Here is a 55,809-nt window from a genome sequence, read left to right on the forward strand (position 1 = left end):
GCTTCGGCATCGGCTTCGGCTTCGGCTTCGGCTTCGGCTTCGGCTTCGGCTTCGGCTTCGGCTTCGGCTTCGGCTTCGGCTTCGGCTTCGGCTTCGGAAAGGTCCTCTTCTACAGGTTCGATCGGGTCAACAGGCGTATCTTCCTGTTGCAGATCGGATTCGACAACGTCTTCTGCCTTGGGGTCTTCCACCGGCTTTTCTTCGGATTTCTTCTTACCAGCCACCGCAATATTCCCCTTATCGAATCCAAATTCAGATGAATAACAGCCCAGGTTAAGTTAATCGGGGACCTTGCCGCCCTCAACCCGCAACACATGTTTTACAAGCTTTTTGACAGCTTTACGCATTTTCTTCGGTGTCGGCGCTTTCGCGATCTTCAGGCGCGCATAGTCCAAGGAATAAAGGGGATCGGCCGTCGCTTCGCTGATTGCAGCCAGCCAGAGAGGCGCAGATCCCGCCCAGATATCGGCAAAATGTCGCGCCGTTCGCGGTGAGAAAAGCGGCGCGATAACCGGCAAATCCCGGTACGCGGCCTCACTCGCCTCGGATGTTAGCGGCAACAGTATTTGCTGATAGACCGCCTGTTCCCGCACCGTCAGGCCGGATTCTGTCAGGCGACCGGCAACATTACCGCGCGTGTGCTCACCACGCAGATGCAAAAGGGGGCTTTCGGGTCGGTGCTTCAGCAGATGCCCCACCAACTCCTCTGCCGTGGCCCCGACCATTTCGGCCTGCCAACCGTAACCCTTGGCCGTTCCAGCCGTCGCAGGCCCGACGCAAAAGGCGGGCAAATTTCGGTCAACACCTTTCGAGGCGGCGGCATTCACCGCGTTGGCCGAGGTAAAGATCAAACCCTTTACCCCTTCGGTATTGATCTCAACCGGCAGCGGTCGGATTTCCAGAATCGGGGAATAGATGACCTGGACCCGGGATCTGGTGCGGGTCGGCAACTGCGCGACGAACCTTTCTGAGGCAGCGCGCGGGCGGGTCATCAACAAATACAACGTGTGGCGCCTTGGCCCTTGAGGATTGTTTGCATCCGCGCAGGGTGATACCCCGCCGTAAGATCATGATGCAACGGATCAGGGTGATGGTGCAAACACTTACCGTACTGGGATTGGAAAGCAGCTGTGACGACACGGCCGCCGCCATCGTGCGCCAGACCGAAGGCGCCGAGGCCGAAATCCTGTCATCCATAGTCCATGGTCAAACCGACCTGCACAGCGCTTTTGGCGGTGTCGTGCCCGAGATTGCAGCCCGCGCGCATGCTGAAAAGCTGGATGTTTGCGTCATGCAAGCGCTGGACTCCGCCGGTCTGTCCCTGCGTGACATGGACGCCATCGCGGTTACTGCCGGTCCGGGCCTGATCGGCGGGGTCATGTCCGGCGTGATGTGCGCAAAGGGTCTCAGCGCGGCGACCGGCCTGCCTCTGGTCGGCGTCAATCACCTTGCTGGTCACGCGCTGACACCGCGGCTGACCGACGGGATCGCCTTCCCATACCTGATGCTTTTGGTATCGGGGGGTCATTGCCAATACCTGATCGCCCACGGGCCAGAGCAATTCACCCGGCTCGGCGGCACCATCGACGATGCGCCAGGGGAAGCTTTCGACAAAACCGCCCGCCTGCTGGGCCTGCCACAACCCGGCGGCCCTGCGGTCGAGGCCGAGGCGCGCGCTGGTGATCCCAAGCGCTTCCGCTTTCCCAGACCTCTATTGGACCGACCGGGTTGTGATCTGTCCTTCTCGGGGCTGAAAACCGCGCTGATGCGGATGCGCGATCAGATCGTTGCCGAAAAGGGCGGCTTGACGCGCCAGGATCGCGCGGATTTGTGCGCCGGGTTTCAGCAAGCGATTGTAGACACATTGGCCGAGAAAACCCGGCGTGCGATTGATCTGTATCTGGATCACAACCCGACCGATCCTGTGATCGCCGTCGCCGGTGGGGTGGCCGCAAATTCAGCCATTCGGTCCGCATTAGAGACTGTATGCGCCGAAAAAGGCACCCGGTTTACGGCTCCACCGCTGGCGCTGTGTACGGACAATGCCGCGATGATCGCCTATGCGGGTCTTGAGCGTTTTCGTTCCGGCGCACGTGATGGTCTGGACCTGACCGCCCGCCCTCGTTGGCCTCTGGATCAGCGCAGCCCGGCAATGCTGGGCAGCGGCAAGAAAGGGGCCAAGGCATGAGTGTTTCCGTTCTGGGGTCCGGCGCATTTGGCACTGCGCTTGCAATCTCGCTGGCGGGCAACGGGCCTGTGACACTCTGGTCAAGGAACGCCGATCAGGCGCGGCAGATGCAGGAGGCACGCGAAAATGCCGCCCGGCTGCCCGGTGTAAGCTTGCCGAAGGGCATCACCGTAACCTCGGATATTGACCAGGCAACCAAAGCTGAAACGCTTCTGCTCGCGGTGCCGATGCAGAAATTGCGCCGCGCGTTGCAAGATCATGCACCAAAGCTGAGCGGCAAAACACTGGTGGCCTGCTGCAAAGGGATTGAGCTGTCCTCGGGCCTCGGCCCCGTGGCGGTGATCAAGGACGTTATCCCGGATGCCCGCATCGCGTTGCTGACGGGCCCCAGTTTCGCCGATGACATCGCACGCGGCTTGCCCACCGCGCTAACGCTGGCCTGCGATGATACGGAACTTGGCAAGGCGTTGCAGACCGAACTGACCACAGCGAATCTGCGTCTTTATCGCACCACTGACACGATCGGAGCGGGACTGGGCGGAGCGCTGAAGAATGTCATGGCCATCGGCTGCGGGGCTGCCATCGGTGCAGGGCTGGGAGACAGCGCCCGGGCTGCGTTGATGACGCGCGGATTTGCAGAAATGCAGCGTTTCGCCGCCATGCGCGGCGCGCGTCCCGACACCCTGATGGGCCTGTCCGGGCTCGGCGATCTGGTGCTGACCTGTTCTTCTGATCTGTCCAGAAACTACCGTTTTGGCCTTAGTTTGGGTCTGAATCAGCCCTTCGACAGGCAAACAACGGTCGAGGGCGTCGCCACCGCGCGCGCCATGTCAGACATCGCGGCCAAGGATGGGCTGGACATGCCCATCAGCGCCACAGTGGCGGATCTCAGCCACGGCGCATACAGTGTGTCCGAGGCCATTCAAACCCTGCTCAATCGACCCCTCAAGGAGGAATAATATGCTGATCGCCCTCATCGCTCGTGACAAACCCGGCGCGCTGCAAACCCGGTTGGACAACCGCGCGGCCCATCTGGCTTATATTGAGGAAACCGGCGTGGTGTCGCAGGCCGGGCCACTGTTGGATGGCGAGGCCATGATCGGCTCTCTGGTCATCCTAGACGTCGAAGATTTGGCTGCAGCGCAGGTCTGGGCCGACAATGACCCTTACGCGAAAGCGGGATTGTTTCAGTCGGTTGAACTGATCCCATGGAAGAAGGTGATCGGCTGATGGCGTATTGGCTGTTCAAATCCGAACCCTCGACCTGGAGTTGGGACCAGCAGGTGGCAAAGGGTGACGCGGGCGAGGAATGGGACGGTGTGCGCAACTACCAGGCGCGCAATTTCATGCGTCAGATGGCCGTCGGGGATTGGGGGTTCTTCTACCATTCGCAAAAAGACAAATCGGTGGTCGGGATTGTCGAGGTCTGCGCCGAAGCCCATCCCGACAGCACCACTGATGACGAGCGGTGGGAATGCGTGGATATCAAAGCTGTGCGACCCTTCTCCAAACCGGTCACGCTGGACCAGATCAAGGGTGACGAGAGGCTGTCAGAGATGGTTCTTGTAAAGAACTCTCGCTTGTCGGTGCAACCTGTGACGGAAGACGAATGGAAGATTATCTGCGCCTTCGGTGAAACGCAGCCTGATTGACCCGAAAACCCCCGTCAGGCGAAAAACTTCTCATACGCCTGACAAGATGGTATGTTTCCATGGGCTTTGCCGAGTGGAAGCTTGTCGATTGCGTATTTTGCAATCGTAAACATTTGGCGGTGTTCGAACAAAATTCGGTCTTTCCTGAAAGTAGGAACCCATGTCTGACGATAAAGGCAGCAATGGGATTTTCGAAGACGCCGTTGCTGCGAAGAAATCAAAAACCTGGGAAGCGCGCCTGAAAGAGGCGCGTGAAAAGCGCGCAGCAGTGCTTGCCGAAGCACAGGAACAGCCGCGCGAAAAACCCGTTCTGAAACCTTCTGAGACCACGTATCTTTCCCAACCGGACGAAACCAAAATCGAAGAGATCGTTTCTGACCGGGTCCGTTCACTGAATTTGGAAGAACAACCCGACAGGAAAAAACCGAAACGTCGGGCCGCGATAATACTGGCCGCCTTGGTATGCGGCGCTTTCCTGCAATGGGCCATCACAAACATTGCCGAAATCTGGCCAACTGAAAGTGGCGCTGCCCCGGCAAACCTGGATGCGTCGACCGAAAACCTACCAGAGATCGAAGAACTGCTCTCTGACCGAGCGTCCAAGACCGAGCTTGCAACTTCACCGGATCAGCAGAAAACACAGGCCACAGAGGCGCCTACCGATACGGTTGCCTTGGAGGCTGCGCCTGTGTCGAATCCGTCAGTTGTCAGCGAACCTGAAGAGACGGTCAATGAGGCACCTCTCGACCAGAATGTTTTGATTGAGGCAGCATTGACGCCGCCAACTCCTGCCGAGAGTGGTTCGGGTTCGGATGGCGCACAGACGTCGAAACCAGTACCGCCAAATGCAGCACCGGAACCAGACCTGTCTTCGACCCCACCGGCGATCTTCATTCCGGCACCGCTCGAACCGACCTTAACGCCGGCGACACCCGCAGGTTTTAAAACCTCGCCCCCGGCAACGGTCGAACCTCAAAGCCGTGAACCCAACCCTTTGAACAAGGGTATCGTTTCACAGGTTTCACTGGCGGCATACGATCCGGTTCCGCAGGGGATCACGATATCCGCACTCCCGTCTTATACAGAGGTAAAACCGCTTCCGCCTGCGCAATCCCCCATTGATTTGGAGGTCTCTCTTTTCGTCCCGTCGAGAGTGTCGCAAGAGGCCAGCCGCCGTGCGTTTGACCTGCTCACTCAGGGACGCGCCACAGTTGTAGCAACAGCGCGCGTAGGTTTTCGGGTCAAAGAAACACAGGTTCGGTTCTATCACCCGAGCGACGCTGAAAACGCGGCGATGGCGGCCGATACTCTTGGCGGTGTTGCACGAGATTTCACAAGGTCGGGCAGCAAAACCCGTCCGGGACGGATAGAAGTGTATCTGGCAGGTAGCGGTGGTGGCGGTTCGCGAAGAAATTCAGAGCCAGAGCCCACCGACTTCGATAACTTCATAGCGCGTATTCTTAATGAGCTGAGATGAGAAATGAGGGAAGGCCCTGACGATGCAGAACCTTCCCTACCCCCGCGTGCTCCCTACTCACCACACGCGTATGGAAATGTCTGGTTCTGACCGTCCTGGTCACGGTTTGACCATAGGCCAACCGCGCCCCACGTTTCAAACGCCAAGTCTTTAAAGTGCAATTCAAATTCAAAACGCCCGCCTGAAAAAGCGGGCGCATTACGAAATCAAAGTCTGATCAGCCGTAGACGGCTTCTTTGCCAAAGTGTTTGGTCAGCATGTAATAAACCACGGCGCGGTATTTGTTGCGCTCGGACATGCCATAGGTTTCCATGGCTTTATTGATCGCTTCCATCAGCTCGGGACCATCGGCCAGACCCAGCTTCTTGATCAGGAAGTTGTTCTTGACGGTTTCCAGTTCGGACTCCTGGCTGGCCGCAACGGTTGCCGCATCTGCGTCATAGATCGCCGGACCACAACCGATGGTGACCTTGGTCAGCAGGTCCATATCGGGGTCCATACCGCATTTGGCTTTCAGGTCTTCTGCGTATTTGGCGATCAGATCGTCGCGCTTGCCCATATCCTAGTCTCCTTCATCCGTTGATCCGGCGCTTTTCACCGATGGCCGGAAGAGTAGCCGCGGCATGGGATTGTCCAAAAGGAAAAAAATCTGCGATTTCTCCCCCTTAGTCAGATTGGGAACGGTTTTTGCAGACCGGTCTAACGGCAATACCCCCAGCCCGGGCCTTGCAGGTGGAAATGATCCGCGTGCAAACGATTGAAATCAGGGCCAAGAACCACGCGAAACCAGCCGCAGGCTCCGCGCCAGATCTGCCGCAAAAAAGCGCCCTCAGGTCCTGCGCTCTGCCAGTCGGACAGCAGCTTCAGCGTCCGACCATCAGCCGTATCCACGCCAATTACATCGATCGAGTCCGCGCGGGCGTGGCTGCTCCATTGGCTGTTTTCGGCCGTTCCAGAACGCATACGACGGCAATTGTAACTGCCGACATGACGCAACCGGGCAACTTCAACCCCCAGTATGTCCCGCGCGGCAGGCTGCACCACGTGGTGCTCCCACATGGTCAGGCGCAAGGCGGTTGTACAGCTGGTTTCGACACCCTCAACCTGTGAGCTCACCAGTTGGGACAGCAAACCCCGCCCGGTTATGCCGCAATTCTGGTCTACAACCAGATCCTCCATCGCTTCGAACTGAACGCCTGCTTCTGCCAGGGCATTGCGGCACAGCGCTTCGTCCGCCAAAGCACGGTTCAGCTGAAACTTTGTGACAGGAGTGACCGGAGCGGTCACTTTCAGATCGCGCAACGGGTTCCAATGCGACGGTACCGGCGTTTCGGGATGCGCCAATATCCACCAACCCCCACCGCCCAGCAGGATCATCACTGCCGCAAGTCTGAAAACGAAAGACGCCGCCGAGTAAACAAACCGGCGGCGTCCAGAGTTCTGCGTCATGGTCAGACGGAATTTAGTAGCGGTAGTGTTCCGGCTTGTACGGACCTTCCGGTTTCACGCCGATATAAGCAGCCTGATCTGCGTCCATCTGGGTCAGCTTCACGCCGATACGATCCAGGTGCAGGCGCGCCACTTTCTCATCCAAATGCTTGGGCAGGATGTAGACGTCGTTGTTGTACTGATCGCCTTTGGTGAACAGCTCGATCTGGGCCAGAACCTGGTTGGTGAACGAGGCCGACATCACGAACGAGGGGTGGCCGGTGGCGTTGCCGAGGTTCAGCAGGCGGCCTTCGGACAGCAGGATGATGCGATTGCCCGAGGGCAGCTCGATCATGTCCACCTGTTCCTTGATGTTGGTCCACTTGTGGTTCTTCAGGCTGGCCACCTGAATTTCGTTATCGAAGTGACCGATGTTGCCGACGATGGCCATGTCCTTCATCTCGCGCATATGCTCAATGCGGATCACGTCCTTGTTGCCGGTGGTGGTGATGAAGATATCCGCCGATGCGACTTCGTCTTCCAGCAGGGTGACTTCGAACCCGTCCATGGCCGCTTGCAACGCACAGATCGGATCGACCTCGGTCACTTTCACACGGGCACCAGCGCCACGCAGCGAAGCAGCCGAACCTTTGCCCACGTCGCCATAACCGCAAACCACGGCAACTTTACCGGCCATCATGGTGTCGGTGGCGCGGCGGATACCGTCAACCAGCGATTCCTTGCAGCCGTATTTGTTGTCGAATTTCGATTTGGTGACCGAGTCATTCACGTTGATCGCCGGGAACGGCAGGTGGCCGTCTTTGACCAGCTGGTACAGGCGGTTCACACCCGTGGTGGTTTCCTCGGACACGCCTTGGATCTGGTCACGCATCTTGGTGAACCAGCCGGGGCTTGCGGCCATACGCTTGGCGATCTGCTTCTTGATCACCTCTTCCTCTTCCGAACCCGGCACAGGGATGATGTCCTCGCCTGCTTCAGCACGCGCACCCAACAAGATGTACAGCGTCGCGTCGCCGCCATCGTCCAGGATCATGTTCGGGCCGTCTTCGAACAGGAAGGATTTGTCCAGGTAATCCCAATGCTCTTCCAGCGTCTGACCCTTGATGGCGAAGACAGGGATACCCGCCTCGGCAATCGCCGCAGCAGCATGATCTTGCGTCGAGAAGATGTTGCACGATGCCCAGCGCACATCTGCGCCCAGCGCCACCAGCGTTTCAATCAGAACAGCGGTTTGGATGGTCATGTGCAGCGATCCAACGATCCGCGCACCTTTCAGAGGTTTGCTTTCGCCGTATTCCGCGCGCAGGGACATCAGGCCCGGCATCTCGGTTTCGGCGATATCCAATTCTTTACGGCCGAACCCAGCCAATGAAATGTCTTTAACGATATAGTCCCCGGCCATCAGGTGCTCCATTTCTCCGGTAAATCACAGTCCCGGCTGCCCCTAGCATTCCTTGGGACAGGTGGCAACTTTGAAGACAGTGATCGGAAGCCAAATGGCCATTATCAGCTTGGCGTGCCTTCAATTTTTAGCTTTGGTATCGCTTCAAAAAAATTTGTGCCAACGGCAACAATACAGCTTATGCCATTCGCATTGGTTACCAAAACGGTGTAACTGCCCGTTTCTTTCGAGGTCCAGACCTCCATCACAGCTTGTGCGCCGCGCGTTTTTTGCAGACCGCCAAAGGCCAATTCCTCGGCATAGTTACTCTGCAATTTGGATATGATGTCATCCCGCGATGCACAATTCTGGGCAAAGGCGGGCGGCGCAGTCGCGGCCATCCCGAAGGTCAGGGCTATTGCGAATAAACGTTTGAACATAGGACGCTCCTTTCGATACGTGTTTCGGATCGAGAGGGGCACACTGGGAGGAGTATGCACCCCCCTCAGTCCTTGATGTCGGGATCTAGGTGCGCCAGTTCAAAGCACGAATGCTCAAGAAACTGTTGGCAGCATGTGATCCAGACAGGTACATCATAGCATAAAAACGCGGCATAAACGTGTCCTAGATCACAAGGCATGGCAGAATGGCAACACAACCCCGAGCATGGCAACGAATGCTTTCCGGCCGCAGGCTGGATTTGCTGGACCCGACCCCTGTGGATATCGAAATCGAAGATATCGCGCATGGTCTGGCCTTTGTGGCCCGCTGGAACGGTCAGACAAACGGCGATTTCGCCTATTCAGTGGCCGAACATTCCCTTTTGGTTGAAGAGATTTTTGGCCGCATTGCCCCAAAAACACCTATGAAATGGCGTTTGGCAGCCCTGTTACACGATGCGCCAGAATATGTGATCGGCGACATGATCTCACCTGTGAAATCCGCCGTCGGCCCCGACTATGGCGCGTTGGACGACCGGCTGGCGGCATCAATCCATATCCGCTTTGGATTGCCGGCTGAGGTGCCGAAAACGGTGAAACGCCAGATTAAGAAGGCCGACAAGATCAGCGCCTGGATGGAAGCCACGCAGATCGCAGGCTTTTCCGAGGCCGAGGCCTCCAAATTCTTTGGCCGCCCGGACAAAACTCTTATGTCAGGGCTACAGATCAGACTGCGCCCACCGATCGAGGTCCGGCACGCTTATTTGGAGCGCCACGCAGCCCTGATTGCTCAGCTATGACAGGTTGTGCAGCGAAGTTCTGAACCGCACACACAAAAGGTGATGAGAACGGGATGAAACACAGGAACGGAAACCGGGTTTTGCTTGTGGTCAATCTGCTGCTGACCTTTGCTCTGGTCATCCTTTTTGCAAAAACCGGTCTTCTCACAAAGACAGCGCGCAAAATAACCGGGGCTCACACACCCGTTATGGAAACCGATCACTATAAAATGATGGTCTGGTTGCATGAGCGCCCGATTTCTCAGGCTTTGGCCTCAGCGGAGATCGAAGTGGCTTTTGTCGGCGATTCGATCATTGAAGGGTGGCTGACCAGCAATACAGTGCCAAACTCGCTGAACCTGGGGATCAGCCGCGACACCGTTTCGGGACTGATCGCGCGGACGAAGCCGGAATTGGTTGAACATGTTCCGGCCTGGTATCTGGGCATTGGCGTAAACGATGCTCTGACAGGCGCCGATCCCAAAGACATTCCGGGGCAGGTCGGGCAACTGGCGGATTTGTTCAGGCACGCTGACACCTTGATCTGGCGGTCTGTATTACCTGTCGGAAGTGCAGATTGGACCCAAGAGCAAGAAGCCTTTCGAACGGCCTTCAATTCTGCCGCGCAACAAACCTGTCTGGCTATGGCGAACTGCACCTTTCTTACGCCGCCACCGCTGTATTCAGAGAATGTGTCCGATTGGACATCTGACGGTTTGCATCCCAACGCGGAAGGATATCGCCAGCTGGCTGATCAACTGTGTTCAACAATCCCCTGTTTACCGCAGCGACCTTAAGAGTTCGAGTGCAATTAGGGGCACCAAACGCCCTCCGCTCCTCACGGACAGGCGTTTGGCTTTGAAGAGGGCTACACCTGCGTTTTCAGCCGAAGACGTAGAAACATAACTTGTTACCGTCATGGTCGCGCACATAAGCACCATAGAATTGATCCGGTATACGTTGACCGGGTTCGCCTTCATCTACGGCACCCAGGTCAATTGCTTTGTCATACAGCGCCTTGGCGTCGTCCTTGGAATCAGCGGCAAAGGCAACCATCGTACCATTTCCGACAGTACAACCGCTGCCGTCATAAGGTTCGCAAACCGCAATCATCGGGGCGGCCGCGTCATTTCCGATAAACGCGATACGGTCTGCGTCCAGAACGACCTTCGCGCCTTTATCTGCCAGAAGACTGGTGTAAAATTCCTTTGCCCGCTCCATGTCAGAGACACCGACGGTTACGTAGCCGATCATAGCAACATCCTGTTCTGAGGTTATCTTTCAGTCAGGCTGCACTTTCCCGAACAGGACGAAATGTTACAAATCACTTAACCGTCATAGTGATTTTACCACGCTCAGCGCGGGCTGCGCTTGGCTAAAATCCGCTGCAACGTCCGGCGGTGCATGTTCAGGCGGCGGGCAGTCTCGGAAACGTTGCGATCACACAGCTCATAGACCCGCTGAATATGCTCCCACCGCACGCGGTCCGCGCTCATGGGATTTTCTGGCGGCGGGGGCAGCTCGTCGCCCTTGACCAGCAGCGCATTGGTGATGTCGGTCGCGTCGGCCGGCTTGGACAGATAGTCGGTGGCACCGATCTTGACCGCGGCAACGGCGGTGGCAATCGCGCCGTACCCGGTCAGAACCACAACACGGCTGTCGGGGCGTTTTTCCCGCAGCACTTCGACCACGTCCAGCCCGTTGCCGTCTTCCAAACGCAGATCAACAACCGCATATGCCGGGGGGCGAGCAGTGGAAATCGCGCGGCCTGCGGCGACGGAGCCTGCGGTTTCAACCTCGAACCCGCGTTTTTCCATGGCCTTTGCCAAACGTCTCAGAAACGGCTCGTCATCATCCACCAAAAGCAGGGATTTGTCGGGGCCGATGTCAAGCTGAGAACTGTCTGCCATATGTTGGGTCTTTCCGCTATTTCGTGCCTGTGGCTTGGACCTGAGTATTAGCAGCGCAGAAACAAAGGTCAAACAACCTTGTTATGACGATGCCTGATCCAGAAAGCACCCGACCTTGTCCGCCATCTGCTCGGCCGTGTCATCGCGCTTGAAAAATTCAAGGAATCCGTCTTCCGGCGTGACCAGATAGGTGAAGGTGGAATGGTCTACCAGATAGAACTCGTCGCTTTTGTCATGCGCCTTGAAATAGGTCTTGTAGGCCTTGCTTGCCGCTTTGACCTGTTCCGCCGATCCGGTCAGCGCAATGGTCTTGCCACCCAGGTTGAAGGCATAGTCGTCCACCACCTCGGGCGTGTCACGATCCGGGTCGATAGAAATGAACAGCGGGGTCGTGGAATATCCGCGCTCAGCCAGAACATCCACGGCGTCGGCATTGCGCGACATGTCAAACGGGCAGACATCGGGGCAGAACGTGTACCCGAAATAGACCAGCGTCGGTTCCGTGATCACATCTTTGTCGGTTACCGTCTCACCCTTGCCATTCACCAGTTCAAACGGTCCGCCAATAGCCGCTGCCCCGCCTGCAATCTGGCTGGAGCGGCATTGCGCGAACTTGTCGTCAGATCCGCCACCACGCGTCAAAAGCCACATTGCACCAAGGCCAATAGCCAGAACAACGGTTGCGAGAATTGCGTAAAGACGGGTCATTTGGATTTTCCGGTCGCAAGGGGTTGTTGATCGTTCCGGGCGGGACACCTATCAAGATGAACAGCCGATGCAACAGGACATAAGTGACCGATGGCAGAATCCAATCAGACTTTTTGGCGCGGCCAGGAACGCAGCAGCTGGATTCGTCTGCGTACCCTGATCCTGTTGCGCTGGGTGGCCATCATTGGCCAGTTTACTGCAATCACCGTTGCCCAGAGATACTATGACGTACAGCTGGAACTAGGCCTGTGTTATCTGGCTATCGGAATTTCCGTCATGGGCAACCTGACCGCCATTCTGCTGTTTCCGCAGAACAAGCGGCTGTCCGAATTCGAAAACTTCCTGATGGTGCTGTTCGACCTGCTGCAGCTGTCGATACTACTGTATCTGACGGGCGGGCTGAACAATCCGTTTGCCCTGCTCCTGCTGGGGCCCGTCACGATCTCGGCCAATGTCATGAGCACACGCTCAACCCTGATTGTCGGGGCTGTCGCGATTGTTCTGACGACAGTCCTGGCAGAATTTCACCTACCGCTGCGGACCAGCCTTGGGCTTGTTCTGGATATTCCGGCAATCCTGCTGTTCGGCAACTGGGCTGCTATCGTTATCGCTATCGTCTTCATCGGGGCCTATTCCCACCGTGTCAGTTCCGAGGTTCAATCCATGTCCGAAGCGCTGGCCGCGACGCATATGGCCTTGGCGCGCGAACAGAAGCTGACGGATCTGGGCGGTGTTGTGGCCGCTGCTGCGCATGAGCTGGGAACACCTTTGGCGACAATTAAACTGACCAGCGCGGAATTGATCGAAGAGCTGGACGACCGCCCCGACCTGAAAGAAGACGCCGCTTTGATCCGCGAACAGGCCGACCGTTGCCGCGATATTCTGCGCGACATGGGACGGGCCGGCAAAGATGATCTGCATCTACGGCAGGCCCCACTTTCAACAGTGGTGAACGAAGCCGCCGAACCGCATATCGGCCGGGGCAAAGAGGTCCATTTCTCGGAAGGGCCAGCGCAGGACGGGGATGTGCAGCAGCCATCGATCCTGCGAAAGCCCGAAATCATTCACGGGCTGCGCAACCTGATCCAGAATGCTGTCGATTTTGCCCGCGCAAATGTCTGGGTCGAGGCAGAATGGACCGACACCTTGATCTCCGTCAGCATCATGGATGACGGGCGCGGGTATCCGGCCCATATGATCGGGCGTATCGGTGATCCCTTTATGCGCCGCAGGCGGGCGGAATCCGATCAGAAAGCCCGCCCTGAATACGAGGGTATGGGCCTGGGGTTGTTCATCGCCAAAACCCTGCTGGAACGCAGCGGTGCCGAGCTTGAATTCGCCAATGGCTCTGACCCTTACCAGCACCTGACCGATAATCCGGATCGGCGGGGGGCGATCGTCAAAGTGACCTGGCCGCGCAAACTGATTGACGCGCAAAAGGGCGACACCCCGGTTCCCTCAGGCTCGAACAAGCGCATTCAGGTGTGAATTAAGAGACCGTTAACCAATCGCCCGCATAGTCGGGCCCGGTTTCATTGAGCTTTGAGGAATTTGATGGCCGATTGGATCATTCTGGCCGCAATCAGCCTTGTTTCAGGCCGTTTCGCCCTTCACTGGCTGTTACCGCGCCGTGCACAGCGCGATGAAGCTTTTGGTTTGTTTTCAAACACCTCTCTATTCGACGCGGTATTTCTGTTCGATGGTGATCAATTGATCAGCCATTCCGATATCGCACTGGCCGGGTTTGAGCATGTGGGAAACTGGCAGGATTTACGGCGCCTGCTGCAAAGGGATTTCCCGACATTCCCCGAAACGCCTGAAAAGGTGCGTGATCAGGGCAATCTTGTGGTTTCGGCCATAGACTGCACCGTTGATCGCGATGTGGTTTTTGAGTGGGTGGATGGCATCGCCCGCGTGCGTCTCTGCCGGCGTGCCAATGCTCCTTCTGCCGGATCAATTGCCTCAAGCGAACCGACCCGACTGGCCATGGATCAGGCCCCCTACCCGGTTTGGTTGCTGGATCACGACAATCGGGTGCAGTGGTGCAACGCCACCTATGTCACGCTTGTTCGCAAGGCACGAGATCAGGATGCCGATCTGACTGAGCCACTTTTTACAAATCCGGAAGATGCGGCACGACCGTCCGGGAAAACACGTGAATCGGTCGAAGTAACAGGCAGCAGCAGCAAACTATGGTTCGATCTGACGCGGATCGAGCACGAAAATGGTCATCTGTGTTACGCCGTTGATATCAACGCGATTGTCGAAGCCGAGACCGCCCAGCGCAAATTCGTGCAGACGATGACCAAGACTTTCGCGCAACTGTCCATCGGCCTCGCGATCTTCGACCGAAATCGGCAATTGGCCCTGTTCAACCCGGCCCTGATCGACCTGACCACCCTGCCCCCCGATTTTCTCAGTTGTCGCCCCGGTCTCAGCAGTTTTTTTGATCGTTTACGGGATCAGCACATGATGCCGGAACCTAAGAATTATCGCAGTTGGCGACGTCAGATGAACGACCTTTTGGAGGCGGCGGAAGACGGTAACTATCATGAAACATGGTCGCTGCCATCCGGATCAGTCTATTCCGTCAGCGGCCGACCCCACCCTGATGGCGCGGTGGCCTTTCTGTTCGAGGATATTACCGCGGAAATCACGCTCACTCGGCGCTTTCGGTCTGAAATGGATCTGATGCAGTCTATTCTGGACAAACTGGCGGATGCGATTGCCGTCTTTGCGGATGACGGTTCCCTGGCTTTCACCAATTATGCCTACCAGAAACTCTGGGGAGACACACAGGAAGTTGGGTTTCAAACTGAAACAGTCACAGATGTCACGCGACGTTGGCAGGACCTTTGTTTTGCGACACCCGTTTTAGGTGAGATACGGGATTTCGTCGAAATGCGGGATAACCGGGCGGAATGGACAGCGGAAATTCAGATGAGGTCCGGCATCGCTGTGGATTGCACCGTCACTCCGACACAAAACGGCGCGACGATCGTGCGGTTTGCGCAATCCGGTTTTCCTGCGAAAACCTCTGTGATGGCGCAGATCAGCGCCTGAACCGGGTTGCAGCCGATTGGGCGCAAGGCCATTGTGGCGCCATGACACTGACGCCGCGATCACTGACCTTCAGATCACCCGAAGAAACTGCCGAGTTCGCATCCCGTATTGCGACATCTCTGCGCCCGGGCGATGTTCTGCTGCTTGAAGGCGCAATCGGCAGCGGCAAGACACATTTTGCACGCAATCTCATTCAGTCGCTGATGTCTGAACCCGAAGACGTGCCGTCGCCAACATTCACTCTGGTTCAGGCCTACGACACCCCGGCTGGCGAAATTTGGCACTGCGACCTTTATCGCCTGAGCGCGGTGGAAGAAGTTGACGAACTGGGCCTGATCGACGCGTTTGAATCGGCAATTTGTCTTGTGGAATGGCCGGGTAAACTGGGTCCGCTGACACCCGGCACGGCATTGAAGCTGACCTTTGAAACAGACCCTAATACGATGGATTCCCGCCATCTGACCCTGTCCTGGTCCGATCCGAAGTGGGCGGAAAAACTGGAGAATACTGCATGACAAACAGGACAGTCCTGGCCGAGGCCCTGATTGCGCAAACACCGTGGGCCGGTGCAACACGTGCGCCATTGGCTGGCGACGCCTCGAATCGGCAATACGAACGACTGACTGATACGGTTACTGGGCGCACCTGTGTTTTGATGGATGCGCCGCCTGAAAAAAGCGATGATGTCGTACCCTTCGTACGCGTTGCAGAATACCTACGTTCGATCGGTCTGAGCGCACCGGAAATCTACGCAGAAGATACTCAATACGGATTTCTTCTGTTGGAAGATTTGGGCGATGATCTTTTTGCCCGCGTATTGGACAAAGACCCGGCCAAAGAACGCGAATTATACCGGGCGGCAACGGATGTGCTGCTACACCTGCATCAGTCGCCCTCTCTGTCCTTACCGTCCTATGATCCGTCCCTGATGACGGAACTGGCTGCCATGTCATTTACAAAGTACGCCGCCGGCATCTTAGGCGCGTGTGACGAAGATGCCCTTGACCGGTTTGAACATCGCTTCGCGGATATTCTGCATCGTGAAACATCCGGCACGAAAGTTGTCATCCTGAGGGATTATCACGCCGAAAACCTTTTGTGGTTGCCGGAACGCGAAGGCGTAAAGCGCGTCGGTTTGCTGGATTTCCAACTGGCCATGCTGGGTCATCCCGCCTATGATCTGGTGTCTTTGCTGCAGGATATTCGCCGAAACGTTTCGGCCGGAATCGAAATGCAGATGATCAACCATTACATCGCCGCCTCTGGCATGGATGACCATGATTTCCGCACGGCTTACAGCGTGTTGGGGGCGCAGAGGAACCTTCGTATTCTCGGCGTATTCGCACGTCTTGCAACCGATTATGGCAAGCCGCACTACGTGGACATGATCCCGGCCGTCTGGGCACATCTGATGCGCGATCTGGATCACCCTGCCCTGGTTTCGGTGGCGCCCCTGCTGCACGACGCCTTGCCCAAACCCACCCCCGAAAACCTGGCCAAGTTGAGAGCGCAATGACCGGATCGCCCTATGCCGTAATGCTGTTCGCAGCCGGTTTTGGCACCCGCATGGGCGCGCTGACCAAAGACCGGCCAAAGCCCTTGATCGAGGTGTCCGGGCGGCCCTTGATCGATCACGCGTTGAATCTGGTCAAAGATATGGATCCCGTTCGCACTGTCGCAAACCTGCATTATCACGCCGATCAGCTTGAGGCGCATCTTGTCCCCAAAGGCATCCTGTTATCTCGGGAAGAACCTGAGATTCTGGAAACCGGGGGCGGATTGCGAGCCGCCCTGCCCCTGCTGGGCACCAATCCCTTGTTCACGTTGAATACCGATGCGATCTGGTCGGGTCCGAACCCGTTGACCTTGTTGCAGAAGGCTTGGGATCCTCAACGCATGGACGCGCTTTTGATGTGTGTTCCTGTTGCCCGAACCATTGGCCATGCCGGGGACGGAGATTTCACCGCCGATCGGGATGGGCGCATAACGCGCGGACCCGGTTTGGTGTATGGCGGCGCGCAGATCCTTAAAACGGATGGGCTCCATGCGATTTCGCAATCGGCATTCTCGCTGAACCTGCTCTGGAACAAGATGCACGGTCAAGGCCGTCTTTTCGCGGTCGAGTATCCGGGGCGTTGGTGCGATGTCGGTCGGCCCGAAGGGATCGCACTGGCCGAGGGCTTGCTGGCTGATGTTTGAACCCAGCACCCTGCCCCGCGTCTATGCCGTGCCGCCCGGCACGGATTTCCCAAAGGTCTTGGTCGATGGCTTGCGACAGCGCTGCTCTGGCCCGCCCGAAGCATTGGCACGGGTGGAGCTGGTGTTGAACACGCGGCGCATGGAACGGCGCGTGCGCGAGCTGTTCAATCAGGGGCCACCCTGCCTGCTGCCGCGTCTTTCCCTGATCACCGATCTTGGGGAAAACCTTGATCTGGCACGGATTCCCCCGGCTGTCCCGCCGCTGAGGCGGCGGCTGGAACTGACGCAATTGGTGGCCAAGCTGCTGGAACAACAGCCTGATCTGGCCGCCCGATCCTCGATCTTTGATCTGTCCGACAGCCTCGCCGCACTGATTGACGAAATGCAGGGCGAAGGCGTGTCGCCCGAAACCATCCGCCAACTGGATGTCAGTGACATGTCCGGTCATTGGGCGCGGGCACAGGCCTTTATCGGCATTGCGGACCACTTCATCGATACCGGCGTGCAGGCAATGGACGCACAGGCCCGCCAGCGCCGCGTGGTCGAAAACCTGATCGCGCGCTGGCAGGATGAACCGCCTCAGCACCCGGTCATCCTGGCGGGCTCTACCGGTTCCCGCGGCACCACCCTGATGCTGATGGAGGCCATCGCGCGCCTGCCACAAGGGGCCTTGTTGCTGCCCGGGTATGATTTCGACCAGCCGGATCATGTTTGGCGGGGGTTGGATGATGCGCTGAGTTCAGAAGATCACCCGCAATACCGTTTCCGCAAGCTGATGCGCGCGCTGGATCTGGCGCCCGATCAAATTACCCCATGGACTGATCTGTCCGCCCCCTCACCCGCGCGCAACAAATTGATATCATTAGCCTTACGTCCAGCCCCCATCACCGACGCCTGGATGTCCGAAGGCCCGAAACTGACCGATCTGGAAGGTGCCGCCAAAGACCTCACATTGGTCGAAGCGCAATCGCCCCGAGCTGAGGCATTGGTGATTGCCCTGCGCCTGAGGCAAGCCGCTGAAAGCGGTCAAACCGCCGCTCTGATCACGCCGGATCGCATGTTGACCCGTCAGGTCAGCGCCGCATTGGATCGGTGGAACATCCTGCCCGACGACAGCGCGGGCCTGCCACTGCAGCTCTCGCCTCCGGGCCGTTTCCTGCGCCATGTCGCCAATCTGTTCACGCACCGTCTTGAGGTTGAGGCGTTGCTGACCCTATTGAAACACCCGCTTTGTCATGACGGTGGTGAACGCGGCAACCACCTGCTGCATACTCGTGATCTGGAACTGGACCTGCGCCGCCAAGGCCCACCATTTCCTGACAGCATCAGCCTCACGACTTTTGCGGTACGCAAAGAGGCGCCCGAAGGTTGGGTCAAATGGGTCGCGCATCATTTTTGCGATCAGCAGATCCCCGGCGAATTACACCTCACTGACTGGGTTGACCGCCTGACGATGCTGGCCGAGGCGATTTCGGCTGGCAGCACAGGTGAGGCGGGCACGCTTTGGGACAAGAACGCGGGCCAAAAGGCTCTGGCAGTCCTCACCGCGCTGAAGGATGAGGCGCAACATGGCGGCCCGATGACAGCGCGCGATTTCGCTGATCTGCTGGGCGCGCTGCTGGCGGGTGAAGAGGTCCGCGACCGTGATGCGCCACATCCGCATATCATGATCTGGGGTACGCTCGAGGCGCGGGTGCAAGGTGCCGATCTGTTGATCCTGGGCGGGTTGAACGAAGGCAGCTGGCCCGAAGCGGCCGCTCCGGACCCCTGGCTGAACCGCCAGATGCGCGACAAGGCGGGGCTGTTGCTGCCCGAACGCCGGATCGGCCTGTCGGCCCATGATTTTCAGCAAGCCGTTGGCGCGCCCGAGGTCTGGCTAACCCGCGCGACGCGGTCCGATGACGCCGAAACCGTGCCATCTCGGTGGCTGAACCGCATGACGAACCTGTTGCAGGGCCTGCCGGGGCAGGGTGGCCCACAGGTCCTGTCCGCCATGCGCGCCCGCGGCCAGACATACCTGCGCTGGTCGGAGCAGCTTGAGGCCGCACCACGGATCGACCCAGCGCCGCGCCCGTCTCCGCGCCCGCCAGTGGCGGCCCGTCCACGCCGTCTGAGCGTTACCGAGATCAAGCGCCTGATCCGCGACCCGTACGCCATCTACGCCAAACATGTGCTGCGATTGAAACCTCTGGATCCGCTGGTGCAGGCACCGGATGCGCTGCTGCGCGGGATCGTCATTCACGAGATCCTTGAGCATTTCGTCAAGGACAGCGTGCTGGACCCCGCGTTGCTGACCCGCGAGAATTTTCTGAAACGCGCCGAAGCCTTGTTGGATCAGCACGTTGCCTGGCCCACCGCCCGCAAATTGTGGCTGGCGCGGCTGGAGCGTATCGCCGACGATTTCCTGAACGCCGAAACCGCCAGACGCGGCGATGGCGGGCCTGTCGCCTTTGAGGCCGCGATGAAGCTGGTGCTGAGCCCGCTTGATTTTACCATCGCAGGCCGTGCCGACCGGATCGATCACAACAGCCGTGGTGCGCTGCGGATCGTGGATTACAAAACGGGCACCCCGCCAACCGAAAGTCAGCAGGCCAAGTTCGACAAACAACTGCTGATCGAGGCTGCGATGGCCGAGCAGGGTGCCATCGAAGGGATCGACCCGACCTCGGTGGCTGAAGCCGTCTTCATCGGCATGGGCGGCACCTACAAAGAGGTCGCAGCCCCCTTGGCCAAAGAACCGCCCGACAAGGTTCTGGCTGAGCTGAAAGAGCTGGTTTCCGCCTATTTAGAGCCTGATCAGGGCTTCACCTCCCGACGGATGCTGCACAAGGACACCGACATTGGTGACTATGACCATCTGGCCCGGTTCGGCGAGTGGGATCGCACCGAGGAAACAACTCCCGAGGACCTGACATGAGCGCCCGCAACGACGCAACCGAACGGCAGGTGCAGGCTGCGCGGCCCGACGCGTCAACCTGGCTGGCAGCGAATGCAGGCTCAGGCAAGACGCGTGTTCTGACCGACCGGGTGGCGCGGCTGCTGCTGGACGGAGTGCAACCGCAGCATATCCTTTGCCTGACCTACACCAAGGCCGCCGCCAGCGAGATGCAGAACCGGCTGTTTGATCGCCTTGGGCAATGGGCGATGAAGGACGATTCCGGCCTGCTTTCCCAATTGACCGATCTGGGCGTGCCTGGGGTTATCGACCCGGACCGTTTGGCACAGGCGCGCACCTTGTTCGCCCGTGCCATTGAGACGCCGGGCGGGTTGAAAATCCAGACCATCCACTCGTTCTGCGCCTCACTGCTGCGGCGGTTCCCGCTGGAAGCCGGGGTCAGCCCGCAGTTCTCCGAGATGGAAGATCGGGCCGCCGCATTGCTGCGCGTAGAGATTGTCGAGGATTTCGCCGAAGGGCCTCAGGCCGCACTGATCGAAGATGTCGCACGGTTCGTCACCGACACCGGGTTCGACAATCTGACCGCCGCCATCACCCATAAACGAAACCTGTTCGCAACGCCGATGGCGTGGGCCGATGTGTTGCAACGGTTCGATCTGCCAGAAGCGTTCGATGAAGACGCCCTGAAAGCCCGTGTTTTTCTGGGCGGCGAGGTTGAGTTGATCCGCTCGATCTTGCCGCCGCTGACTGAGAGCGGCGGCAACAATGCCAAGGCTGCCGCCAAACTGGCAGCGTTTACCGAGGCACGGATCAGCAGCCTGCCGATTCTTGAAAGCGTGTTTTTGACCGGAAAGTCCGCAAAAGAGCCCTTTACCGCCAAAATCAACAGTTTTCCGACCAAAGCCCTGCGTGAAGGCGTATTGGCCGAAAAGTTACCGCAGCTAGAAGCGCTCATGCTACGCATCGAGGCGGCGCGTGAGCAGCGCTTGGCACTGGTCGCCGCGCGCAAAACGCATGTGCTACACCGCTTTGCCGCCGCCTTCCTGCCAGAATATGAACGGCGCAAGCAGCTGCGCGGCTGGCTGGATTTCGACGACCTGATCCTGCGCGCGCGGCAGGTGCTGAACGACCCGGCGGTGGCGGAATGGGTGCTGTACCGGCTGGATGGTGGCATCGACCACATCCTGGTGGACGAGGCGCAGGACACCAGCCCGGACCAATGGGACGTGATCGAAAAACTGGCGCAGGAATTCACCAGCGGGGAAGGGGCCCGATCCGGCGTCGAGCGCACGATTTTCGTGGTCGGCGACAAGAAACAGTCGATCTATTCTTTTCAGGGCGCCGACCCACAAGCCTTTGACCGGATGCAGCAGGAATTCGGCCGCAGACTTGCTGAATCAGGCTCTAAACTGTGGGATTCCACGCTGGAGTATTCGTTTCGATCGTCCAGCGCGATCCTGTCTCTGGTCGATATCCTGTTCGAAAACCGCACTGAGGCCGGGTTTCACAAGGACAGTCAGCACCGCGCGTTCAAAGCCGATCTGCCCGGTCGCGTTGACCTGTGGCCGGTGGTTGAAAAGGTCGAAGTGGATGACGACGGCGACTGGACCGATCCGGTCGACCGCCCCGGCGCGCGGCACCATACCGTTATCCTGGCCGAGAAAGTGGCCCGGTCGATCAAGGGCATGATCGATTCTGGCGAAACGATCCCCGAGGATGGCGAAACACCCGGCTCATTTGTCCGGCGCAAGGTGCGGCCGGGGGATTTCCTGATCCTCGTGCAACGGCGTTCAGACCTGTTTGCCGAGATCATCCGCGCCTGCAAAGCGCTGTGCCTGCCCATCGCCGGAGCGGACCGGTTGAAAGTGGGCGCGGAGCTGGCGGTCAAGGATCTGGCCGCGTTGTTGAATTTCCTGGCCACGCCCGAAGACAGTCTGTCGCTGGCGACGGTATTGAAATCGCCCTTATTCGGGTGGACGGAACAACAACTGTTCGATCTGGCGCATCGACGGCAGGAACATTTCCTGTGGGCTGCGTTGCGCCAACGGTCCGAGGAGTTTCCGGAGACGATGGAAATCCTCAACGACCTGCGCGGACAGATCGACTTTCTGCGCCCGTATGACCTGATCGAACGCATCCTGACCCGCCATGACGGGCGGCGCAAACTGTTGGGACGACTGGGGGCCGAGGCCGAGGATGGCATCAATGCGCTGCTGTCGCAGGCTCTGGCTTATGAACGCTCTGATATTCCCAGCCTGACGGGGTTCCTCGTCTGGATGCAGACCGATGATCTGGAAATCAAACGGCAGATGAGCGGTGTCGGTAACATGATCCGGGTGATGACGGTGCATGGATCAAAAGGGCTTGAAGCACCGATCGTGATCCTTCCGGATACCGGAAAACGACAAGCCCCGCGCGATGCCGAGATCATGGTGGGTGAGGGCACACCGCTTTGGAAAGTTCCTGCGGATGCCTCTCCAACGCTGGTCGCCGCAGCACGGGCTGAGGCACGGGCGAGGGAAGAGAATGAGCGGCTTCGATTACTCTATGTGGCTCTAACACGGGCTGAAAAATGGTTAATCGTGGGCGCGGCTGGGGATGTCGGTAAGGATGGGACCAGTTGGTATCAGATGGTTGAGGCCGCAATGGCGCGGGCAGGGGCCGCGCAGCTTTCGGGCTCGGAAACACTCCGCCTGTCGCATGTGGATTGGGAGGCGCTGCCGCTTGTCGAGCGCGCAGAACCCGAAATCACTCACACCCAATTGCCAGATGAATTTCTTAAACCAGCTGCCGCACCAGAGCCCGCACCCGAAACCCTCAGCCCCTCTGATCTGGGTGGGGCCAAGGCGCTGCCGGGGGATGCTGGTCAGGATGAAGAGGCGGCAAAGCTGCGCGGCACGCGTCTGCACCTGCTGCTCGAACATCTGCCCGCCATCGCGCCGGACAACTGGCCGCAGCTTTGCGCCCGGGTTCTGCCGGATATGCAGGATGCCGAACGGCAGGAACTGCTGGCTGAGGTAAAAACCGTGCTGACCTCGGACCATCTGCGCGCGGTTTTCGCTGCGGACACGCTGGCCGAGGTTCCCGTCACCGCTGATCTGCACGGTCAGACCATGCACGGGGTGATCGACCGGTTGATCGTGACTGAAACCGAGGTGCATATCATTGATTTCAAATCAAATGCTACGGTCCCCGGTACCCCGGAAAAATGTCCCGAAGGCCTGTTGCGGCAGATGGGCGCTTATGCTCAGGCGCTGGCACAAATCTATCCCGATCACAAAATCAGCACGGCCATCCTATGGACACGCACCGCTGACCTCATGTGGTTGCCGCACGATCTTGTGACAGATGCGCTGACCCGCGCCCGGATATCTTGACCTTGCCATGTACCGACCCTACGTTCTGATCCCGAGTTTACCCCATTCAGGAGACAGAGAATGTCGACCGTAGCCGTAACCGACGAAACCTTTGACGCCGAAGTCAAGAATTCCGACATCCCTGTTGTTGTCGATTTCTGGGCCGAATGGTGTGGCCCCTGCAAGCAGATCGGCCCCGCTCTGGAAGAGCTGGCCGCCGAGTATGGCGACAAGGTGAAAATCGCCAAGGTTGATGTGGACAGCAATCCGAACTCGGCCGCGGCCATGGGCGTGCGCGGCATCCCGGCGCTGTTCATCTTCAAAGACGGTCAGGTTGTCTCGAACCGTGCCGGCGCCGCTCCGAAAGCAGCGCTGCAGAGCTGGATCGACGAATCCATCTGATCCGATGTGATCGGTAAGACATCGAAGGCGCCTGAAACCGGGCGCCTTTTTTATTGGGAGGATGAGATGGCAAAAACACGGGTTCTTGTGGAATTCGGAATGGGCACGTCGCTGAGGCGCGAGGATTATACCGAAGCCGCCGTTCGGGCGGTCAAAGACGCGCTGTGGCACAATTCGGTCAACATGGCCGAGTTGTTCGGCTTTCCGAAAGAGGCGATGATCATCGACGCCGAGATTGGGGTGCAGAAACCCGATCAAGTGGACAAAGGTGCGCTTTTGGCGATCTTTCCTTACGGTCAGCCCACCATCACCGTCACCCAAGGCGGGCTGGACATCGAAAAACCCCACGCCGAAGGACGCACCGTCATTGCCAATGCGGCCATCACCGTCTCATTCGAAATGGAGCCCGTGACATGACCAAAAAACGTATCATTCTTGAGATGGGAACCGGCAACGATCTGTACGGGCAGGATTACACCAAAGCCGCCCGACGGGCCGTGCAGGATGCGCTGCATCATTCCTCGATCACATTATTTTCCAAATTGGGTATCGACCACACCGAGATGCGCGTTTGCGTCACGATTGGCGTGCAGGACCCGGACCGCGTGGATTGCGATCTGGTCGCCGCCGATCTGCCCCGGGGTCGGGCCGAGGTGCGGGCCGTCAAAGGCGGGCTGGATATCGAGGATACCGAAGCCGGAACCCGCCACGTCATTGCGACCGCCGCAGTCGAGGCTTATCTGCCGGACCTTGCCGGTCAATACAAACTGTCCTGACAAAGAAAAAGCCGCTCGATTGAGCGGCTCGTCCTTCAAAGTCGTGCTGATCGCGGATCAGATGTTTTTGATATCCGCGCGGCACAGACCGATATCGTCCAGCTGTGCGTCGCTCAGGTCCGACAGAGCATTGCGTGTCTTGCGGGTTTCATTCCAATTGGCGGCTTTTTCGAAAGCCGAGGTGAAAAAGTCCACTACATGCAGGATGGAAGCTGCTCCGAGTGGCGCATGGATGTTAGCGGTGGTTGCCATTTGCGCATTCCCTATATCTGAAACAGCCGACCCATTGTCGGTTGTGAGCTTCATTTAGGCTCAGACCCCGCGACTCACAATTGCTAGTCCGGTAAACCCGAATTGCGATTCTTGCATATCTTTTAAGCGGTTTGAGAACAGTTGCGCTGCGGGCGGGTCCGGCCCATATAGGACGGCAGACGAAAATGGAGGCTCTTATGGCGGACAACGAATTTCCCGGTTGGCACGGCACCACGATCATTGGCGTCAAAAAAGGCGGCCATGTGGTGATCGCCGGTGATGGGCAGGTCAGCCTGGGCCAGACCGTGATCAAGGGCACCGCCCGCAAGGTACGCCGCCTGTCCCCTGGCGGGTTCGAGGTTGTCGCCGGGTTTGCCGGATCCACCGCTGACGCCTTCACGTTGCTGGAACGGCTTGAAGCCAAGCTTGAGGCCACGCCCGGCCAACTGGCCCGCGCCTCGGTCGAGTTGGCCAAGGACTGGCGCACGGACAAATACCTGCAAAAACTTGAGGCGATGCTGATCGTTACCGATGGCAAGGACCTGTTGGTGATCACCGGGGCAGGCGATGTGCTGGAGCCCGAGCACAACGTGGCAGCCATCGGATCGGGCGGCAATTTCGCTCTGGCCGCCGCCCGCGCGATGATGGACAGCGAAAAACCGGCCGAACAGGTGGCGCGCGAAGCGATGGCGATTGCCGCCGATATCTGCGTCTATACCAACGGCAATCTGACGGTCGAGACGATCTCAGGCTAACAGGGCCGAGATTTCCTTACCCTTCCAGCGGCGGTACATGCCGACCAAGCCCAGTACTGCCGTCAGGATCACGATGTAATAGGGCAAGCGGATATCGATACTCATCAATCCGCCGCCGATCAGGGACATAACGCCTCCGGCCAGACAGAAGACAGCCGTGGTCACCCCCATGACCCAGCCCTGATCCGTCTCGCTGACTGCCGATGAAAACAGGCCCAGCAGGGTCGGGTAGGACACGCCAAAGAAGAAGTAGAAGAAGAAAACGGGGATATAACTCAGCACGCCGCTGGGGCTGAAGGCGAAGGCAAAGCCGCAAATCACCATGACCACCAGAGACGTGTGAATGATCGCATGTTTGCTGAACCTCTCTTGCGCGGGTTTCACAAGGAAGGTGCTGGAAAAGGCCAACGCCACACCGATGACCACCATCGCCATGCTGCCTCCGATGACGCCATATCCGAATGCGCTGGTCAGGTAGTTGTCGACGAACACATAGAAAGTGACATTGGCGATCATGAACAACGCATAGACCGGCAAGATTTTCAGAACCATCGGATGCCCGCGAACTGCGATCAGGCTGTCGGTGATGTCACGGGGGCGAAACACAAAGGCCGCACGTTCGCTGCGGGTGTCCTTGAAAAAGAACAGCACCAGAAAAATGGCAATCAGCACCAGAACGAAGGCACCGTAGAACGGCGTTCTCAGCGTGGCCGCGCTGCCCAGCAGCGCCGTGTCGGACAGAAGCGCACCGATGATCGGGCCGCCGACCAGACCAAAGCTGACACCGGTGATGATGTAGCCCATGTTGCGGTCACGGTCCGCTGCATCGGTGCTGCCGTCGATCATGGCCGCCTGCGCGATGGGCTGATTACCTGCCGTGAACCCGGTGATTGACCGACCGATGATTAGCAGCAGCAGGCTATTGACATACAGCGCGGCAATGGTCAGCGCGTAACCCGCCAACGCTCCACCCAGACACACCAGCAGAGCATTCTTACGCCCGATGGAATCCGACACCTTGGACACGTAAACCACGCCCAAAAACCAGGACAGAAAAAAGCATCCAATCACCAGCCCGTAATACAGGTGGCGGGTGCCCATGGCCGTGCTCTCCGGCAAAAATCCGGATTTCGTCTCCATGATCAGAGAGTTGATGATAGGGAAAACCAGCCCTTGCCCGAGCAGATCGACAAACACGACGAACAGCAAGGTGATCTTAGCGATGTTTTTCATCGTTTAGTTTTCTCATAGCGGCGTCTTAACTCTATCTCTGCTAGCAGTACTTCAGAAGGCTGTTTGACTTCTTTTCTTCCGAACTTATTGGGCTGTCTGTACTCTTGAGATAGTACTGTGGCATGAAATGGTAAATCTACTGAGTGTTTTTTGATTCAAGGAAACCCACTACTGTAAAGTGACTAGAATTACCATGATTTCAAAAGTCGAAGAAATTGCGACTGATTCGACGAATCGGTCGCTTTTTGATATTATTTTAGTTTTCTTGGAGGGATATAATTATGGCCTTTTTCATCGAATCTACGGTGCCGCTTTCCGAATCCGAAAGAAGAGCAGTTTGCGAGCTTAGAGAAATTAAAGGGTACGCGATCAGGAATTTTAGCTCAAAAGAACTGAATCGTCGAAACTTTTTGTCCTTATCGACGTCTGTCACTACCGGGTTGTTGATCACTCCTACTCTTTTTATGTCGTCGCAACGTGTACATGCCCAGTCACCATTGCTACTTGCAATTTTCGCGGGTGTCCTTGAATTGTTAAGAGTTTTAATTAAGCCCAGTGATCGAGTTGAAGGTACCGCCGATCTAATTAACGAGTTTGATTATTATCAACGAGGTGACGTCATTGGGGAAGTCCAAAAATTGAGCACCCGAAACCTAGTGCTCAAGGATTCTGCGTCTATTGAAATACCTTCTGGTCGGTCAAGAGTTCGTTGGAAAGGAACCGACACGCTGCCACCAGATGAATATGAAGCGGCGCTCTTAACTAGGAACGACAGAACCCCAGGAGCAACCTTTACGGTCGAACCAGTCTAAGGGAAACTCAATTTATCTCTCGGTCGGTGCAGATTGTAACGATGGGAGTACAGCCTGATCCACATTTGGAGACCGCTGCATCACTAGCTCGTACATCGCTATTTCCATGGCCCGCATGACCTTTGCCCCTTTGGGCAGAAGCTGCGAGAGACACACAGAGGTGACCCTCTGTGTCGGCTGCAATCGAACAGCAACCGGTTCGTCGATCATCTCTTTGTACACATGAAGCAAGAGCGGATTCCGCAGCTCTAAAAATGCTTGTTGAGGAAGCTGCTCCATAAGCCCCACTTATGCTACAATAAGCGACAACTCCCAATCTCTCTACAGCCCACTTGATTTCATTGGGTCTAACGTTCGCCGATGTACGCGTTCCATCATCGAACCACTCCCATTTAATTCCTTGACAGGCTCGGGCCACCAATTGATTTCCCAGAGTTTTTCCGGAACTCATGTCGACTACTGCGTTTTTGATTATTGGTTGATTCAAATCGCCACTAAAGTATCCGGAAAAATACTGAAGAAGACCGATATTTCCAGAATATCGATCGGGTCGGATCCACTCTATAAGGTACGGTTCTCCGCTACCTTCCATTGATAATTCGATTGTGGGGAATGAGCTCACTGATGATACAGCTTGGTATCCTGCGGAGGTAGAGTGGATTTTCCAAATACTAACATTTGACTGGCTTTCTGGTGTCTGACATGCGTTTGCATGGTTAGCCAACATAGAAAACAAAGAAAAGCATACCGCCTTGAAATACATAAGTAAAATACCTTTCAGTTGGAGTTCTCTCACAAATCCGGTTTGTTTATCAATAGCACTAATACATGTCTTTTTCTATTATGCAGAAGGTAGTTTTGGTCCTTTTGAACGACGATTGTCGCAAGAGATCAGCTTGTGTTTTCAGGGGTTATGATTAGGTTCCGGTGCGAAACAACCGGATAGAACACACATGACCGACCTCACCCCACGCGAGATTGTCTCGGAACTTGATCGCTTTATCATCGGGCAGAAAGACGCCAAACGTGCCGTGGCCGTCGCGCTGCGCAACCGCTGGCGGCGCAAACAATTGCCGGATGACATCCGGGAAGAGGTCTATCCCAAGAACATCCTGATGATCGGCCCCACCGGTGTCGGCAAGACCGAGATCAGCCGCCGTCTGGCCAAACTGGCCCGCGCTCCGTTTATCAAAGTCGAGGCCACCAAATTCACCGAGGTTGGTTACGTGGGCCGCGATGTTGAACAGATCGTGCGTGATCTGGCAGATGCAGCAATCCTGCAAACCCGCGAATACATGCGCGAGGACGTCAAGGCCAAAGCGCATCAGGCCGCCGAAGACCGCGTTATCGAAGCCATCGCCGGTGCCGACGCCCGCGAAGGCACCCGTGAGATGTTCCGCAAAAAGCTGAAGGCCGGAGAGCTGGACGACACGGTGATCGAGCTGGAACTCTCCGACAGTTCGAACCCGATGCCGATGTTCGATATTCCGGGCCAGCCCGGCAGCCAAATGGGCATGATGAACCTGGGTGATATCTTCGGCAAAGCCTTTGGCGGGCGCACAGTCAAGAAACGCATGACCGTCGCCGAAAGCTATGACGCACTGATCGGGGAAGAAGCCGACAAGCTGCTGGACGACGAAACGGTTACGCGCACCGCACTGGAATCGGTCGAACAGAACGGCATCGTGTTCCTGGATGAGATCGACAAGGTCTGCGCCCGGGCCGAGGCACGCGGCGGCGATGTCAGCCGCGAAGGGGTTCAACGCGACCTGCTGCCCCTGATCGAAGGCACCACCGTCAGCACCAAGCACGGTCCGGTGAAAACCGACCACATCCTGTTCATCGCCTCGGGCGCGTTCCACATCGCCAAACCCTCGGACCTGTTGCCCGAGCTTCAGGGGCGGCTTCCGATCCGTGTCGAACTGCGTGCGCTGACCGAAGAAGATTTCGTCCGTATCCTGACCGAGACCGACAACGCCCTGACGCGCCAGTACACCGCGCTGATGGACACCGAAGAGGTCACGGTCAGCTTCACCGAAGACGGCATCGCTGCTTTGGCCCGCATCGCCGCTGACGTGAACCAGAGCATCGAAAACATCGGCGCGCGGCGGCTCTACACCGTTATGGAGCGGGTTTTCGAAGACCTGTCTTTTGCGGCTCCGGACAAGGCCGGTACGGAAATCACCGTCGATGCGCAATTCGTCAGCGACAATCTGGGCGAGTTGACCAAGTCCTCGGACCTCAGCCGTTACGTTTTGTAACACGGCCAGCCGTTTTTTGCCGCTGTTTCCGGCCTGTCGTGCTGGACGCGGGGCGAGAATGCGATAGCGTATGCACGATTCACCCCGAGGGCTGGCCCGTGCTGCGCTATTTCATCATTCTGCTTGTATCCCTATCGCTCAGTGCCTGTGTCGACCGGACGGTGACAGAGCTCGTGCCAAACGCCGTCAATATCGGCACACCTGAAACCATTTTCGCAAGCACGACCCGCGCCCGCGAAGCAGATGGATCCTATGGGTTCCGACGCGGCGAAACGCTAACGTTTCTGGAAACGACGGTTTCTATCCCACCGACGCATACCCCGGGGACGCTCAAGTTTTCATACGCGAACCCAAATCCACAGAAAGAGTTCGTTATGGCGAACGTGACCGAGCTGGACGGACCGCAGGGGCTGCACGAACATCTGCGAGGTCAGGAAGATGTCACCATTTTCGTGCACGGCTACAACTCGACCCAGACCGAAACGATCTTTCGCGCAGCTCAGCTGACGCATGACATCGGCCTTCCGGGATCAACGCTGGTGTATTCGTGGCCAAGCCGTGCGACAGGCTATGGATATGCTTATGATCTGGACAGCATGCTATTCGCCCGCGACGGGTTGGAGCAGACCATCCGCGAGCTGAAAGCCATGGGGGTCAAACGCGTTATTCTGGTCGCCCATTCCATGGGCGGTGCGTTGACGATGGAAATGATCCGCCAAACCGAACTGCAGCAACCGGGATGGGCCAAACGAAACATCGAAGGGGTCGTGCTGATTTCACCCGATCTGGATCTCGATCTGTTCCGATCCCAGATGAAACGGATTGACAACCCACCCGATCCATTCCTTGTGATGGTGTCCCAAAAGGACAAAATCCTGAATATCTCGGCCCGCCTGCGCGGTACGAACGAGGGCGAACGGCTGGGTAACATCAGCTCGATCGACTCGCTCGAAGAGTTTCCCATCAGCGTGATCGACACAACTGCGTTCAACAGCGATGCCGCGTCTTCGCACTTCGTTGCCGCGACCTCTCCGGCGTTGCTGTCGATCCTCAACTCGTTGCGACGCGTCAACAATACCTTCGGGCGCGAAGACCGACCGGCAATCGACATTCTGGTGCCGCCCAACGAGCGTAATCCCGATGGTGCCACCGAAATTGTTCTGACAGAAACAGGACAGGCGCAGGTCAGCTCTCCGTGACGCAGTTCAACCTGCGGCGGTATCTGCTGGACAACGCGACCTGGCTTGGTGCCGGTGTTCTGCTGACTTTTCTGTCCAGCTTCGGGCAAACCTTTTTCATCTCGGTCTTCGCCGGTGAAATCCGCACGGAATTCGGCCTCAGCCATGGTGCCTGGGGCGGGCTTTACACAATGGGCACAACCGCGTCGGCCATTGTGATGATCTGGGCCGGGGGATTGACCGACATCTTCCGCGTTCGGGTGCTGGGTCCGGTGGTTCTGGCCGGATTGGCCCTGGCTGCGATTGCCATGGCGCTGAACACATGGCTACCGCTGTTGCCAGCAGTGATCTTTCTGTTGCGCTTGTTCGGTCAAGGGATGAGCACACATCTGGCCGTGGTCGCCATGGCACGGTGGTTTACGGTCACACGGGGCAAAGCGCTATCAATTGGCTCGACCGGTTATGCGATCGGTGAAGCCTTGCTGCCGCTGATCTTTGTTGCGGCGATGGTTTATCTGGACTGGCGCTGGCTGTGGATCATCGCCGCTTGTATCACCCTTTTCGGTATTCCCGTACTGATGCGCTTGCTGCGTGATGAGCGAACACCGCAAAGCCTGGCCAGTGAATCCTCTGCCACCGGGATGCAGGGCCGCCACTGGAGCCGTCGCGACGCCCTGTTCCATCCTCTGTTCTGGTTCATGGTGCCGTCGGTCCTCGGGCCGTCGGCATTCATCACCGCGTTTTTCTTCCATCAGGTTTATCTGGCTGACGTCAAAGGCTGGCAGCATATCCAACTGGTGGCGCTTTTTCCGGTCTATACCGGAGTATCGCTGTTGTCGCTGTTTGCTGCGGGCTGGGCCTTGGACAAGTGGGGGACTGCCCGCATCATGCCCTATTACCAACTGCCAATGGCCGTCGGGTTTGCCATTCTGGGCATGACCAACTCCATCAGCGGTGCCATGATCGGTTTGATCTTTCTGGCCTTGACCGTTGGGGCGCACGGCACGTTGCCCAGCGCATTCTGGGCAGAGTTCTATGGCACCCGGCATATCGGGGCCATCAAGGCAATGGCGGCGGCAGTCTTGGTACTGGGGTCGGCCATTGGTCCGGGCCTGACCGGGGTTCTGATTGATCTCGGAGTATCGCTGAACACTCAGTTTATCTGGATCGGCATGTTCTTCGTACTGGTAAGCGGTCTGGTTTGGGTCGGGATTTCCCGCTCTCGTCACGACTTTTAACGCACACGCCTGAGGTACACGTAGTATGCCCCATCGCCGCCATGGCTGATATGGGCAGGCGTGACCTGTATCACCGCTTGCGCCAGCGGCGGGATGGATAGCCAATGGGGCACCTGATTGCGCAAAACCCCACGCGGTGTCGGGATCGGGCCGGGCTCGTCCCGGTCCTTGCCCTTTCCGGTCACGACCAAAACCAGACGCTTGCCCTGCGCCTGTGCACTCAGGACAAACCGGATCAGCGCGGGATGCGCCGTGTCGACCCGCATACCATGCAGATCCAGCTTGCCTTCGGGTTTCAGCTTTCCACGTTTCATTCGGCCAAAGGCTTTGGTATCCATCTGAACCGGTGCTTTGCGCAGCGCATCCGTCACGGATGGTTTCAGATCGTCCGGTTTCGGTTTGGCCTGATGGGTTTGTCCAAGTTCAAATGAGTCAAACCGGGGTTTCGGCGTTTTCTTGGGCCTGGGTTTCGGCAAAGAGGTCGGATGAACTGTCTGCGGAATTTCCGGGTGCATCCGCTCAGCCTGTTTGGCGACCTTGCGCCACAGCTCGATCTCTTCGCTGGTCAGTTTGCGCCGGGTCATCAGAACTCATCCGGCAAAAGGGCATAGGCACGCTGGATCGGCAGCAACACCACCATCCGGCCCGGATCTTTCAACTTGCCTGCGGCTTGTCCGGCTTCGTCACCGGTACCAAAGAAGATATCCGCCCTTTGCGCGCCTTTGATGGCCGCACCTGTATCCTGCGCGATCATCAGGCGGCGCATCGGTTCCTTGCCGTCCTTCTCGACCCAAACAGGCGCGCCCAGCGGGGTATAGGCCGGATCGGCCGCAATGCTGCGCATGGTTGTGACAGATCGGTTCATCGCACCCAGCGGTCCAAGCTCGGGCGCGACGCGCGAGACTTCGCGAAAGAACACGTAAGAGGGGTTGTGGAACAGCAGTTCCGCACCAGCCTCGGGGTTTTTGCGTACCCAGGCGCGGATCATCTGAGCGCTGACTTCATGGCCCCCAAGAATGCCGCGCCGCACCAGTTCGACACCGATTGATCGGTAGGGATGCCCATTTGCGCCGCCATACCCGACGCGTAAGGCACCGCCATCCGGCAATCGAACCCGACCCGACCCCTGGATTTGCAGAAAAAACAATTCGACCGGGTCATCAACCCAGGCAATCTCAAGCCCGCGGCCCTGCATCACGTCACTGGTCAGAATCTCTCGCCGGCTCAGCCAAGGCCCCTCAGCGCGGGCCTCTGGCGGCATCTTGTAGATGGGGTATTTGAAACGATCGGTCCGGGTGCGCGCCCCGTCAAGTTCGGGTTCGAAATACCCGGTGAACAGGGCATCCTTGCCATCCTCGACCAGAACGGGACGAAAAAAGAGCTCAAAGAACGCCCGCGCGGCGTCCGAGTCATAGGATTTGGCCACACTGCACAGGGCGCGCCAATCCGGATCCTTCAGATCCCCGCAGGTGTTCAGAAAAACGGAAAGGGCTGCGCCGTGATCATCCTCGGCCCAGCCCTGCAGATCGTCAAACGACAGAATGGATCGCGTTGCCTCGGCTCCGGCAGCGCTGGCAGTGGTCATTGCGCCCACCAGAAAAAGCGACCGGAGCGTGGCAATCATGCGTCCGTGGCAACAAGCAGCCAGTTCGGATCGTCCTTGCCCATCACACGGGCAAAGGTCCAGCTGTCCTTTTGGCGTTTCACGGTGTTGGGGTTGCCTTCGACAATATCGCCGCCGCGATCCCGCACGACCGAGGTCAGTTCACCCACGAATTTCATGGTGATCTCGGCCTGATTAGTATCCTTGTCGAATTTCACATCCGCCAGTGTGGTTTCCCGCACGCCGATGAATTCGGCCTCAATCGTCAGACCCTGGTCTTCCCGGGCAGCAACGCCCGCGACGAAGGATTCAAACACTTCTTCCGACAGGAACGGCTGGATTTCATCCAGATTGCCCCTTTCAAAGCCCATCACGATCATCTCATAGGCGCCGCGTGCGCCCTGAACGAATTCGCTGACCGAAAAACCGGGCTCAACGCGTTTCATCGCTGTCAGTGTTTGCGCCTGTTCACTGTCTTCGGCGACATGGTCGGTGATGTCATGATCCGGGCCACCTTCGATCACCTCGAAATCACGGCGCGATTTATGCGCTTCGGGATGCTGCTGCACAGGCGGTTTTTCGAAACCTTCACGCGAGCCCAATACGCTTCTGAGGCGTAAGATCAGGAAAACGGCAATTCCGGCCAGGACCAGCAACTGGATCATGGGTTCGTTCATTTCATCCTCTTTTCAGAACCGCGGCTTTGTATACGCGGCCTCATGCCACTATGTAGGTGACCGTGGGTGGCAAGTCCACAGCCCGGCCTTAGGGAAAGGATAACGCAAATGTATCTGTTCTTGGCATTTTTATTGGTGCCCATCATCGAGATCGCGCTGTTTATTCAGGTTGGTGGTTTGATCGGCTTATGGCCGACCCTTGCCATCGTAGTGCTGACAGCGGTTTTGGGCACTGTTTTGGTGCGGACACAAGGTCGCATGGCGCTTGGAAACCTGCAACGCTCGTTCGCCGAACTGGATGATCCGACCGAACCTCTGGCGCATGGGGCGATGATCCTGTTGTCGGGCGCATTGTTGCTGACGCCAGGGTTTTTCACCGATGCTATTGGATTTGCGTTGCTTGTTCCGGGCGTGCGGGTCGCCGTTTTCAGATATCTGAGATCGAAAGTCACCGTTGCCCAGTTCCAAATGGGTCCGGGTCCCGGGTTTCAGTCGCAAGGAAATCCTTTTGATCAGAGCGACATCATTGATGGTGAATTCACCGAAGTTCGCCCGAAAAAAGACCCGTCAAAGCCCTCGAAATGGGTGGAAGGCCCCCACCAGCATTGAGGTGCCGCGCCCAACTTGCTAAGCAGTGGCGAATTTCAATTTTGGAGTAGATCCATGGCCGAAGAAAACGCTGCAGGAAACACTGCGGCCCAAGCCGCCCCGCAGGTTCAGATGCGTGTTCTGGGGCAGTTCATCCGCGACATGTCCTTTGAAAACGTGATGGCGCAAAAAGGCGTGTCGGGTGATGTACAGCCCGAAATCGCGGTTCAGGTAAATCTGGACGCCAAAAAACGTCCGGCAGACCATCAGTTCGAAGTGTCCGTCAAGCTGAACCTGACCTCCAAAGCCAAGGGCATGGACGATGTTCTGTTCGTGTGCGAGCTGGATTATTGCGGCCTGTTCCATATCGAAGGCGTGGCCGACGATCAGATGCACCCGTTCCTGATGATCGAATGCCCGCGCATGCTGTTCCCGTTCCTGCGTCGCATTGTCAGCGACATCACCCGTGATGGCGGCTTCCCGCCGGTGAACCTGGACAATATCGATTTCGTCGCACTGTACCGCAACGAATTGATGCGCCGTCAGGCCGAACAGGCCCAGCAGGCCGACGCCTAAGATACTGACCCGTGCCTGACCGGTTCAGGCGCGGGTCCACAGGGCGTTTTCGCCCAGTTTCCCGACAAATGCTTCATGCGCCGCACGTTCTTCGTCGGTGATCTTCGATGCTAACGGTGTCGGGCGCGCTGTGGGGCGCCAATCGTCCTGCCCTCCGTTGCCCGATGATCCCGATGTCGACAGGCCGAAATCCGGCTGCCGGCCCCCGATCAGTTCCAGATAGACCTCGGCCAGAATCTCCGAGTCGAGCAGAGCGCCGTGCAGCACACGGTTCGAATTGTCGATATTAAACCGCCGACACAAGGCATCCAACGAGGCAGGTGAGCCGGGGAACCGTTTGCGCGCAATCGCCAGCGTATCCAGCGCCTGATCCATCGGGATTGGCGGCAAGCCCATCCATTTAAGCTCGGCATTCAGGAACTTCATGTCGAAGGATGCGTTATGGATCACCAGCTTCGCATCCCCGACAAAATCGCGAAATCCCTGGCCAACCTTGGCAAAGACCGGTTTGTCTTTCAGCGTTACCTCGCCCTTTTCCGGTGGGCGTGGGGTTTCCAGAAGGTCGGGGCCGATACCATGCACGCCAAACGCCTCTTCAGGCATGGAGCGTTCAGGGTTGATATAGACGTGATAGGTCTCGCCGGTGGCCACATGGTTCCACAGCTCGACCGCGCCGATCTCGACAATCCGGTCACCGCTTTCGGGATCGAACCCGGTGGTTTCGGTATCCAGTACAATCTCACGCATCTGCCATCCCCGCCCGTATCTGCCTGACCACATCCTGCACCTGTGCGCGCGCATGGTCCAGCGTATCCGTCACGATCACAAAATCGGACCGGGCGCATTTTTCGTCATTCGGCATCTGCTTGGCCCGGATCTGTTCGAATTGTGCTTCGGTCATCGTGCCACGCTCCATCACGCGTCGCTTTTGTTCATCGGCGGGGATCGAGACACAGGCGACGGCGTCCATCGCGGCATCTCCACCGGTTTCAAACAGCAGGGGAATGTCGAAAACCAGAATATCCTGCGTCGCCTGATCCCGGAATGCGGCGCGATCAGCCGCCACAAGAGGATGTACAATCGCTTCGATCCGTTTGAGCGCGGACGGGTCTTGCGCGATGATCTGCTTCAGCGCTTCGCGGCTGACAGCCTCATCGACAACGGCATCGGGAAAAGCCGCGCGCATGGGCTCAACCGCTGCTCCTTCCCTTGAATAGAGCCTATGTACGGCAGCATCCGCATCCCACAGCGCGCAGCCTTCATCAACGAACATCTGCGCCGTGGTGCTTTTGCCCATCCCGATCGAGCCTGTCAGGCCAAGCGCAAAACTCATCCCAAAACTGCCGCGCGCAGATCATCAGTCACTTCGGGGCGGGTGCCGAACCAGCGCTCGAAACCGGGCGCGGCCTGATGCAACAACATGCCCAGCCCATCGACAGTGGCGCACCCGGCCTCATCCGCAGTTTTCAGAAGCTGCGTCTGCAGCGGGGCATAAACCAGATCGGTGACAACCGTACCAGGATGCAACCCATCCAGAGGCACCCGCAATTCAGGTTGTCCTTGCATCCCCAATGAGGTCGTGTTGACCACCAGATCCGCCTGTTCAATGACATTGCCGGCTTGAATCCAGTCCACCACGGCGATGCGATCTCCGAATTCCTCTTTCAACTGATCCGCGCGGGTGCTGGTGCGGTTGGTCAGCAGAATTTCGGGCACCCCAGCCTCAAGCAAAGCTTGCAGCACCGCCCGTGCAGCACCGCCCGCACCAAACACCACCGCCGGACCATCCGACGGCGTCCAGTCGGGCGCACCGCTGCGAAGATTCTCCATGAACCCGTAGCCATCGGTATTGTCGGCATGGATCTCGCCGTCCTCGCCAAACGTAAGAGTGTTTGCAGCACCGATCAGCTTCGCACGTTCTGATACCGAATCCGCCAGCCGCAACGCAGCCTCTTTGTGGGGAACAGTTACATTGATGCCGACAAAGCCAGCCTTGGGCAGGGTGCGCAGAACCGTTTCAAGATCCTCGGGTCTGACATCCATTGGAATGTAATGCCCGGCCAGCCCGTAGGTATTCAGCCAATGACCGTGCAATAGCGGCGATTTCGAATGTGCAATCGGGTGCCCAATCACTCCGGCCAGCGGAATTCGATTATGCGTCATTGATTGATCACCCCTTTGACGGCCAGATAATTAAGAAGTTCCAACAGGGGCATACCCAAGACATTAAAATAGTCGCCGTCAATGGTGGCGAACAGGCGCACGCCTTCCTCTTCGAGCTTATAAGCACCCACCGCATGCCGGATGCTGTCCCAATTGCGGTCGACATAATCGCGCAAATAAGCGTCCGAGCTCATCCGCATCCGCAGGCGCACTTGCCCGACATGGCGCCAGATCGGCTCGCCATCCTGATAGATCACCGCAGCGGACAACAACATATGCCGCTTGCCCCGCATCGCCCTGAGCTGCACCAGCGCGTCCTCGGGCGTTTCGGGTTTCGACAGCAACTGCCCGTCGAAATCCAGCACCTGATCGCAACCCAGCACCATCGCGCCAGGGTTTTTGTCGCTGACCTTGCGCGCCTTCATCTCAGCCAGCGCATCGGCAATATCACGAGGCGCGGCCTCTTCGGCCAGCAGCGCGCGTTTCGCGGTCTCTTCGTCCACGCGCGCGACCTGAACGGAAAACGGCACGCCCGCGTTTTCCAGCAGTTGCGCGCGAATGGATGACCCCGAGGCCAAGATGATGGGGACAGACATGTGGACAACCCCGTGTGCAAATCGTTGAGCGTTCTTGAACGGTTTGTATGGTTTTCCGGTTGACACGCAACCCCGGGTGTTTCGCGAAAATCCCACATGAGTCGCTCGAACCCTGTCCATCCGGGACAAGGATAAGTCGGAAAAACGGGAAAAGCCGAAGCTCCACAGATACTCAGACATTTATCCCCAGATCACGTTCAGTATATCAGGCTTAACATGTTGTATTTATTATATTATTTTCTTAATTCACAGAATCATCTGGCTGAACAGGGAAAATGTCCACCTGGGGAAAACACATGTGTAAAAAAGTAATCCACGGATTTTGTTCACCCTACAAAACCATCTTCCTTTCTCTTTTCTAATTTTTTTATTAGGGAGATTTCCGAGCAACGCCCGGAGCCAGAATGACCGATCTTCTTTTCACGATTTATCCGTGGGTGAAGTCCTTGCACATCATGGCCGTGATCTCTTGGATGGCCGGCCTGTTCTATCTGCCACGCCTGTTCGTCTATCACGTAGAAAAGGCTCAATCCGTTGATGGGGCAGAGCCCATTTTCTTTGAAATGGAAGAAAAGCTGCTGCGTGTGATCATGCGCCCTGCAATGATCGTGGCTTGGGTCTGTGGCCTGATCATGGTCTTCACACCGGGCATAGTCGGGTGGGATTGGACGTGGCCCTGGGTCAAAGGCGCAGCCGTGATTGGCATGACTTGGTTCCATCATTGGCTGATGGCCCGTCGCAAGGATTTCTTTGAGGGCCAAAATAAGCTCACTGGACGGCAGTTTCGAATGATGAACGAGGTTCCGACCGTTTTGATGGTTATCATCGTTCTGGCGGTCGTTCTGAAGTTCTAGGCGCTTTCTGTTTCATAAGGAATAAGCATTGAAACGCGCGTTCGACCGAAGGGAGAGGCAGCGCGTTTCGATTCAAGTCAAACAGAAAGGGCTTTGAGGGCCTGTTTGACTCGGGCCTCTGTCGCGCTTATGTAGGGATCAACACGCCCGTCCGGGCGGCGTATCTTCCGTACTGAAATTCCACTTCGTGCCGCGTGTCAGCGGTGAAGGTATATATCATGTCCACTGAATCCCTGAATCTGGCCGACCTGAAGGCCAAAAGCCCCAAAGACCTTCTGGCGATGGCCGAGGAGCTGGAGATCGAAAACGCCTCGACGATGCGAAAAGGCGAAATGATGTTCCAGATCTTGCGCGAACGCGCGGATGAGGGCTGGACCGTTGGCGGCGACGGTGTGCTTGAGGTTTTGCAGGACGGCTTCGGCTTTCTGCGCTCGCCAGAAGCGAACTATCTGCCGGGTCCGGACGACATCTATGTTTCGCCTGACATGATCCGTCAGCATTCGTTGCGCACCGGTGACACGGTCGAAGGCGAAATCAAAGCGCCCGACGATAATGAGCGCTATTTTGCGCTGACCAAGGTTACCAAGATCAACTTCGAAGATCCTGAGAAGGCCAAGCACAAGATCCTGTTCGACAACCTGACGCCGCTCTATCCCGATGAGCGCCTGAAGATGGAAATCGAGGACCCGACCATCAAGGACAAGTCGGCGCGTGTGATCGATCTGGTCTCGCCCATCGGTAAAGGTCAGCGTTCGCTGATCGTGGCGCCGCCGCGGACCGGTAAGACGGTGATCCTGCAGAACATCGCGCATTCGATCGAACAGAACCATCCGGAGTGTTACCTGATCGTCCTGCTGATCGACGAACGCCCCGAAGAGGTGACCGACATGCAGCGCTCGGTGAAGGGTGAGGTTGTGTCCTCGACCTTTGACGAACCTGCAACACGTCACGTGGCGGTGTCGGAAATGGTCATCGAAAAAGCCAAACGTCTCGTTGAGCATAAACGAGATGTTGTTATTCTTCTCGATTCGATCACAAGACTTGGTAGAGCGTTTAACACTGTGGTGCCGTCCTCGGGTAAAGTTCTGACCGGTGGTGTGGATGCAAACGCTCTGCAACGGCCAAAGCGGTTCTTTGGTGCAGCGCGGAACATTGAAGAGGGTGGTTCGCTGACCATCATCGCAACTGCTCTGATCGACACCGGCAGCCGGATGGATGAAGTAATCTTCGAAGAATTCAAAGGCACCGGTAACTCGGAAATCGTTCTGGATCGCAAGATCGCAGACAAGCGCGTGTTCCCGGCGATCGACATCCTCAAGTCGGGTACTCGGAAAGAGGACCTTCTGGTCGACAAGGGCGATCTGGCCAAGACATTTGTCCTGCGCCGCATCCTCAACCCGATGGGCACTACCGACGCGATCGAGTTCCTGTTGTCCAAGTTGAAACAGACGAAGACAAACGGCGAGTTCTTCGATTCGATGAACACCTGACACAGGTCTTAGACCCAAGCGAGGCCTTCGAATGGATACGATATTCGCCTTGGCCAGCGCGCAAGGCAAAGCCGGGGTGGCGGTCATTCGCCTCTCTGGCCCTGAATCGCATTCCGCCGCGGAGCGTTTGACAGGGGCGCCGTTGCCACGCCGTGGAATGATCCTGCGCACTCTGCGGGATCAGGATGGCTCACGTTTGGACGATGGGCTGGTTCTGACCTTCCAGGCTCCGGCAAGTTTTACCGGTGAAGATGTGGCTGAGTTTCAGATCCACGGGAGTACGGCTTCGGTGAATGCCGTGCTGCGCTGTCTGTCGGATACAGACGGGCTGCGTATGGCTGAACCGGGTGAATTTACCCGTCGGGCGCTTGAAAACGGCAAGATGGACCTGACACAGGTAGAAGGTCTTGCAGATCTGATCGATGCCGAGACCGAGGCGCAGCGTAAACAGGCCCAGACCATTCTCGCCGGTGATCTTGGAGCCTTGGCCGAGCGTTGGCGTCGGGATCTGATCCGCGCGGCGTCTTTGCTGGAGGCTGTGATTGACTTTGCCGATGAAGAAGTTCCAACAGATGTCACTCCGGAAGTGCGGGATCTGGTGGATGGAGTCATGGCAGATCTTCGCCGTGAAGCAGATGGCGTGAAAATTGCCGAACGTATTCGCAATGGTTTCGAAGTCGCAATAGTAGGACTGCCAAATGCAGGTAAATCCACCTTGCTGAACGCTCTTGCTGGCCGCGACGCCGCGATCACGTCGGAATATGCGGGCACGACGCGAGATGTGATCGAAGTTCGGATGGACCTTGCCGGGTTGCCAGTGACTCTTCTGGATACAGCAGGGTTGAGGGAGACAAAGGATTATGTCGAAAATCTTGGAATTGAGCTGGCTCGTAAACGAGCGGATGCCGCTGATCTTCGGGTCTTTTTGTCAGATTCACCGAAACAATTGGGTGTGGTATTTCAGGACGGCGATATCCAAGTTTTACCCAAAGCGGACCTTCGCGGGGACTTAAGCGGTGGGGTTTCCGGTAAAACAGGGCAAGGGATTGATGCGTTAGTGGACCAGATATCGTGTGTTTTAAGTGATAGAACCACTAGCCATGGTATTGCAACGCGTGAACGGCACCGGGCGGCGATGAACAAGGCTGTAAACGCGTTGAGTGCCGCGATCCAGGTTCTGGAATCAGGTCCGGACCTGTATGATATCGCAGCAGAAGAGTTGAGAACGGCCATAAGAGCCCTGGAATCTTTGGTGGGCAGAATAGATGTCGAAACGCTGCTGGATGAAATCTTCTCCAGCTTCTGTTTGGGAAAGTAAGGAGTGTTTCACGTGAAACATTCGAAGTTTGATGTCATTGTCATCGGCGCGGGTCACGCTGGCACCGAGGCAGCTCATGCGTCTGCAAGGATGGGCGCAGCGACAGCGCTGGTAACCCTAAGCGCCTCGGATATCGGTGTGATGTCCTGCAATCCGGCGATTGGTGGTTTGGGAAAAGGTCATTTGGTGCGTGAGATCGACGCCCTTGATGGTGTCATGGGGCGCGTAGCGGATCAGGCTGGTATTCAGTTCAGATTGCTGAATCGTCGAAAAGGACCCGCTGTTCAGGGGCCAAGAACACAAGCGGACCGCGCCCTTTACCGGGCTGCAATGCAAAAGGAAACACAAAACCAAGAGAACCTTTCAGTCGTCGTCGGAGAAGTTGTCGACTTTCTAATGAATGGTTCACGTGTTGCAGGTGTCATACTTGCGGATGGGTCGGAGTTTTATGCGCAAGCGGTTATTCTGACTTCTGGCACTTTCCTTCGCGGGGTCATCCACATTGGTGACGTTTCACGCCCCGGTGGCCGCATGGGGGATCGCCCCTCTGTCAAACTCGCCGAACGGCTGGACAGTTACAACCTTCCGATGGGTCGTTTGAAAACCGGCACGCCACCGCGCTTGGACGGAAGAACGATCGATTGGTCAGACTTGGAAAAACAGCATGGGGATGATGATCCAACGCTGTTTTCGTTTCTGTCGACATCCGTTGTCGCGCCTCAGATTTCTTGCGGAATTACGCATACAAATGCGCAAACCCATGAGATTATCGAGGCGAACCTTTCGAAATCTGCGATGTACGGGGGTCATATCGATGGCGTAGGCCCACGGTATTGCCCATCGATAGAAGATAAGATTGTGCGTTTCGCAGATAAGGAATCACATCAAATTTTCTTGGAACCGGAAGGGGTAAACGATCACACGATCTATCCAAACGGCATATCGACATCGCTGCCACAAAATGTGCAATTGGATTATGTCCGGTCGATTAAAGGGCTGGAGAAGGCGGAAATTCTGCAACCAGGCTATGCGATCGAATATGACTATGTTGATCCACGGGTTCTGAGCGCTTCCTTGTCGCTGCCAGATGTACCGGGTCTATATCTAGCGGGTCAGATAAACGGAACAACAGGATATGAGGAAGCGGCCGCCCAGGGGATGGTGGCCGGATTGAATGCCGCATGTGAGGTCAAAGGGCGAGAATCGATCCATTTTACACGATCTGACAGCTATATCGGTGTGATGATTGATGATTTGACGACTCGCGGGGTTGCCGAACCCTACAGGATGTTCACGTCGCGGGCAGAATTCCGTCTATCTTTGCGAGCAGACAATGCTGACCAGCGTCTGACACCACTTGGGTTGGAACTGGGTTGTGTTGGGGAAGAACGTAAAGCTCAGTTTGAAGGTAAAATGCGACAGCTTGAGGCTGTGAAGTCAAAACTGACGGAGCGTACATTTACCCCCAAGGAAGTTCTTGCTGCCGGGATAAACGTCAACCAAGATGGCAATCGCCGGGATGGAATGGCGATTCTAGCGTTTCCTGATACATCCTTCGAAGATTTGCTGCCTCTGGTTCCAGAATTGCATGATGTTGATCCAAGTATCAGGCTTCAGGTTGAACGCGACGCCCTGTACGCAAATTACATCGCCAGACAAAAGCGAGACGTTGAAGCGATGAAAAGGGATGAATCCTATATCATCCCACGTGAGTTTGACTATTTTGCTCTTGATGGTCTGTCTTCAGAGATGAAACAGAAGCTGTCGCAGGCTAAGCCCTCGAACATTGCCCAGGCAAGCCGGGTGGAGGGGGTCACACCAGCGGCGCTTACGCTCGTCCTTGCGAAATTGCGTAGGGACCAAAGAGCGCGTCAGGCATGACAGTAGATTATTCCATGTTTGAAGATTTGGATGTTTCACGTGAAACATTCGAGCGTCTTTCAACTTATGTTGAGTTGGTGCGGCGCTGGAACCCAAGGATCAACCTCGTATCGCGGAACAGTCTGGAACACATATGGGACCGGCATATCCTTGATTCGGTGCAAGTTTATCGATGCGCAGATGAATTTGCTTCCTGGGTGGATTTGGGCAGCGGAGGTGGGTTTCCAGGTATGGTCTGCGCCATCATCGCAGCCGACGAAAACCCCGAGTCCTCGTTCACCATGGTAGAGAGTGACCAAAGAAAATCGGCTTTCCTGCGTAGCGTAGCACGGGAATGCGGTATTAAGTGCGTGGTTGTTTCGAAAAGGATCGAATCTGTTGATCCATTGGCTGCGAATATCGTTTCAGCCCGGGCACTTGCCGATTTGCGCAGCTTATTGTCCTTTTGTGACAGGCATTTAAGCGCAGGAGGGACAGCATTGTTGCCCAAAGGCGCAAATTGGAAAAAAGAGCTGGAAGACGCACGTGAGGAATGGAATTTCGAAGCTGAGCCGATTACAAGTTTAACTGAACCTCAAGCCGTTATCCTTAAGATCAAAGGAGTATCACGTGGTTGATTTGTCTCGACCTTCAGGGCCTCGGATTATCGCTGTCGCCAATCAGAAGGGTGGGGTAGGAAAAACAACCACAGCTATCAATCTGGCAGCGGGATTGGCGGAATCCGGATGCAGGGTTCTAGTGGTGGACCTCGATCCACAGGGGAATGCGTCGACCGGTTTGGGCGTCGAGGACCGGGATTGGACAACCTATGATCTGATCCTCGACGATGCTCCACTGGAGGCCGTGATTCAGGAAACAGAGATTGAAGGTCTTTTCGTGGTTCCCGCGACTGTTGATCTGAGTTCCGCTGATATCGAGCTGATTTCCAACGAAAAGCGCAGTTACCTTTTACATGATGCACTGCGTCAGACCGCGGTGGACATGTTCAATCTCGATTTTATCCTGATCGACTGCCCGCCATCGCTCAATTTGCTGACTGTCAACGCAATGGTTGCGGCGCATTCCGTGCTTGTGCCGCTGCAAAGTGAGTTCTTTGCTCTTGAAGGACTTTCGCAACTGATGCTGACAATTCGAGAGGTCCGTCAAACCGCGAATCCTGACCTGAGAATCGAAGGTGTTGTGTTGACCATGTATGACAACCGCAACAACTTGTCCCGTCAGGTCGAAAAGGACGCACGTGACAATCTGGGTGAGATGGTTTTTAAGACGAAAATACCCCGAAACGTGCGGGTCAGTGAGGCGCCGTCATATGCGTTGCCAGTCTTGCAATATGATTCGGGCTCACTTGGGGCAATGGCCTACCGGCATCTCGCGCGCGAGATCATGTACAAGAACAATAAATCTGCCGCCTGAGCGGGAATGAGGAGGGCGACATGAGCGCCAAGAAAGCGAAATCCAGAGGGTTGGGGCGAGGCCTGTCCGCTCTTATGGCGGATGTAAATCCCGAAACGGAAGGTCGGGCACAAAACGATACACGCAGACCTGATCTGAAAGTGCCGATCGAAAAGCTGAAAGCCAACCCCAACCAGCCGCGCCGCACCTTTCTGTCCGAGCAGTTGGATGAGCTGGCCGCGTCGGTTAAGGAAAAAGGAATCATTCAACCGCTGATCGTGCGGGCAACGGGTTCGGATGAGTATGAGATTGTCGCCGGGGAACGCCGATGGCGCGCGGCCCAGATGGCGCAGCTACATGATATCCCGGTCATTGTGCGTGAGTTCGACGACACCGAGGTCCTGGAAGTTGCGATCATCGAAAACATCCAGCGCGCCGATCTGAACGCGGTAGAAGAGGCCGCCGGTTACAAGCAATTGATGGATCGCTTTGGTCACACGCAGGAAAAACTTGCCGAAGCTCTGGGTAAGAGCCGTAGCCATATCGCCAACCTGCTGCGTCTTTTGTCTCTGCCAATGGATGTCCAAGCCCTTGTTATTGAAGGTAAATTATCAGCCGGGCACGCCAGGGCACTGATTACGGCGGAAAACCCGTCAGAACTTGCAAAGCAGATCGTCAAGGATGGCTTGTCGGTGCGTGCAACCGAAGCTTTGGTTAAAAAACAGCAGCAAGGTGGTGCAGAACGGCCCGCACCGCGCTCCAGAAATCTGGATGCGGGTAAGGATGCCGACACGCGCGCTTTGGAAAAGGATCTGTCGGCGATTTTGGCGATGAAAGTGTCGATCAATCACAAAGCCGGAACAGAAACCGGTCAAGTTGTTTTGACTTATGAAAACCTCGACCAGCTGGACGATCTATGCGCCAAGCTTAGCCGTTAGGACGCGTCCAGATAAAGATCATGACACCGCTCAGAACAACGGCTTGAATGATCAGGACGTGGCTTGGAAGCGCAAGAATGACTGACAATCCAAAGACAGCGGCGACCGACAAGGTGGCCGCTTTTTTTGCAGCCGGGCGTATGGCGCCTGAACGCTGCCAGTCCAGAATCATCGGTCCGAAAGTGCTGTGGCCGACCAGCCAATTGTGCAGCCGGGACGAAGAGCGCGCAAAAAAGAACGCAGCCAGCAAAAGAAACGGAACTGTTGGCAAAAGAGGCAGAGCAATACCTATCACGGCCAACCCCACACTTAGTAATCCCAACGCGGCCCAGAGGTATTGCATCTGCTATCCCAACAATTCTCGGATGACCGCGTTCAGAACTGCCCGACCGTCTTTGGTGGCAACCAGACGACCATTTTCCTGATCGATCATACCCAGCTCTTTCAGGTCATTAAGTTTGGTTTCTGGCAACGGCTGGTCTGACAATGTGTTAAAGCGATCAATATGTAGACCTTCAGAAACCCTCAACCCCATCATAAGGTATTCACTTGCTTGATCCTGAGTGGGCAGCAGGGTTCTTTCTTTCTCACCACTCCCCTTGGCAACGGCATTTAACCACGCGTTAGGGGACAAATACGTCTCGGTCGCCAATTTCTGGCCGTCCAACGTAACGCGGCCATGCGCACCCGGACCGATACCGACGTAATCTCCATAGCGCCAGTAGATCAGGTTGTGCCGGGACTCTGATCCCGGGCGGGCGTGATTCGACACTTCATATGCTGGCAGACCATGCGCTTCGCAAATTTCCTGTGTGGCCAGATACATGTCGGCGGCATGCTCGTCCTCTGGCAGACCCCGTAGCTTGCCAACGGCATAGCGATCCCCAAAGGCCGTGCCTTCCTCGATCGTCAGCTGGTAAAGCGAGAGATGATCGACAGCCATCGACAACGCCTCGGTCAATTCGCTGCGCCAGGCGTCCAATGTCTGATGCTGGCGGGCGTAGATGAGATCAAAGCTGACGCGTTCAAAACAGTTGCGCGCGATATCAAAGGCAGCACGTGCCTCGGCAACGGTGTGGATCCGACCCAGACGCCGTAGGTCTTCGTCGTTCAGCGCCTGAACCCCCATTGAAATTCGGTTCACGCCTGCATCCCGATACGCATCGAACCGTCCGGCCTCGACCGATCCCGGATTGGCCTCAAGCGTTATTTCCATGTCATTGGCGGGGCGCCACAACGCGCGGGCTTCTTCGATCACCGCTGCAACGGTGTCAGGCTCCATCAAAGAGGGGGTGCCGCCGCCAAAGAAAATCGTGTTCAGAACCCGGTCAGGGGTTTCGGACGCAGATCGGCGCAATTCACTTAGATAGGCATCGAACCATTGTTTTTGATCGATACTTCTCGATACATGGCTGTTGAAATCGCAATAGGGGCATTTGGCCTCGCAAAAGGGCCAATGCACATACAGGCCAAAGCCCCCGTTGCGCCAATCATCCGCCAAAGCAGCCCTTCACGAACATCTCCACCGCGCGGCCGCGATGGCTGATCTTGTTCTTTTCCCAGCGATCCATCTCGGCAAAGGTAATGTTGTACCCGTCAGGGACAAACATCGGGTCATAGCCAAAGCCACCTTCGCCACGGATTGGCCAAACCAGATGACCTGGCGCGATGCCCTCGAACACTTCGTCATGTCCGTCTGGCCAGGCCAAAACCAGCGTGCTGCGGAACTGAGCCGTGCGCGGGTGAGCGGCATTCTTTGCCTCTAACTCATTATGCGCGCGGGTCATCGCCATCAGGAAATCGCGGCCATTGCCGGTTTCGGCCCAATCTGCGGTATAAACACCGGGCGCGCCGTCCAGCGCGTCGATGGTGATGCCGGAATCGTCCGACAGGGCAGGCAGGCCGGTCGCCTTGGCGGCGGCATGGGCCTTGATCCGGGCGTTACCGACGAATGTATCCTCGGTTTCCTCCGGTTCAGGCAGGTCCATCTCTGCCGCACCCACTACGGTCACACCAAAAGGTTCGAGGAGATGCGCCATCTCCTCAAGCTTACCCTTGTTGTGCGTGGCCACCAGCAGCCTGTCGCTGTCGAACTTGCGGGTCATGCGGTGGCGGCCTTTTGGGCTGCGGCCAGTTCACCCACGCCTTTTTCGGCCAGATCCATCAACTGATCCATCTGGGCGCGGCTGAAAACCGAGCCTTCGGCAGACATCTGAACTTCGATCAGTTTGCCCGAGCCGGTCATGATGAAATTACCATCCACACCCGCTTCGCTGTCCTCGGGGTAATCCAGATCCAAAACCGGTTGACCGGCATAAATCCCGCAGGACACAGCAGCCACCGGATCGACCAGCGGGTCGGAAATCACGTCGCCGGCCTTCATCAGCTTGTTCACCGCCAGACGTAGTGCAACCCAACCTCCGGTGATCGAGGCGCAACGGGTTCCACCATCGGCCTGAATCACGTCGCAGTCCACGGTGATCTGACGTTCGCCCAGAGCAACCCGATCCACACCGGCACGCAGGGCGCGGCCGATCAGACGCTGGATTTCCACGGTGCGTCCACCTTGTTTGCCGCTGGCGGCCTCGCGCCGCATTCGTGTGTTGGTGGCGCGGGGCAGCATCCCGTATTCGGCGGTGACCCAACCCAGGCCCGAGCCTTTGATGAAAGGCGGAACACGATCCTCGATCGTGGCGGTGCACAGCACATGCGTGTCGCCCATTTTGATCAGGCAGGAGCCTTCGGCATGTTTGGTGAACCCCGTTTCGATTGAAACGGCGCGCATTTCGCTTAAATCTCGTCCAGAGGGTCGCATCGGAAATCCTTTGTTTGTTGGGTTGGGGATAACGCCCCGCAGCGTTACGATGCAACCCCGATTGACCTTTCATTTGCCTGCGATTTAATGACGACCCAGCAGAGGGCCGCTGATGAGCGAAGCAAGTAAAATTCTGAACGAGATGAACGACCGGTCGCGCGAGGTGTTTCGGCTGATCGTCGAGAGTTATCTGGACAGCGGTGAGCCGGTTGGCAGCCGCACCCTGACGCGCACCCTGTCAGAAAAAGTCAGCGCCGCGACTGTACGTAATGTGATGCAGGATCTGGAGTTTCTGGGTCTGCTCGACAGCCCTCATGTCAGCGCGGGCCGGATTCCAACACAGCAGGGGCTGCGGATGTTTGTGGACGGGTTGCTGGAAGTTGGCGATCTGGGGGCGGCTGACAGGCAGAAGCTGGATGAAACATTAGGCTCTAATGCGGGCGATGTGGGTGGAATGCTGGATCGTGTGGGCTCGGCTTTGTCACACGTGACACATGGTGCCTCGCTGGTTCTCACACCCAAGCATGAGTCCGAGATCAAACATATCGAGTTTGTCTCGCTGGGCCACGACCGCGCCTTGGTGGTTCTGGTGTTTGCGGACGGTCATGTTGAAAACCGCCTGTTCACGCCGCCGCCGGGGCAGACGCCCAGTTCGATGCGCGAGGCGGCAAATTTTCTGAACGCACTGATCGAGGGGCGCACGCTTAGCGAAGTGCGCCGTCAGATGCAGACGCAGATCGACGCCCGCAAGCAGGAGATCGATGTGTTGGCGCGTGAAATGGTCGAAAGCGGTATGGCCGCTTGGGACGGGGACGGGGGCGACTCGGCCCGTTTGATCGTGCGCGGGCGGGCGAATCTGCTGAATGAACCAGGTCAGGCCGAAGAGTTGGACCGAATCCGTACCTTGTTTGACGACCTGGAACGCAAGCGGGACATCGCGGAATTCCTTGAATTGACCGAAGAAGGCGAAGGTGTGCGCATTTTTATCGGGTCTGAGAACAAACTTTTCTCACTTTCGGGTTCCTCTTTGGTGGTGTCTCCATATATGAACGCTGATCGAAAGATAATCGGTGCGGTCGGGGTCATCGGGCCCACGCGTCTGAATTATGGACGGATCGTGCCGATCGTGGATTATACGGCGCAACTGGTCGGCAAGCTGATATCCGACCGGAGCTAGAGGGTAAGAGATGGCAGAGCCCAAGAACGAAGATTTTCTGGACGATATCGCAACCGCTGAGGCGGAAGAGCTGGCCGAAGAGCTGATGGACATCAGCGAAGAGGCGCTGGAGATCGACGCGCTACGTGCTGAGCGGGACGATTTCAAGGACAAGTTCATGCGCGCGCTGGCGGATGCTGAGAATGCGCGCAAACGCGGCGACAAGGCCCGTCGTGATGCCGAGCAATACGGCGGGTCGAAATTGGCCCGGGACATGCTGCCGGTTTACGACAACATGAAACGCGCGCTTGAAGCGGCGACCGATGAGCAGAAAGAGGTTGCGGCCGGTTTGCTGGAAGGTGTCGAACTGACCATGCGGGCGCTGAAGGACGTGTTCCAGAAGCATGGGATCGAGGTGATCACGCCGGAAGTTGGCGACCGGTTCGATCCCAATGTGCATGAAGCGATGTTTGAAGCACCGGTGCCGGGGACCCGTGCGGGCGACATTATCCAGGTGTCTGCCGAAGGGTTCATGTTGCACGACCGGTTGCTGCGTCCGGCGCAGGTTGGGGTGTCGTCGACACCTGCTAGCTGATTGGCCTCTGCGAGGCCAAGCCTTCGGCGAGAGTATTTTGGAAAAGATGAAGGGGCGGTCAGGATCTGGCCGCCTCTTTCAGTTTGTAAATCAGGTCGAGCGCTTCGCGCGGGGTGAGCTCGTCGGGAAGGATTTCATCGAGCATGTCAGTGACAGGTGACGCTTTGGGTGTTGGTGGCGGTGGAGGCGGCGCGGCCGAAAACAAAGGCAGATCGTCTATAAGAGCTTTTTGCTTGCCGCCTTCGCGTTCTGTTTTTTCCAGTTGACCCAGCACGATACGGGCGCGTTCGACCACGGATGCGGGCAGGCCGGCAAGCTGGGCGACCTGAACGCCATAGGATCGGTCGGCGGCGCCCTTGTGGACTTCGTGCAGGAAGATCACTTCGCCCTCCCATTCCTTGACCGCGACAGTGGCGTTATCGACGCCTTCAAGTTTTCCAGCCAACGCGGTGAGTTCATGGTAATGGGTGGCGAACAGGGCGCGGCATTTGTTGGAGGCGTGCAGGTGTTCCAGCGTGGCCCAGGCGATGGAGAGGCCGTCATAGGTGGCGGTGCCGCGACCGATTTCGTCGAGGATCACCAGCGCGCGATCATCAGCCTGGTTCAGGATGGCGGCGGTTTCGACCATTTCCACCATGAAGGTTGAGCGACCCCGGGCCAGATCATCCGATGCTCCGACGCGGCTGAACAGTTGGCTGACCAGACCGATTTGGGCCTGTTCGGCGGGGACATAACTGCCCATTTGCGCCAGGAGGGCGATTAGTGCGTTCTGGCGCAGGAAGGTTGATTTACCGGCCATGTTGGGACCGGTCAGCAGCCAGATGGCGGCACCTGTGCCAGCGCTCAGATCGCAGTCATTGGCGATGAAAGCATCACCGTTTTGCTGGCGCAGGGCGTGTTCGACGACCGGGTGGCGTCCGCCCTGAACGTCAAAAGCGCGAGAGGTGTCGACCTGTGGGCGGCACCAGTTCTCTCCCTGCGCCAGATCGGCCAATGCCGTCGTCAAATCCAGTTCAGCCAGCCCACGGGCAGCCTGGTTGAGGCGGGCAGCGAGGGTCAGAATCTCATCAGAAAGCCTTTGGTAGAGCCGCTTTTCGATCTCAAGCGCCAGATTTCCGGCATTCAGAATGCGCGTTTCGATCTCGGAGAGTTCGACGGTGGTGAACCGCACCTGATTGGCGGTGGTCTGGCGGTGGATATAGGTTTCTGAGAACGGCGGGTTCAGCATTTTTTCGGCATGGGTGGCCGTGGTTTCGATGAAATATCCCAGCACGTTGTTGTGCTTGATTTTCAACGAGGTGATGCCGGTATGCTCCGCATATTTCTGTTGGAACCCGGCGATCACCGAGCGGCCCTCGTCCCGCAGGGTACGGGCCTCGTCCAGTTCGGTGTCGAAGCCGGGGGCGATGAAACCGCCGTCGCGCGCCAGCAAGGGCGGTTCGGCGACAAGCGCCTCGTCCAGCAGGGTCAGCAGGTCGTCGAAGCCAACAAGATTTTGCAGAGCGGTGGCCAGCAGAACCGGCAAATCCTGACCGTCGCAAATTTCTGCAATAGCAACTGCTTGCGAAAGCCCATTGCGAATGGCCGCCAAGTCACGGGGGCCACCACGGTCCAGTGACAGGCGGGAAAGGGCCCGGTCCAGATCGGGGGTTTTGCGCAGGGCCTCGCGCAGGTCCGAGGCGATCAGGCTGTCCTCGGCGGCGAAACTGACTGCATCCAGACGGGCATGGATGACATCCAGGTTGCGGGAGGGGCTGGACAGGCGTTGCTCCAGCAACCGCGCGCCGCCCGGTGTGACGGTACGATCCACCACCGATAGCAGCGATCCGGCGCGGCCACCGGACAGGGATCGGGTCAGTTCCAGATTGCGCCTTGTGGCCGCGTCGATCTGAACCACGCGGTCTTCGGATTCCTTCAGCGGCGTTTGCAGCAGGGGCAACTTGCCCTTTTGCGTGATCTCCAGATAGTCAATCAGCGCACCCATGGCTGAAATCTCGGCGCGGCCAAAATTCCCGAATGCGTCCAGTGCCCCCACGTGAAACAATCCGCAGATGCGCTTTTCCGCCGCAGTGCTGTCAAAGCTGGCGCGCCCGAGCGGGGTCAGCGAGATTCCAAGATCGCGAACCGGTTCGTTCAGCTTTTCTTGTATTCCGTCGGCAACGATCAGTTCGGAGGGGGCCAGCCGCGCCAGCTCGGGGCTCAGCCGCACGGATGTCAAAGGCATCACGTGAAACGCGCCGGTCGAGATATCGGCCCAAGCCAGCGCGGATTCATCCCGCACTTCGGCATAAGCGGCCAGAAAGTTGTGGCGGCGGGCCTCCAGCAGCGCGTCTTCAGTGAGCGTGCCGGGCGTTACCAAACGCACAACATCGCGCTTTACCACCGATTTAGAGCCTCTTTTCTTCGCCTCGGCGGGACTTTCCATCTGTTCGCAAACCGCGACGCGAAAGCCTTTGCGGATCAGCGTTAATAGATAACCTTCGGCCGAATGCACGGGCACGCCGCACATCGGAATGTCGGCTCCGTTGTGTTTTCCACGTTTGGTCAGGGCGATATCCAGCGCCTCGGCGGCGTTGACGGCGTCCTCGAAAAACATCTCGTAAAAGTCGCCCATGCGGTAGAACAGCAGCGCGTCTGCATGGGCCTCTTTGATCTCGAGATATTGCGCCATCATTGGCGTGACTGTGGACAAGGCGGCCCCCTTTTGGCGTATTCCGGGCGCGACCTTACAAATCCCGCATCTTCTGTAAAAGCCGAAAACTCATTCTCGTTGAGGCGCGCGTTCTCCTGCGTTATGAGGCGACAGCCCAACATATGTAAAGAAACGACCCATCACATGCCCAAAGCGAAGATCACCAAAGAAGAGGCGCTCGCCTTTCACCTCGACCCGACCCCCGGCAAGTGGGAGGTGCAGGCCACCGTACCCATGACCACACAGCGCGATCTGTCGCTGGCCTACAGCCCCGGCGTCGCTGTTCCATGTGAGGCAATCGCCGAAGCGCCCGAGACCGCCTATGACTATACGAACAAGGGCAATCTGGTCGCTGTGATCTCGAACGGGACTGCGGTTCTGGGGCTTGGTAACCTGGGCGCGCTGGGCTCGAAACCGGTGATGGAGGGGAAATCGGTCCTGTTCAAACGGTTTGCCGATGTGAACTCGATCGATATCGAGCTGGATACCGAAGACCCGGACGAATTCTGCCGCGCCGTGCGTCTGATGGGTCCGACCTTTGGCGGTATCAACCTTGAGGACATCAAGGCGCCGGAATGTTTCATCATCGAACAGCGCCTGAAGGAAGAGATGGATATCCCTGTCTTCCACGACGACCAGCACGGCACGGCGGTGATCTGCGCGGCGGGTCTGCTGAATGCGCTGCATATTTCGGGCAAAAAGATTGAGGACGTTAAGATCGTTCTGAACGGCGCGGGCGCGGCGGGAATCGCCTGTATCGAACTGCTCAAGGCAATGGGCGCCCGGCACGAAAACTGCATCGTCTGTGACACCAAGGGCGTGATCTATCAGGGCCGGACCGAGGGGATGAACCAGTGGAAATCGGCCCACGCGATCTCCACTGATCTGCGCACTCTGGAAGACGCCATGCGGGGGGCCGACGTGTTCCTGGGCGTGTCGGTCAAAGGTGCCGTGACGCAGGATATGGTCGCCAGCATGGCGGACAATCCGGTGATCTTCGCCATGGCGAACCCCGATCCCGAGATCACGCCGGAAGAGGCGCATGAGGTGCGTGTTGATGCCATCGTCGCCACCGGGCGCAGTGACTATCCGAACCAGGTGAACAACGTTTTGGGCTTCCCCTACCTGTTTCGCGGCGCGCTGGACATCCATGCCCGCGCGATCAATGACGAAATGAAGATCGCCTGTGCCCATGCTCTGGCCCGTCTTGCGCGTGAGGATGTGCCGGATGAAGTCGCCATGGCCTATGGCAAATCGCTGACCTTTGGCCGCGACTACATCATCCCGACCCCGTTCGACCCGCGCCTTATCCACCGTATCCCTCCGGCGGTTGCCAAGGCCGGGATGGATACTGGAGCAGCCCGCCGTCCGATCATAGACATGGAGGCGTATGAGCTGAGCCTCAAGTCCCGCATGGACCCGACCGCCAGCATCCTGCGCGGCCTGAACGCCCGAGCGCGTGCAGCGCAAAGCCGGATGATCTTTGCCGAGGGCGACGATCCGCGCGTCTTGCGCGCAGCGGTAATGTATCAGCGCTCGGGCTTTGGCAAAGCGCTGGTTGTGGGGCGTCCGGATGACGTGAAACAAAAGCTCGAGGCTGCAGGGCTCGGGGATGCGGTGCGTGAGATTGAGGTGGTGAACGCCGCAAACACCATGCATCTCGACGCTTACAAAGGCTTTCTCTACAGCCGTTTGCAGCGCAAAGGTTTTGACCGCAAGGATATTCACCGCCTGGCTGCCCGCGACCGTCACGTGTTTTCGTCCTTGATGCTGGCACATGGTCATGCCGACGGTCTGGTGACCGGAGCGACCCGCAAATCCGCGCATGTGCTGGATCGGATCAATCACGTCTTTGACGCCGACGCCGCCCATGGAGCCGCCGGCGTGACGGCCTTGTTGCACAAGGGTCGGATCGTTCTGATCGGCGACACGCTGGTGCATGAATGGCCGGATGAGAACGATCTGGCGAATATTGCCGAACGTGCGGCCGCTGTGGCCCGCCATATGGGGCTGGAGCCACGAGTGGCTTTCGTCAGTTTCTCGACCTTCGGCTATCCAGTGTCGGAACGC

At 57.3% G+C, this 55,809-nt stretch carries 56 protein-coding genes and 1 pseudogene (1 of these 57 only partly in view); 34 read left to right on the forward strand and 23 right to left on the reverse strand.

What is annotated here, in order from left to right; translation table 11 throughout:
• Together ACR0LF_RS19075 and ACR0LF_RS19080 are read right to left on the reverse strand one after the other, a co-directional pair.
• Positions 1-224 (reverse strand): annotated as a pseudogene (locus ACR0LF_RS19075) (hypothetical protein); the annotation flags it as partial.
• Positions 225-278: 54 nt separating this feature from the next.
• Positions 279-992 carry a uroporphyrinogen-III synthase gene (locus tag ACR0LF_RS19080; protein WP_480577272.1) on the reverse strand — a complete coding sequence of 238 codons (714 nt, stop codon included), beginning with the start codon at positions 990-992 and terminating at the stop codon, positions 279-281.
• 98 nt (positions 993-1,090) lie between these two features.
• On the opposite strand from ACR0LF_RS19080, the gene tsaD reads away from it, so the two are divergent.
• The 5 genes from tsaD (at position 1,091) to ACR0LF_RS19105 (ending at position 5,317) form a co-directional block, all read left to right on the forward strand.
• On the forward strand, positions 1,091-2,188 hold the full coding sequence (tsaD, locus tag ACR0LF_RS19085) for a tRNA (adenosine(37)-N6)-threonylcarbamoyltransferase complex transferase subunit TsaD (protein ID WP_480577275.1): 1,098 nt from the start codon (positions 1,091-1,093) through the stop codon (positions 2,186-2,188).
• Positions 2,185-3,147: an NAD(P)H-dependent glycerol-3-phosphate dehydrogenase gene (locus ACR0LF_RS19090; protein WP_480577277.1), complete on the forward strand. Its 963-nt coding sequence runs from the start codon at positions 2,185-2,187 to the stop codon at positions 3,145-3,147. Before tsaD ends, ACR0LF_RS19090 begins: the two co-directional genes overlap by 4 nt.
• A 1-nt stretch (position 3,148) precedes the next feature.
• Complete coding sequence (locus ACR0LF_RS19095) at positions 3,149-3,418, forward strand: YciI family protein (protein ID WP_480577280.1); 270 nt, start codon at positions 3,149-3,151, stop codon at positions 3,416-3,418.
• Positions 3,418-3,840, forward strand: coding sequence for an EVE domain-containing protein (locus tag ACR0LF_RS19100; RefSeq protein WP_480578041.1), 423 nt, complete (start codon positions 3,418-3,420; stop codon positions 3,838-3,840). Before ACR0LF_RS19095 ends, ACR0LF_RS19100 begins: the two co-directional genes overlap by 1 nt.
• Before the next feature lie 160 nt (positions 3,841-4,000).
• Positions 4,001-5,317, forward strand: coding sequence for a hypothetical protein (locus ACR0LF_RS19105; protein ID WP_480577283.1), 1,317 nt, complete (start codon positions 4,001-4,003; stop codon positions 5,315-5,317).
• A 217-nt stretch (positions 5,318-5,534) separates the two neighbouring features.
• Here the strand turns inward: ACR0LF_RS19105 and ACR0LF_RS19110 are convergent, their stop codons facing one another.
• The 4 genes from ACR0LF_RS19110 to ACR0LF_RS19125 form a co-directional block, all read right to left on the reverse strand.
• Positions 5,535-5,876, reverse strand: a complete 342-nt coding sequence (locus ACR0LF_RS19110) for a DUF2853 family protein (RefSeq protein WP_480577286.1) — start codon at positions 5,874-5,876, stop codon at positions 5,535-5,537.
• A 140-nt stretch (positions 5,877-6,016) separates the two neighbouring features.
• Positions 6,017-6,766 carry an extensin-like domain-containing protein gene (locus ACR0LF_RS19115; RefSeq protein ID WP_480577289.1) on the reverse strand — a complete coding sequence of 250 codons (750 nt, stop codon included), beginning with the start codon at positions 6,764-6,766 and terminating at the stop codon, positions 6,017-6,019.
• A 13-nt stretch (positions 6,767-6,779) separates the two neighbouring features.
• Positions 6,780-8,168, reverse strand: coding sequence for an adenosylhomocysteinase (gene ahcY, locus ACR0LF_RS19120; protein WP_480577292.1), 1,389 nt, complete (start codon positions 8,166-8,168; stop codon positions 6,780-6,782).
• 104 nt (positions 8,169-8,272) lie between these two features.
• Positions 8,273-8,587 (reverse strand): hypothetical protein, encoded by a 315-nt coding sequence (locus ACR0LF_RS19125; RefSeq protein ID WP_480577295.1) that lies wholly within the window; start codon positions 8,585-8,587, stop codon positions 8,273-8,275.
• 206 nt (positions 8,588-8,793) lie between these two features.
• Between ACR0LF_RS19125 and ACR0LF_RS19130 the strand changes: the two genes are divergently transcribed.
• Complete coding sequence (locus ACR0LF_RS19130) at positions 8,794-9,387, forward strand: HD domain-containing protein (protein WP_480577298.1); 594 nt, start codon at positions 8,794-8,796, stop codon at positions 9,385-9,387.
• A gap of 53 nt (positions 9,388-9,440) precedes the next feature.
• Complete coding sequence (locus ACR0LF_RS19135; RefSeq protein ID WP_480577302.1) at positions 9,441-10,163, forward strand: SGNH/GDSL hydrolase family protein; 723 nt, start codon at positions 9,441-9,443, stop codon at positions 10,161-10,163.
• 85 nt (positions 10,164-10,248) lie between these two features.
• Here ACR0LF_RS19135 and ACR0LF_RS19140 read toward each other — a convergent pair whose 3' ends face one another.
• The 3 genes from ACR0LF_RS19140 to ACR0LF_RS19150 all read right to left on the reverse strand — a co-directional run bounded on the left by ACR0LF_RS19140 (position 10,249) and on the right by ACR0LF_RS19150 (position 11,984).
• Complete coding sequence (locus ACR0LF_RS19140; RefSeq protein WP_480577305.1) at positions 10,249-10,620, reverse strand: VOC family protein; 372 nt, start codon at positions 10,618-10,620, stop codon at positions 10,249-10,251.
• A 101-nt stretch (positions 10,621-10,721) separates the two neighbouring features.
• A complete protein-coding gene (locus ACR0LF_RS19145; protein ID WP_480577308.1) occupies positions 10,722-11,276 on the reverse strand; it encodes an ActR/PrrA/RegA family redox response regulator transcription factor in 555 nt (184 codons plus the stop codon).
• A gap of 81 nt (positions 11,277-11,357) precedes the next feature.
• Positions 11,358-11,984 carry an SCO family protein gene (locus ACR0LF_RS19150; RefSeq protein ID WP_480577312.1) on the reverse strand — a complete coding sequence of 209 codons (627 nt, stop codon included), beginning with the start codon at positions 11,982-11,984 and terminating at the stop codon, positions 11,358-11,360.
• A gap of 90 nt (positions 11,985-12,074) precedes the next feature.
• Here ACR0LF_RS19150 and regB point away from each other — a divergent pair, with 90 nt between their 5' ends.
• From regB to ACR0LF_RS19200, 10 genes are all read left to right on the forward strand, one after another.
• The gene (gene regB / locus ACR0LF_RS19155) at positions 12,075-13,472 is read left to right on the forward strand and encodes a sensor histidine kinase RegB (protein ID WP_480577315.1); all 1,398 of its coding nucleotides are present in this window, start codon (positions 12,075-12,077) and stop codon (positions 13,470-13,472) included.
• Between the two features lie 66 nt (positions 13,473-13,538).
• A complete protein-coding gene (locus ACR0LF_RS19160; RefSeq protein ID WP_480577318.1) occupies positions 13,539-15,047 on the forward strand; it encodes a PAS-domain containing protein in 1,509 nt (502 codons plus the stop codon).
• Between the two features lie 41 nt (positions 15,048-15,088).
• On the forward strand, positions 15,089-15,562 hold the full coding sequence (gene tsaE / locus ACR0LF_RS19165) for a tRNA (adenosine(37)-N6)-threonylcarbamoyltransferase complex ATPase subunit type 1 TsaE (RefSeq protein ID WP_480577321.1): 474 nt from the start codon (positions 15,089-15,091) through the stop codon (positions 15,560-15,562).
• On the forward strand, positions 15,559-16,563 hold the full coding sequence (locus ACR0LF_RS19170) for an aminoglycoside phosphotransferase family protein (RefSeq protein ID WP_480577324.1): 1,005 nt from the start codon (positions 15,559-15,561) through the stop codon (positions 16,561-16,563). The genes tsaE and ACR0LF_RS19170 overlap by 4 nt, the downstream gene beginning before the upstream one ends.
• Positions 16,560-17,246 carry a nucleotidyltransferase family protein gene (locus ACR0LF_RS19175; RefSeq protein WP_480577328.1) on the forward strand — a complete coding sequence of 229 codons (687 nt, stop codon included), beginning with the start codon at positions 16,560-16,562 and terminating at the stop codon, positions 17,244-17,246. The genes ACR0LF_RS19170 and ACR0LF_RS19175 overlap by 4 nt, the downstream gene beginning before the upstream one ends.
• Entirely contained in the window at positions 17,239-20,163 is a 2,925-nt protein-coding gene (addB, locus tag ACR0LF_RS19180) for a double-strand break repair protein AddB (protein WP_480577331.1), read from the forward strand. The genes ACR0LF_RS19175 and addB overlap by 8 nt, the downstream gene beginning before the upstream one ends.
• Positions 20,160-23,519 (forward strand): double-strand break repair helicase AddA, encoded by a 3,360-nt coding sequence (addA, locus tag ACR0LF_RS19185; RefSeq protein ID WP_480577334.1) that lies wholly within the window; start codon positions 20,160-20,162, stop codon positions 23,517-23,519. The genes addB and addA overlap by 4 nt, the downstream gene beginning before the upstream one ends.
• Positions 23,520-23,579: 60 nt before the next feature.
• Entirely contained in the window at positions 23,580-23,900 is a 321-nt protein-coding gene (gene trxA, locus ACR0LF_RS19190) for a thioredoxin (protein WP_480577338.1), read from the forward strand.
• A 66-nt stretch (positions 23,901-23,966) separates the two neighbouring features.
• Positions 23,967-24,317 carry a Lin0512 family protein gene (locus tag ACR0LF_RS19195; protein ID WP_480577341.1) on the forward strand — a complete coding sequence of 117 codons (351 nt, stop codon included), beginning with the start codon at positions 23,967-23,969 and terminating at the stop codon, positions 24,315-24,317.
• Positions 24,314-24,676, forward strand: a complete 363-nt coding sequence (locus ACR0LF_RS19200; RefSeq protein WP_480577344.1) for a Lin0512 family protein — start codon at positions 24,314-24,316, stop codon at positions 24,674-24,676. The genes ACR0LF_RS19195 and ACR0LF_RS19200 overlap by 4 nt, the downstream gene beginning before the upstream one ends.
• A 57-nt stretch (positions 24,677-24,733) precedes the next feature.
• Here ACR0LF_RS19200 and ACR0LF_RS19205 read toward each other — a convergent pair whose 3' ends face one another.
• Complete coding sequence (locus tag ACR0LF_RS19205) at positions 24,734-24,928, reverse strand: DUF1127 domain-containing protein (protein ID WP_480577348.1); 195 nt, start codon at positions 24,926-24,928, stop codon at positions 24,734-24,736.
• A 197-nt stretch (positions 24,929-25,125) separates the two neighbouring features.
• On the opposite strand from ACR0LF_RS19205, the gene hslV reads away from it, so the two are divergent.
• The gene (gene hslV, locus ACR0LF_RS19210) at positions 25,126-25,683 is read left to right on the forward strand and encodes an ATP-dependent protease subunit HslV (RefSeq protein ID WP_480577351.1); all 558 of its coding nucleotides are present in this window, start codon (positions 25,126-25,128) and stop codon (positions 25,681-25,683) included.
• Here the strand turns inward: hslV and ACR0LF_RS19215 are convergent.
• The gene (locus tag ACR0LF_RS19215; protein ID WP_480577354.1) at positions 25,675-26,916 is read right to left on the reverse strand and encodes an MFS transporter; all 1,242 of its coding nucleotides are present in this window, start codon (positions 26,914-26,916) and stop codon (positions 25,675-25,677) included. The genes hslV and ACR0LF_RS19215 overlap by 9 nt on opposite strands.
• Positions 26,917-27,197: 281 nt before the next feature.
• Between ACR0LF_RS19215 and ACR0LF_RS19220 the strand changes: the two genes are divergently transcribed.
• The 4 genes from ACR0LF_RS19220 to ACR0LF_RS19235 all read left to right on the forward strand — a co-directional run bounded on the left by ACR0LF_RS19220 (position 27,198) and on the right by ACR0LF_RS19235 (position 32,405).
• A complete protein-coding gene (locus ACR0LF_RS19220; protein WP_480577357.1) occupies positions 27,198-27,728 on the forward strand; it encodes a hypothetical protein in 531 nt (176 codons plus the stop codon).
• Between the two features lie 953 nt (positions 27,729-28,681).
• Positions 28,682-29,989: an ATP-dependent protease ATPase subunit HslU gene (gene hslU / locus ACR0LF_RS19225; protein ID WP_480577360.1), complete on the forward strand. Its 1,308-nt coding sequence runs from the start codon at positions 28,682-28,684 to the stop codon at positions 29,987-29,989.
• Positions 29,990-30,087: 98 nt separating this feature from the next.
• Positions 30,088-31,188: an alpha/beta hydrolase gene (locus ACR0LF_RS19230; protein WP_480577363.1), complete on the forward strand. Its 1,101-nt coding sequence runs from the start codon at positions 30,088-30,090 to the stop codon at positions 31,186-31,188.
• Complete coding sequence (locus tag ACR0LF_RS19235) at positions 31,185-32,405, forward strand: MFS transporter (RefSeq protein ID WP_480577366.1); 1,221 nt, start codon at positions 31,185-31,187, stop codon at positions 32,403-32,405. Before ACR0LF_RS19230 ends, ACR0LF_RS19235 begins: the two co-directional genes overlap by 4 nt.
• Here the strand turns inward: ACR0LF_RS19235 and ACR0LF_RS19240 are convergent.
• Genes ACR0LF_RS19240 through ACR0LF_RS19250 form a run of 3 tightly spaced genes read right to left on the reverse strand, consistent with a single transcriptional unit; the run spans position 32,402 to position 34,685 of the window.
• Positions 32,402-32,989 (reverse strand): Smr/MutS family protein, encoded by a 588-nt coding sequence (locus tag ACR0LF_RS19240; RefSeq protein ID WP_480577369.1) that lies wholly within the window; start codon positions 32,987-32,989, stop codon positions 32,402-32,404. The two genes, ACR0LF_RS19235 and ACR0LF_RS19240, sit on opposite strands and share 4 nt — an antisense overlap.
• On the reverse strand, positions 32,989-34,029 hold the full coding sequence (gene mltA / locus ACR0LF_RS19245; protein WP_480577372.1) for a murein transglycosylase A: 1,041 nt from the start codon (positions 34,027-34,029) through the stop codon (positions 32,989-32,991). The genes ACR0LF_RS19240 and mltA overlap by 1 nt, the downstream gene beginning before the upstream one ends.
• Positions 34,026-34,685, reverse strand: coding sequence for a Tim44/TimA family putative adaptor protein (locus ACR0LF_RS19250; RefSeq protein WP_480577375.1), 660 nt, complete (start codon positions 34,683-34,685; stop codon positions 34,026-34,028). Before ACR0LF_RS19250 ends, mltA begins: the two co-directional genes overlap by 4 nt.
• Positions 34,686-34,793: 108 nt before the next feature.
• Here ACR0LF_RS19250 and ACR0LF_RS19255 point away from each other — a divergent pair, with 108 nt between their 5' ends.
• Positions 34,794-35,294, forward strand: coding sequence for an FxsA family protein (locus tag ACR0LF_RS19255; protein WP_480577377.1), 501 nt, complete (start codon positions 34,794-34,796; stop codon positions 35,292-35,294).
• A 54-nt stretch (positions 35,295-35,348) separates the two neighbouring features.
• Positions 35,349-35,849, forward strand: a complete 501-nt coding sequence (gene secB, locus ACR0LF_RS19260; protein WP_480577380.1) for a protein-export chaperone SecB — start codon at positions 35,349-35,351, stop codon at positions 35,847-35,849.
• Positions 35,850-35,873: 24 nt separating this feature from the next.
• Here the strand turns inward: secB and dnaQ are convergent, their stop codons facing one another.
• Genes dnaQ through ACR0LF_RS19280 form a run of 4 tightly spaced genes read right to left on the reverse strand, consistent with a single transcriptional unit; the run spans position 35,874 to position 38,608 of the window.
• Positions 35,874-36,596, reverse strand: coding sequence for a DNA polymerase III subunit epsilon (gene dnaQ, locus ACR0LF_RS19265; RefSeq protein ID WP_480577383.1), 723 nt, complete (start codon positions 36,594-36,596; stop codon positions 35,874-35,876).
• Positions 36,589-37,182, reverse strand: a complete 594-nt coding sequence (gene coaE / locus ACR0LF_RS19270) for a dephospho-CoA kinase (RefSeq protein ID WP_480577386.1) — start codon at positions 37,180-37,182, stop codon at positions 36,589-36,591. The genes dnaQ and coaE overlap by 8 nt, the downstream gene beginning before the upstream one ends.
• On the reverse strand, positions 37,179-38,012 hold the full coding sequence (locus ACR0LF_RS19275) for a shikimate dehydrogenase (protein ID WP_480577389.1): 834 nt from the start codon (positions 38,010-38,012) through the stop codon (positions 37,179-37,181). The genes coaE and ACR0LF_RS19275 overlap by 4 nt, the downstream gene beginning before the upstream one ends.
• Entirely contained in the window at positions 38,009-38,608 is a 600-nt protein-coding gene (locus ACR0LF_RS19280; RefSeq protein ID WP_480577392.1) for a Maf family protein, read from the reverse strand. Before ACR0LF_RS19280 ends, ACR0LF_RS19275 begins: the two co-directional genes overlap by 4 nt.
• Before the next feature lie 404 nt (positions 38,609-39,012).
• On the opposite strand from ACR0LF_RS19280, the gene ACR0LF_RS19285 reads away from it, so the two are divergent.
• The 7 genes from ACR0LF_RS19285 (at position 39,013) to ACR0LF_RS19315 (ending at position 46,481) form a co-directional block, all read left to right on the forward strand.
• Positions 39,013-39,462, forward strand: a complete 450-nt coding sequence (locus ACR0LF_RS19285; RefSeq protein WP_480577395.1) for a CopD family protein — start codon at positions 39,013-39,015, stop codon at positions 39,460-39,462.
• Between the two features lie 218 nt (positions 39,463-39,680).
• A complete protein-coding gene (gene rho, locus ACR0LF_RS19290) occupies positions 39,681-40,952 on the forward strand; it encodes a transcription termination factor Rho (RefSeq protein WP_480577398.1) in 1,272 nt (423 codons plus the stop codon).
• 31 nt (positions 40,953-40,983) lie between these two features.
• Positions 40,984-42,270, forward strand: coding sequence for a tRNA uridine-5-carboxymethylaminomethyl(34) synthesis GTPase MnmE (gene mnmE, locus ACR0LF_RS19295; protein WP_480577401.1), 1,287 nt, complete (start codon positions 40,984-40,986; stop codon positions 42,268-42,270).
• Between the two features lie 12 nt (positions 42,271-42,282).
• A complete protein-coding gene (mnmG, locus tag ACR0LF_RS19300) occupies positions 42,283-44,151 on the forward strand; it encodes a tRNA uridine-5-carboxymethylaminomethyl(34) synthesis enzyme MnmG (protein WP_480577404.1) in 1,869 nt (622 codons plus the stop codon).
• Positions 44,148-44,768 (forward strand): 16S rRNA (guanine(527)-N(7))-methyltransferase RsmG, encoded by a 621-nt coding sequence (gene rsmG, locus ACR0LF_RS19305; protein WP_480577407.1) that lies wholly within the window; start codon positions 44,148-44,150, stop codon positions 44,766-44,768. Before mnmG ends, rsmG begins: the two co-directional genes overlap by 4 nt.
• The gene (locus ACR0LF_RS19310) at positions 44,761-45,564 is read left to right on the forward strand and encodes a ParA family protein (protein WP_480577410.1); all 804 of its coding nucleotides are present in this window, start codon (positions 44,761-44,763) and stop codon (positions 45,562-45,564) included. The genes rsmG and ACR0LF_RS19310 overlap by 8 nt, the downstream gene beginning before the upstream one ends.
• Positions 45,565-45,584: 20 nt before the next feature.
• Positions 45,585-46,481 (forward strand): ParB/RepB/Spo0J family partition protein, encoded by an 897-nt coding sequence (locus ACR0LF_RS19315; protein ID WP_480577413.1) that lies wholly within the window; start codon positions 45,585-45,587, stop codon positions 46,479-46,481.
• On the opposite strand, the gene ACR0LF_RS19320 is transcribed toward ACR0LF_RS19315, so the two are convergent.
• Genes ACR0LF_RS19320 through rph form a run of 4 tightly spaced genes read right to left on the reverse strand, consistent with a single transcriptional unit; the run spans position 46,471 to position 49,296 of the window.
• Positions 46,471-46,824, reverse strand: a complete 354-nt coding sequence (locus ACR0LF_RS19320) for a YbaN family protein (RefSeq protein ID WP_480577416.1) — start codon at positions 46,822-46,824, stop codon at positions 46,471-46,473. The genes ACR0LF_RS19315 and ACR0LF_RS19320 overlap by 11 nt on opposite strands.
• A gap of 3 nt (positions 46,825-46,827) precedes the next feature.
• Positions 46,828-47,982: a radical SAM family heme chaperone HemW gene (gene hemW, locus ACR0LF_RS19325; RefSeq protein ID WP_480577419.1), complete on the reverse strand. Its 1,155-nt coding sequence runs from the start codon at positions 47,980-47,982 to the stop codon at positions 46,828-46,830.
• Positions 47,972-48,586, reverse strand: coding sequence for an RdgB/HAM1 family non-canonical purine NTP pyrophosphatase (gene rdgB / locus ACR0LF_RS19330; protein ID WP_480577422.1), 615 nt, complete (start codon positions 48,584-48,586; stop codon positions 47,972-47,974). The genes hemW and rdgB overlap by 11 nt, the downstream gene beginning before the upstream one ends.
• Positions 48,583-49,296, reverse strand: a complete 714-nt coding sequence (gene rph, locus ACR0LF_RS19335) for a ribonuclease PH (protein ID WP_170655392.1) — start codon at positions 49,294-49,296, stop codon at positions 48,583-48,585. Before rph ends, rdgB begins: the two co-directional genes overlap by 4 nt.
• A 112-nt stretch (positions 49,297-49,408) precedes the next feature.
• Between rph and hrcA the strand changes: the two genes are divergently transcribed.
• Entirely contained in the window at positions 49,409-50,473 is a 1,065-nt protein-coding gene (hrcA, locus tag ACR0LF_RS19340; RefSeq protein WP_480577426.1) for a heat-inducible transcriptional repressor HrcA, read from the forward strand.
• Positions 50,474-50,483: 10 nt separating this feature from the next.
• Positions 50,484-51,047 (forward strand): nucleotide exchange factor GrpE, encoded by a 564-nt coding sequence (locus ACR0LF_RS19345; RefSeq protein WP_480577429.1) that lies wholly within the window; start codon positions 50,484-50,486, stop codon positions 51,045-51,047.
• Between the two features lie 58 nt (positions 51,048-51,105).
• On the opposite strand, the gene mutS is transcribed toward ACR0LF_RS19345, so the two are convergent.
• Positions 51,106-53,721: a DNA mismatch repair protein MutS gene (gene mutS / locus ACR0LF_RS19350; RefSeq protein ID WP_480578044.1), complete on the reverse strand. Its 2,616-nt coding sequence runs from the start codon at positions 53,719-53,721 to the stop codon at positions 51,106-51,108.
• 162 nt (positions 53,722-53,883) lie between these two features.
• Between mutS and ACR0LF_RS19355 the strand changes: the two genes are divergently transcribed.
• On the forward strand, positions 53,884-55,809 hold the 5' portion of the coding sequence (locus tag ACR0LF_RS19355; protein WP_480577432.1) for an NADP-dependent malic enzyme. It continues 330 nt past the right edge of the window; 1,926 of the gene's 2,256 nt are visible here — the first part of the coding sequence; it begins with the start codon at positions 53,884-53,886; its stop codon lies beyond the right edge, outside the window.

This window comes from Ruegeria sp. E8, from assembly GCF_056533985.1.

Excerpts from the sequence above, each read along its gene's own strand:
- ACR0LF_RS19080 (WP_480577272.1), bottom strand. The coding sequence starts at position 992 with ATGACCCGCCCGCGCGCTGCCTCAGAAAGGTTCGTCGCGCAGTTGCCG.
- tsaD (WP_480577275.1), top strand. The coding sequence starts at position 1,091 with ATGGTGCAAACACTTACCGTACTGGGATTGGAAAGCAGCTGTGACGAC.
- ACR0LF_RS19090 (WP_480577277.1), top strand. The coding sequence starts at position 2,185 with ATGAGTGTTTCCGTTCTGGGGTCCGGCGCATTTGGCACTGCGCTTGCA.
- ACR0LF_RS19095 (WP_480577280.1), top strand. The coding sequence starts at position 3,149 with ATGCTGATCGCCCTCATCGCTCGTGACAAACCCGGCGCGCTGCAAACC.
- ACR0LF_RS19100 (WP_480578041.1), top strand. The coding sequence starts at position 3,418 with ATGGCGTATTGGCTGTTCAAATCCGAACCCTCGACCTGGAGTTGGGAC.
- ACR0LF_RS19105 (WP_480577283.1), top strand. The coding sequence starts at position 4,001 with ATGTCTGACGATAAAGGCAGCAATGGGATTTTCGAAGACGCCGTTGCT.
- ACR0LF_RS19110 (WP_480577286.1), bottom strand. The coding sequence starts at position 5,876 with ATGGGCAAGCGCGACGATCTGATCGCCAAATACGCAGAAGACCTGAAA.
- ACR0LF_RS19115 (WP_480577289.1), bottom strand. The coding sequence starts at position 6,766 with ATGACGCAGAACTCTGGACGCCGCCGGTTTGTTTACTCGGCGGCGTCT.
- ahcY (WP_480577292.1), bottom strand. The coding sequence starts at position 8,168 with ATGGCCGGGGACTATATCGTTAAAGACATTTCATTGGCTGGGTTCGGC.
- ACR0LF_RS19125 (WP_480577295.1), bottom strand. The coding sequence starts at position 8,587 with ATGTTCAAACGTTTATTCGCAATAGCCCTGACCTTCGGGATGGCCGCG.
- ACR0LF_RS19130 (WP_480577298.1), top strand. The coding sequence starts at position 8,794 with ATGGCAACACAACCCCGAGCATGGCAACGAATGCTTTCCGGCCGCAGG.
- ACR0LF_RS19135 (WP_480577302.1), top strand. The coding sequence starts at position 9,441 with ATGAAACACAGGAACGGAAACCGGGTTTTGCTTGTGGTCAATCTGCTG.
- ACR0LF_RS19140 (WP_480577305.1), bottom strand. The coding sequence starts at position 10,620 with ATGATCGGCTACGTAACCGTCGGTGTCTCTGACATGGAGCGGGCAAAG.
- ACR0LF_RS19145 (WP_480577308.1), bottom strand. The coding sequence starts at position 11,276 with ATGGCAGACAGTTCTCAGCTTGACATCGGCCCCGACAAATCCCTGCTT.
- ACR0LF_RS19150 (WP_480577312.1), bottom strand. The coding sequence starts at position 11,984 with ATGACCCGTCTTTACGCAATTCTCGCAACCGTTGTTCTGGCTATTGGC.
- regB (WP_480577315.1), top strand. The coding sequence starts at position 12,075 with ATGGCAGAATCCAATCAGACTTTTTGGCGCGGCCAGGAACGCAGCAGC.
- ACR0LF_RS19160 (WP_480577318.1), top strand. The coding sequence starts at position 13,539 with ATGGCCGATTGGATCATTCTGGCCGCAATCAGCCTTGTTTCAGGCCGT.
- tsaE (WP_480577321.1), top strand. The coding sequence starts at position 15,089 with ATGACACTGACGCCGCGATCACTGACCTTCAGATCACCCGAAGAAACT.
- ACR0LF_RS19170 (WP_480577324.1), top strand. The coding sequence starts at position 15,559 with ATGACAAACAGGACAGTCCTGGCCGAGGCCCTGATTGCGCAAACACCG.
- ACR0LF_RS19175 (WP_480577328.1), top strand. The coding sequence starts at position 16,560 with ATGACCGGATCGCCCTATGCCGTAATGCTGTTCGCAGCCGGTTTTGGC.
- addB (WP_480577331.1), top strand. The coding sequence starts at position 17,239 with ATGTTTGAACCCAGCACCCTGCCCCGCGTCTATGCCGTGCCGCCCGGC.
- addA (WP_480577334.1), top strand. The coding sequence starts at position 20,160 with ATGAGCGCCCGCAACGACGCAACCGAACGGCAGGTGCAGGCTGCGCGG.
- trxA (WP_480577338.1), top strand. The coding sequence starts at position 23,580 with ATGTCGACCGTAGCCGTAACCGACGAAACCTTTGACGCCGAAGTCAAG.
- ACR0LF_RS19195 (WP_480577341.1), top strand. The coding sequence starts at position 23,967 with ATGGCAAAAACACGGGTTCTTGTGGAATTCGGAATGGGCACGTCGCTG.
- ACR0LF_RS19200 (WP_480577344.1), top strand. The coding sequence starts at position 24,314 with ATGACCAAAAAACGTATCATTCTTGAGATGGGAACCGGCAACGATCTG.
- ACR0LF_RS19205 (WP_480577348.1), bottom strand. The coding sequence starts at position 24,928 with ATGGCAACCACCGCTAACATCCATGCGCCACTCGGAGCAGCTTCCATC.
- hslV (WP_480577351.1), top strand. The coding sequence starts at position 25,126 with ATGGCGGACAACGAATTTCCCGGTTGGCACGGCACCACGATCATTGGC.
- ACR0LF_RS19215 (WP_480577354.1), bottom strand. The coding sequence starts at position 26,916 with ATGAAAAACATCGCTAAGATCACCTTGCTGTTCGTCGTGTTTGTCGAT.
- ACR0LF_RS19220 (WP_480577357.1), top strand. The coding sequence starts at position 27,198 with ATGGCCTTTTTCATCGAATCTACGGTGCCGCTTTCCGAATCCGAAAGA.
- hslU (WP_480577360.1), top strand. The coding sequence starts at position 28,682 with ATGACCGACCTCACCCCACGCGAGATTGTCTCGGAACTTGATCGCTTT.
- ACR0LF_RS19240 (WP_480577369.1), bottom strand. The coding sequence starts at position 32,989 with ATGACCCGGCGCAAACTGACCAGCGAAGAGATCGAGCTGTGGCGCAAG.
- mltA (WP_480577372.1), bottom strand. The coding sequence starts at position 34,029 with ATGATTGCCACGCTCCGGTCGCTTTTTCTGGTGGGCGCAATGACCACT.
- ACR0LF_RS19250 (WP_480577375.1), bottom strand. The coding sequence starts at position 34,685 with ATGAACGAACCCATGATCCAGTTGCTGGTCCTGGCCGGAATTGCCGTT.
- ACR0LF_RS19255 (WP_480577377.1), top strand. The coding sequence starts at position 34,794 with ATGTATCTGTTCTTGGCATTTTTATTGGTGCCCATCATCGAGATCGCG.
- secB (WP_480577380.1), top strand. The coding sequence starts at position 35,349 with ATGGCCGAAGAAAACGCTGCAGGAAACACTGCGGCCCAAGCCGCCCCG.
- dnaQ (WP_480577383.1), bottom strand. The coding sequence starts at position 36,596 with ATGCGTGAGATTGTACTGGATACCGAAACCACCGGGTTCGATCCCGAA.
- coaE (WP_480577386.1), bottom strand. The coding sequence starts at position 37,182 with ATGAGTTTTGCGCTTGGCCTGACAGGCTCGATCGGGATGGGCAAAAGC.
- ACR0LF_RS19275 (WP_480577389.1), bottom strand. The coding sequence starts at position 38,012 with ATGACGCATAATCGAATTCCGCTGGCCGGAGTGATTGGGCACCCGATT.
- ACR0LF_RS19280 (WP_480577392.1), bottom strand. The coding sequence starts at position 38,608 with ATGTCTGTCCCCATCATCTTGGCCTCGGGGTCATCCATTCGCGCGCAA.
- ACR0LF_RS19285 (WP_480577395.1), top strand. The coding sequence starts at position 39,013 with ATGACCGATCTTCTTTTCACGATTTATCCGTGGGTGAAGTCCTTGCAC.
- rho (WP_480577398.1), top strand. The coding sequence starts at position 39,681 with ATGTCCACTGAATCCCTGAATCTGGCCGACCTGAAGGCCAAAAGCCCC.
- mnmE (WP_480577401.1), top strand. The coding sequence starts at position 40,984 with ATGGATACGATATTCGCCTTGGCCAGCGCGCAAGGCAAAGCCGGGGTG.
- rsmG (WP_480577407.1), top strand. The coding sequence starts at position 44,148 with ATGACAGTAGATTATTCCATGTTTGAAGATTTGGATGTTTCACGTGAA.
- ACR0LF_RS19315 (WP_480577413.1), top strand. The coding sequence starts at position 45,585 with ATGAGCGCCAAGAAAGCGAAATCCAGAGGGTTGGGGCGAGGCCTGTCC.
- ACR0LF_RS19320 (WP_480577416.1), bottom strand. The coding sequence starts at position 46,824 with ATGCAATACCTCTGGGCCGCGTTGGGATTACTAAGTGTGGGGTTGGCC.
- rdgB (WP_480577422.1), bottom strand. The coding sequence starts at position 48,586 with ATGACCCGCAAGTTCGACAGCGACAGGCTGCTGGTGGCCACGCACAAC.
- rph (WP_170655392.1), bottom strand. The coding sequence starts at position 49,296 with ATGCGACCCTCTGGACGAGATTTAAGCGAAATGCGCGCCGTTTCAATC.
- hrcA (WP_480577426.1), top strand. The coding sequence starts at position 49,409 with ATGAGCGAAGCAAGTAAAATTCTGAACGAGATGAACGACCGGTCGCGC.
- ACR0LF_RS19345 (WP_480577429.1), top strand. The coding sequence starts at position 50,484 with ATGGCAGAGCCCAAGAACGAAGATTTTCTGGACGATATCGCAACCGCT.
- mutS (WP_480578044.1), bottom strand. The coding sequence starts at position 53,721 with ATGATGGCGCAATATCTCGAGATCAAAGAGGCCCATGCAGACGCGCTG.